The following is a 54,211-nucleotide window of genomic DNA, read 5'->3' on the forward strand; positions in this document are numbered from 1 at the left end:
GAATTTCTCGCGGATCTCGCGCAGCACCTCTTCGGTGCGGCCGGCGTCCGCCAGGTCACAGGCATAGAGGTAGCCCGGGAAATCCACGTCGGTGGTGTTGCGCGCGATGCCCACCACATGACATCCCATGTCGGACAGCCGCTGAGTAAGCGCCCAGCCTATGCCTTTGGTGGCGCCCGTGACGAGCACGCATTTGTCCTTCATGGGTTGAAACCTCGCTTCTGTTTTCTTGGTAAAAAACGGGCGCTTGGGCGCCCGGTCTTCCAAGTAGACACCATCCGGCGTCACCTGTCTTGTAAATTGCGTAGCAATTCTTGCCTGCCGGACAGCCTGCCCGGCAGCCAGGAGCCGGCGCGTTTCAGACGTCCCGGGTGACCGGAACGCGTGGCGCCAGGGCGCACAGCAGCTCGTAGCCGATGGTGCCGGCGGCCAGGGCCACCTCGTCCACGGACGGGCCTTCCTCGCCCCAGAGCGACACGGGCGAGCCGACGCCGGCGGCGGGGACAGGCCCCAGATCGACGATCAGCATGTCCATGGAAACACGGCCCACCAATTGGGTGCGGATGCCGGCCACCACCACCGGCGTGCCGGTGGTCGCGTGGCGCGGATAGCCGTCGGCATAACCGCAGGCCACGATGCCGATGCGCATGGAGCGTTCGGCGCGGAAGATGGCGCCATAGCCGACCGAATCGCCGGCCTTCAGATCCTGCACGGCAATGATTTCCGAGCGCAGCGACATGGCCGGTTTCAGACCGAAGGAAGAGGCTTCGGCGTCCGCGAACGGCGACGCGCCGTACAGGCAAATGCCCGGGCGCACCCAGTGCGCCTGGTTTTCCGAAGCGACCGCGATCTCGGCGAAGCGCAGCGTGGCAGCCGAATTGCAGACGCTGATGGCGCCCGGCATCTTATGCGTCACCGAATTGAACACCGCCAGTTGCTCGTTCACGCCCTGGGGGCCGTCGGCACAGGCGAAATGGGTCATCTTGCCCACCGAGCCCAGCACGCCCTGCTGCTGCAACAGCATGGCGCGCTCATGTGCCGCGGCGTAGGCTGCGGGGCTGAAGCCCAGGCGGTTCATGCCGCTGTTCAGCTTGAGCATGATGTCGACGCGGCGCGAGAAGCGCGCGCGGGCCAGCATGTCCAGCTGTTCCCGGCTGTGCACCGTGGTGCTCAGGTGGTAGCGGTCGACGATGTCCAGGTCGGAGGGTTCGAAAAAGCCTTCCAGCAGCAGGATGGGGCCGCCCCAGCCCGCCTCGCGGCAGCGCACGGCTTCGTCCAGGTCCAGCATCGCCAAACCTTGCGCCTTGGAAAAGCCGGCCACGGCCTGCTCGATGCCGTGCCCATAGGCATTGGCCTTGATCACTGCCCAGATGGAAGGCGGCAGGCCGGAAGCGGCGGCCGCCGTCTGGTCCAGGTGGCGGCGCACGGCCGCAAGATTGTGCGCAAGCGCGGAAACGGAGACGGTGGCGGATATGGGACGCGGCATGGTGTGGGATCCTGTGGCGCTTAAGTCTAACTGATCCGCGTCCCGCACGGCGTCGCGCCATGCCACCTGGATGCGACTACTCTAAAATGGATCGGTCCAGGCCCCCGGGCCAGATCCGCAAGTCCAAATATGCCCATCGATCACTACGAGAACTTTCCCGTCGCCTCGCTGCTGCTGCCGCGCAGGCTGCGCGGCGCCGTGACCGATATCTACCGTTTCGCCCGCGCAGCGGACGATATCGCCGACGAAGGCAGCGCCACCGACGCGCAACGGCTGAGCCAGCTGGCCGCGTTCCGCGCCGAGCTGCACCGCATCGGCGCCGAACCCGGCGCCACGCCCGCGCCCGGCTCGCCCGAACTGGCCGGCATCTTCGTGCCGCTCGCGGCCACCATCGCGCGCCACCAGTTGCCCATCACGCCGTTCTACGACCTGCTGTCCGCCTTCGAACAGGACATCAGCGTCAAGCGCTACGAAGACTACGCCACGCTGGCGGATTACTGCACCCGCTCCGCCAATCCCGTGGGCAGGCTGATGCTGCACCTGTTCGAAGCCACCAATCCGCACAACGTGACCGAGGCCGACGCCATCTGCACCGGCCTGCAGCTGGTGAATTTCTGGCAGGATGTGCGGGTGGACTGGCACAAGCAGCGCGTCTACCTGCCGCAGGAAGACCTGCGCCGCCACGGCGTGACGGACGAGGACCTGGCCGCCTGCCGGTTGACGCCCGCCTGGCGCGACCTGATGGCCTTCGAAGTCGAACGCGCCCGCGCACTGCTACACTTCGGCGCTCCGCTGGCGCGCCGCCTGCCGGGCCGCATGGGCCTGGAGCTGCGCCTGGTGGTGCAAGGCGGGCTGCGCGTGCTGGAGCGTATCGAGGCGGGCGGCTACGATGTATTCATGAATCGCCCCGAATTGGGCGCCAAAGATTGGGCCATCATGTTGTGGCGCGCAATTACCTGATATGACCCCTGACGAATATTGCCAGGAGAAAGCCGCCAAGAGCGGTTCCAGCTTCTACTACTCGTTCCTCTTCCTGCCGCCCGAGCGGCGGCGCGCCATCACGGCCCTGTACGCGTTCTGCCGCGAAGTGGACGACGTGGTGGACGAGTGCACCGACCCGTCGCTGGCCCGCGTCAAGCTGGCCTGGTGGCGCACGCAGGTCGACCAGATGTACAACGGCAATCCGGACCACCCGGTGACGCGCGCCCTGCAGCCGCACCTGCAAAGCTGTTCGATCACGCGCGAACGCCTGCTGGCCGTCATCGACGGCATGGAAATGGACCTGGACCAGACCCGCTACCTGGACTGGCCGGGCCTGCGCAAGTACTGCTGGCACGCCGCCGGCGTGGTGGGCGAACTGTCGGCCGGCGTCTTCGGCTATTCCGACCCCAAGACCCTGGTCTACGCGGAGAAGCTGGGCCTGGCGTTCCAGATGACCAACATCATCCGCGACGTGGGCGACGACGCCCGCCGCGGCCGCATCTACCTGCCCGTCAACGACATGCAGCAATTCGAGGTCAAGGCCTCGGACATCCTGAACGGCGAATACTCCGACCGCTTCAGCGCGCTGATGAAGTTCCAGGCCGAGCGCGCCCGCGGGCTGTACCGCGAGGCCATGAGCAACCTGCCCGAGGCCGACCGCCGCGCGCAGCGCCCGGGCCTGATGATGGCGGCCATCTACCACGCGCTGCTCGACGAGATCGAACGCGACAACTGGCAGGTGCTGCACCAGCGCATCTCGCTCACCCCTTTGCGCAAGCTGTGGCTCGCCTGGAAGACCTGGGTGGGCGGCGGACGCGGACTGGTCCGCCGGTTGGCGCGGTGAAGGCCGCGGTCATCGGCGCCGGCTGGGCTGGCCTGGCAGCCAGCGTCGCCCTGCGCGAAGCCGGCGCCAAAGTCACCGTCTTCGAAGCCGGCCATACGCCCGGCGGCCGCGCCCGGCGCGTCTTCCACACCGATTTCGACGCGCCGCTGGACAACGGCCAGCACCTGCTGTCGGGCGCCTACAAGCACACGCTGGCGCTGATGCGCCGCGTCGGCCGCAACCCCGACGCCTTGCTGATGCGCCGGCCGCTGCAGTTGGCCAGCCTGGACGGCCGCTTCCGCCTGGCCGCGCCGCGGCTGCCGGCGCCGTTGCACATGGCGGCGGCGATCCTGCGCGCGCGCGGCCTGGCCTGGAAGGACCGCCTGGCGACCCTGCGCCTGATGCGCGGCCTGAAAGCCATGGCCTGGACGCCGCCGCGCGAATGGACCGTCCTGCATCTGCTGCATTACCACGCGCAATCGGATGCGCTGATCCGTCAGGTCTGGGAACCGCTCTGCCTGGCCGCGCTGAACACGCCGACCGCCACGGCCAGCGCCGCGCTGTTTGCGCGCGTGCTGCGCGACAGCCTGACCGGCAGCCGCGAAAACAGCGACATGCTGCTGCCCTGCACCGACCTGTCCGCGCTCTGGCCCGACGCCGCCGCGCGCCAGGTGACCATGCGCTACGGCAGCACCGTGCGCCAGCTCCGCCCGTCGGCTGAAGGCATCGACATCAACCAGGAACGGTTCGATGCAGCCGTGCTGGCGGTGCCTCCCACCTTTGCCGCGCGGCTGCTCGACGCACCGTTGCGGGAAGCCGGCGCCACCGGGCTGCTGGATGCGCTCAAGGCGTTCGAATACATGCCCATCGCCACGCTGAACCTGCGGCTGCAGGATCCCTGGCGCCTGCCCGAACCCATGATGATGCTGCGCGAGGAATCCGCCCGCGACCACTACGGCCAATGGCTGTTCGACCGCGCGCAACTGGCCGGCGACACCAAGGCCGGCGAACTGGCGGTCGTGACCAGCGCGGCCACCGGCCTCGCGGAACGCAACCGCCGGCAGCTCATCGAGGCGCTGATCGACCAGGTGGCCGAACAGGCGGCGCGCCATCCCGCGCGCCTGCCGGCCATGCCGGAGGTGGCGGCCGCCGAACTGTTCATCGAAAAACGCGCGACCTTCGCGGCAGTGCCGGGCCTGACACGGCCGCTGAATACCACGCCCTGGCCCACCCTGGCGCTGGCCGGCGACTGGACCGACACGGGCTATCCGGGCGTGCTGGAAGGCGCGGTGCGCAGTGGCCTGCAGGCCGCTCGCGTGCTGAATCCGGCAGCGGCCTGAACGCCGCCCGCAGGCCTTAGCGCAACAGGCTGGCGGTGGCCAGGCCGGCCGCCGTCAGCAGCAGCGACCCGATCAGGCTGAACCCCGCATACCCCAGCGCGCTGGCGTAGGCGCCGCGCTCCAGCATGGCCACCGTCTCGGCCGAAAAGGTCGAAAACGTGGTCAAGCCCCCCATGAAACCCGTGATTGCGCCCAGCCGCACCCAGGCCGGCCATTCCGGATGCCCGGCCACCAGCGCCAACGCCAGCCCAACCAGATAGCCGCCGGCCAGGTTCACCACGAAGGTGCCCCAGGGCCAGGACTCCACGTTGAGCCACATGCTGACCAGCCAGCGGGTCCAGGCGCCGAACATGGCGCCCAGGCCCACGGCCAGGAAATTCAGGGGAATCAGGGTTTGGTATGCGGACATCGGATTTCAGGACGCCTTGTGCTGTTTGAGGCGGAAGGAAAAGACCAGCAGCAGTATGCCGAAAAACACGGCGTAGGCGCCGATGACCCAGACCAGCGCCAGCGCGCCCGCGCCGGGCTGCATGATCAGCATGCCGCCGAACAGGATGGACACCAGGCCCGAGAGCCCCAGCAGCCACTCATTGCGGATGTCCTTGCGGAAACGGATCGCCGCCACGACCTGGAATATGCCGGACACCAGCGCCCAGATCGCAATGATATAGAGCAGGACCAGCGCGGTCAGGCCGGGATAGAGGAAGGTGACGATGCCGGCCGCGATCCCCAGCAGGCCCACGATGATGAGCGCCCACAGGGGTTTGCCGTTGTCGCGGATGCGCACGCCGGCGACCAGGGCCAGCACGCCGTCCACCAGCGCGAAAGCGCCCCACACCAGCACCAGCGCGGACAAGGTGATGGCGGGCATGAGCAAGGCCATGAGCCCGAACAGGATGGCGACCACGCCGCGCAACGCCACCCAACCCCAATGACGACCGATCTGATCCACGACTTGCTGTTCAAGCATGACGACCTCCGGTGTTTGTAACGGGTGGCCTATCTTATCGCCGCTGGCAGACAGGCGCCACGACGCCCCCGCCCCGCCGCGACGCGCGGCCCGAAATCGATTGAAATTTCCTCGGGCGGGCAGACGCAACATTTATAAGAGTCATTCTCATTAAATGTTAGAATCCGCGGGCTTTCACCCTATACCCCATGGACAGTCAACCCACTCCCCGCCGCCGTGCCTATTGGCTCAAGACACTGCACCAATGGCATTGGATCAGCTCGGCGCTGTGCCTGCTGGGCATGCTGTTGTTCGCGGTGACGGGCCTGACCCTGAACAACGCCTCGCACATCGAGGCCCGGGCGGTCGTGACCAGCCGCGAGGCCCGCATGCCGGACGCCGTGCTGCAGCAATTGTCCCCTCCTCCCGCGCAAAAAAAGGCGCCATTGCCCGCGCCCGTGGCGCAATGGCTGGACCAGACGCTGGACGCCTCCGCCGCCGGCAAACCCGCCGAATGGTCGGCCGACGAGGTCTACCTGTCGCTGCCGCGCGCCGGCGGCGACGCCTGGCTGTCCATCGACCTGGCCAGCGGCGACGTGGAATACGAACGCACCGACCGCGGCTGGATCTCGTACCTGAACGACCTGCACAAGGGCCGCAACACCGGCCTGGCCTGGAGCTGGTTCCTGGACATCTTCGCCGTCGCCTGTCTGGTCTTTTCGCTGACCGGGCTGGTGCTGCTCAAGATGCACGCCGGCAACCGCAGCGCGACCTGGCCCATGGTCGGCCTGGGCGTGGTGATCCCGGTGGTGCTGGCCCTGCTTTTCATACATTGATTCCAACGATCCGCCCCTGGAGATTTCCATGCGCAAGCTGTTGTTGTCGGCCCTGCTGGCCGGCCTGATCGCCCGAACGGCCCAAGCGGCCGACATCGGCCTGTCCATCGAGATCCCGCGCCTGGACGTGGCGGAATACCACCGTCCCTACGTCGCGATCTGGATCGAAAACCCGGATCAGAGCGTCGCGACCGACCTGGCCGTCTGGTACGACGTGGCCAAGAAGAACAACGAAGGCACGGAATGGCTCAAGGACATGCGCCAATGGTGGCGCCGCAGCGGCCGCAATCAGCAGTTCCCGGTGGACGGCGTCAGCGGCGCGACCAAGCCCGTGGGCAAGCACGCGCTGAGCTTTGACGCGGCCAGCAAGCCGCTGTCGGGCCTGAAGCCTGGCCAGTACGCCGTGGTGGTCGAAGCCGCGCGAGAAGTCGGCGGCCGCGAGCTGCTGCGCATTCCCTTCCAATGGCCGCCGCAAAAGGCCGGGCAATTGACCGCGCGCGGCGAACACGAACTGGGCGCCATCGCGCTCGACCTGAAACCTTGAGATCTCCTAGGAGCGCAACGATGAAATCCGCCGCCAAACTGGCCGCCGCCCTGGCGCTGTGCCTGCCCTTCGCCTCCCAGGCGCATGACGTCTGGATGGTGCCGTCCTCGACGGTGCTGTCCGGCGTCGACAGCTGGGTCACCGTCGACGCCGCCGTCGGCAACGACAAGTTCTATTTCAACCACGCCCCGCTGCGCCTGGACGGCCTGGCCGTGACGGCTCCGGACGGCAGCGCCGCCGAAGCCGAAAACGTCAATAAGGGCAAGCTGCGCAGCACCTTCGACCTGCAACTGAAGCAGGCCGGCACGTACCGCGTGGCCGTGGTCAACGACGGCGTGTTCGCGCGCTGGAAGGAAGACGGCAAGAACAAGCGCTACTTCGGCAAGCCCGAAGGCCTGGCGCAGGCCGTGCCGGCCAAGGCCGATGAGCTGGAAGTCTCGCAAAGCCTGGGTCGCGTCGAAACCTTCGTGACCGCCGGCAAGCCCTCGGCCGTCAAGCCGGTCGGCCGCGGCCTGGAACTGGCCCCCGTGACCCACCCGAACGACCTGTTCACCGACGAGCCCGCCACCTTCCAGATGCTGCTGGACGGCAAGCCCGCCGCCGACCTGGAAGTCAACGTGGTGCCCGGCGGCAGCCGTTATCGCGACAAGGTCGGCGAAATCCAGCTGAAGACGGACAAGGACGGCAAGTTCTCCGTGAAGTGGCCGCAGCCCGGCCTGTACTGGATCGAGGCTGGCATGGAAGATGCCAAGGTCAGCGTGCCGCAAGCCAAGAAGCGCCGCCTGTCCTACGCAGGCACGGTCGAAGTGCTGCAGCCCTAAGCCGCCGCAGGCGCATGGCCAACTCTCCTTCCTACGCCCAGAGCGGCGCGCCGGCTACTGCCGTGCGCGTCGCCTATGGCGCCATGCCCGCAATGCCGGCAGCGCCCGCGGCGCTGGCCGGCGCCACCATGGGCACCACCTGGTCGGCGCGCATGGCGCTGCCGGCCGGGCGCACGGAAGCCGCGGCGCGCCATGCCATCCAGGCGGCACTGGACGAAGTGGTCGCCCAGATGAGCACCTGGGAAGCGGATTCCGACATCACGCGCTACAACCAGGCCGCCGCTGGCTGGCAGGAATTGCCGGCGGGATTCTTCCATGTGCTGAGCCACGCGCTGGCGCTGGCCGGGGACACTGGCGGCGCTTATGACCCCACGGTGGGACCGCTGGTGAACGCCTGGGGGTTCGGTCCGCACCAGCGCGCCTTCGAGCCGCCCGCGCCTGCCGCCATCGAGGCCGCGCGCGCCCGCTGCGGCTGGCGCCGCGTGCAACTGGACACCGAACGCCGCGCCGCGCTGCAGCCGGGCGGCGCCTATCTGGATCTTTCCTCCATCGCCAAGGGTTACGGCGTGGACCGCGCCGCGATGGCGCTCGATGCGCTGGGCATCACTCAATACCTGGTCGAAGTCGGCGGCGAATTGCGCGCGCGCGGCAAACGGCCCGACGGCCAGCCCTGGCGCGTGGCGATCGAAGTGCCGGACGCCAGCGACGACCATGCGCTGGCGCTGCCGCTGTCCGACCGCAGCATCGCCACCTCGGGCGATTACCGCCGCCACGCGGGCAGCGGCGACGAGCGCTACGCCCACACCATCGATCCGCGCACGGGTATGCCGGTGCGCAACAATCTGGCCTCGGTCACCGTGCTGCATCCCGGATGCATGCAGGCCGACGCGCTCGCCACCGCCCTGACCGTGCTGGGCGCAGACGAGGGTCTGGCCTATGCGCGCCGCCACGATCTGGCGGCCTTGTTCATCCTGCGCGAGCGCGACGCCTGGCGCGTCGTTGCCACGCCCGCATTCCAGGCGCTGGCCGCCATAGCCTGACGACATGCCAGCAACCCGGTTGATCGCGGCAGCATGCGTGGTGGGAGCCTGGTTGCTCCTGTGCCTCTGGGCCCGCCGCCGCGCCAAGCGCCATGAGGCGCAACAGGCGCTGGCACTGCAAGCCCTGCAAGCGCCCGTCCCCGAAGACACCTTGCTGGTCGCCTACGCCACGCAGACCGGCTACGCCGAATCGCTGGCGGCGCAGACCGCCGAATCCCTGCGCGCGGGCGGTCTCGCCGTGCGCGTGGCGGCGCTGGAACAGCTGGACGCCAAGCGTCTGGCGGCGTATCGCCGCATGCTGTTCGTGGTCAGCACCTATGGCGAAGGCGATCCGCCAGACGCCGCCGCGGCCTTCGCCGAACAGATGCAGCTGGCGGTCCCGGCGCTTGCCGGCGCGCACTACGCGGTGCTGGCGCTGGGCGACAGCGAATATGCCCAGTTCTGCGGCTTCGGCCATCGCCTGGACGACTGGCTGCACGCCCAGGGCGCAACGCCGTTGTTCGACCTGGTGGAAGTCGACAACGGCGACCCCGCCGCCCTGCGCCATTGGCAGCACCACCTGGGCCTGCTGGCAGGACGCAGCGACCTGCCCGATTGGCAGGCGCCCGTCTACGAATCGTGGCGCCTGGCCGCGCGCGAACAGCTCAATCCGCACAGCCAGGGCGGCCCCTGCTATCTGCTGACGCTGACGCCGCCAGCCGATGGCGTGCGCGGCTGGCAGGCCGGCGACATCGCCGAGATCGGCCCGCGGCGCGAAGCCGGCGGCCCCTTGCTCGCGCACCGCGAATACTCGATCGCATCGCTGCCGGAAGACGGTTCGATCCAATTGCTGGTGCGCCAGATGCGCGGCGCCGATGGCGCGCTGGGCCTGGGCAGCGGCTGGCTCACCCATATCGCGCAGCCCGGCGACGCGATCGACCTGCGCGTGCGCGTCAACCGCAATTTCCACGCGCCTGCCGACGACCGCCCGCTGCTGCTGGTGGGCAATGGCACCGGCCTGGCCGGCCTGCGCGCGCTGATCAAGGCGCGCCGCGCCGCGGGCCAGCACCGCAACTGGCTGGTGTTCGGCGAACGCAACGCGGCGCACGACTGGTTCTGCCGGGAAGAGATCGACGCCTGGCGCAATGACGGCACGCTGGAACGCGTGGACGCGGTGTTCTCGCGTGACCAGGCCGAGCGCCGCTACGTGCAGCACCATCTGCGCGAACAAGCTGAAGCCGTGCGCGCCTGGGCCGACGCGGGCGCCGCCATCTACGTCTGCGGCAGCCTGCAAGGCATGGCCGGCGGCGTGGACGCCGCCCTGCAGGACATACTGGGCGCCACGCGCCTGCAGGCCATGCAGCGCGACGGCCGCTACCGCCGCGACGTGTATTGAACGCGTCCGCTGCGTTTACTGCAGCTTGATGTCGGCCTTCTCGATCACGGTCTTCCAGCGGTCGCGTTCGGCGCGGATCTGCTGGCCGAACTCGGCCGGGGTATTGCCCAGCGGAAATGCGCCCGTCTCTTCCATCTTGGCCGCTGTCGCCGGATCGCGCACGGCGCGGGCGAAGGCGTCGGCCAGCTTGTCGCGCACGTCGTCAGGCATGCCGGCAGGTCCCACCACGCCGTACCAGGCCGTCACGTCGTAGTCCTTGTAGCCCTGCTCCGCGAACGTCGGCACGTCCGGCAGACGCGGGTTGCGCTGGGCGCCGGTGATGGCCAGGGCGCGCAGGTGATTGCTCTTCAGGTAGGGCAGCGACGACGGGAAGTTATCGAAGATCACCGGCACCACCCCGCCCACCGTATCGGTCAGCGCGGGCGCCGAACCGCGATAGGAAATGCTGTTCATCTTGCCGCCGATGATCTGCAGGAACCAGATCATGCCCAGGTCGTTCACGCCGCCGGCGCCAGCGTTGGCATAGCCGTCCTTGTTGGGATTGGCGCGCACGTGCTCGACGAACTCGCCCAGCGTCTTGGCCGGGAACTGCGGATTCACGCTGAGGATGTTGGGGCTGGTGACCAGATTGCTGACGGGCGTGAAATCCTTGACCGGATCGTAGGTCAGCTTCGGGAACAGGTGCGGCGCGGTGCCGTGCGTGCTGACGGTGGCCAGGCCCACGGTGTAGCCGTCCGGCTTGGCGCGCGCCGTGGCGGTCATGCCTATGGTGCCGGACGCGCCCGTGCGGTTCTCCACGACGATCTGCTGGCCCAGGATCTCGCCCGCCTTGGCGGCCGCGAGCCGGCCCACGATGTCGGTCGGGCCGCCCGCCGGGAACGGCACGATCAGCGTGATGGGATGGTCGGGAAAAGCCGCGTGGGCGGCGGGCAGCATGGCGGCCAGCGCCAGGGCTACGCAAGTCTTGCGCATCATGGGTATGTCTCCTGTAGGGATGGTTGGAATTCTTATGCGGCCGCGCCGGCGGCGGCTTGCGCCATTGCTTCACGGCGCAGGATCTTGCCAGGCCGCGCCATGCCGGCTTCAGCCGGGAAGACCTGCTGGCCGTTGACCAGCACGTGCTCCACGCCCGCGGAGGCCAGCGTCGGCGCCTCCCAGGTGGCGCGGTCCTCGACCGTGTCGGCGTCGAACACGACGATGTCGGCCCAGGCGCCCTCGCTCAACTGGCCGCGCCCGGCCAGGCCGAACACGCGGGCCGGCAGGGAAGTCATCTTGGCGACGGCAGTCTCCAGCGTCATCAGCTCGGCCTCGCGCACGTAGCGGCCCAGCACGCGCGTGAAGCTGCCCCACAGCCGGGGATGCGGATGGGCGTCGTTGGGCAGGCCGTCCGAACCCACCATGCAGCACTCGTGCTGGAAGATGCGCTGTACCTCGGCCTCGTCCATGGCGAAGTAGATCGCGCCCGCCGGACACAGGCGCTGCGCCGCGGTGGTCTTGTCGCAGCCCCAGCGCGCCGCAATGTCGCTGAGGAATTGGCCGCCGCATTCGGGATGCGGCGTGGACCAGGTGATACGTATGTCCTCGATGGTTTCGGCGCGCTCCGGAATCAGGATGGTGGAGCTGCCGGGGTACGGGTAAATGTCCAGCGCCACCTCCACGCCCTCGCCGCGCGCGCGGTCGATGTTCGCCAGCGTGGCGCGGCTCTTGCCCCAGTTCTGCGGCATCATGCATTTGTGGTGCGACAGCACGGTGGCGCAACCCGTGTTGCGCCCCACCGAGAGCACCTCGTCGACGGCTGTCTCGACCTCGTCGCCCTCGTTGCGGATATGGCTGGTGTGCATGGCGCCACGCGCCGCCGCCACCCGCGCCAGGCCTTCCAGTTCAGCGGGACGCGCCGCGCCGCCAGGCTGGTAGGCCAGGCCGGTGCTGAAGCCCACCGCGCCCGCGGCCAGGGCTTCGTCCAGCATGCGCTGCATGCTTTCCTGCTCCTCGGCCGTAGGCTGCGCCGCCGGGTCGCGCATGGCGGCCAGGCGCAGGTTGGCGTGCCCCACCAGGGCCGCCACGTTGATCATGGGCTGCTGCGCGCGCAGCTCGCCGAAATAGGCCTGCATGTCGGCGAACAAGGGCGTTTCCCCCAGCAAGGCCAGCGCCGCGGCGGTATTGCCCGGCAAGGGCGCCGGCGCGCCGCTCACGCCGCAATTGCCCACCACCACCGACGTGATGCCTTGCGTGGTCTTCCATTCCAGGCCAGGCCGCTCCACGAACATCAGGTCGTCATGGCCGTGCACGTCGATGAAGCCGGGAGCCACGATCTTGCCGCGCGCATCCACCCGGCGCGCGGCCGCCTTGCCCGACAGGTCGCCGATGGCGGCGATGCGCTCGCCCGCCACGCCCACGTCGGTGCGCCGCCTAGGGCCGCCCAGGCCGTCGATGACCCATCCGCCTTCAATGATCAGATCCAGAGGTTCCTGCCGCATGGTGCTCCTGCCTTGAGGGTCTTGTCGGCGGATACGCCAGGCCAGCGGACGCCGAAAGGGTCTAGTATCGTCCGCCCGATCAATCTGGGAAAATTGTTTTTATTGATCCATCTATCGTGATTTGAAATGAATCGTCTGCCCAAGCACGTCACCCTGAAGCACCTGACCGCCTTCGTCGCCGTGGCCCAGGAATCCAGCTTCACGCACGCCGCCAAGCGCCTGTTCCAGACGCAGTCGTCGGTGACCAGCCTGGTGCGGCAGCTGGAGGACGCGCTCGCCACGCAGCTCTTCGCGCGCACCAGCCGGCGCGTGCTGCTGACGGCGGCCGGCGAGGAATTCCTGCCGCGCGTCATGCGGCTGCTGGCGGATTTCGATGGCGTGATAGACGACGTGCAACGCTATGGCGCACTGGAACGCGGGCGCGTGGGAGTGGCGGCGGCACCGTCTGCCATCACGCAGATCATCGCGCCCGCCGCCGCGGCCTTTTCCGCCCGCTACCCGGCCGTGCGCCTGTATCTCAGCGACGACAACTCCGGCCGCATCCAGCGCAAGGTCGCCGCGCGCGAAGTGGACTTCGGCCTGACCAGCCGCTGGGCCGACGCGCCCGGCCTGCAGTTCGACGCCCTGCTGGAAGACCGTTTCGGCGTGTTGTACCGGGAAGACGACGCCAGCCTGCGCCCCGCGCGCGACGGCACGATGCGCTGGTCGGACCTGGCCGGCCGCAAACTGGTCGGGGTGGTGGACGAGACCGGCATCATGGCGCTGTTGCGCGCCCGCGCCGACTTGCCGATAGAAGCCGGCGCGCCGTTCTACGAAGCGTCCAGCACCACCTCGCAGGCGGCGCTGGTCCAGGCCGGCCTGGGCGTGGCGCTATTGCCGGCGCTGGCCGCGCAGCGGGTGATGGAGCCGGGCCTGGCCTACGCGCTGCTGGCCCGTCCCACGGTCATACGCACGGTCTGCATCATCCGGCACAAGGAATACCCCTTGAGCCCCGCCGCGCAGGCGCTGATCCGCGCGATCCACGACTACCTGCGCACCGCGCCGCTGCCGGCCGGCTGCAAGCGCATGCCGGCCAAGGGTTTGAAAGCCTGAAGGATACCCGGCGCGGTCAGGCCCCGCGCAGCTTCTCATCCAGCGCCGCCAGCCCCGCCGCGAACACATTGCGGCCCACGGCGTTGGCCACGTCGCTCAACTCCGCGCCCTCGACGCGGAAATCCGCCCACCACTCCACCAGCGTGTGGCCGCCTTCGGTGATGGCATGCAGCGCCACGCCGGCGACATAGTCGCGCATGGGCAGATCGGTTTCGATGATGGAATAGCGCAGCGCCGTGCCCGGATCGTCCAGCATCAGCAGTTGCTCGCGCACGAAGCCGGAAGGCTTGAGCGACAGATGCCGCACGCTGCCTACGGCGTCGTGGCGGCCGCCCTCTTCCAGGCGGCTTTCGGCGATGCCGGGATGCCAGGCGGCCAGGCCGTTGAAATCTCGGAAACTGGCCCAGACCTGCTGTAGCGGCGCGTGGATGATGGCGCTGACGTGTACGGTATGCGGCATGCGGACTCCTGCGGGCGCGCGGCCCAGGGATTGGGAAAACGTCGGAAACGACGGAATCAGAACGTCAGGCTCTTGAACTCGCGGGTCGCCGCGGTCAGCGCCTGTTCGGTGGGCAGCCGCTCCATCGAGCTTGCGCCATAGAAGCCATGGCAATGCTTGCACGCGCGCAGCACGTAGGCCGCGTCCTCGGGCGTGGCGATGGGGCCGCCGTGGCACAGCACGATGATATCCGGCCGCACCGCCAGCGCAGCCGCGGCGATGCGGTCGATAGCCGCCACGCAGCCGTCCAGCGTCTGCGCGGTCTCGGCGCCGATCGAACCGCCGGTCGTCAGGCCCATATGGGCCACGATGATGTCGGCGCCGGCCTTCGTCATGGCCACGGCGTCGTCCTCGTTGAACACGTAGGGCGTGGTCAGCATGCCCTTCTTGTGCGCCAGGCGGATCATGTCCACTTCCAGCGCGTAGCCCATGCCGGTCTCTTCCAGGTTGGCGCGGAAGGTGCCGTCGATGAGGCCCACGGTGGGGAAGTTCTGCACGCCGGCAAAGCCCTGGCGCTTGAGGTCATCCAGGAACACGTCGAAATCGCAGAACGGGTCGGTGCCGTTGACGCCGGCCAGCACCGGCGTCTTCTTCACCACCGGCAGGACTTCGCGTCCCATGTCCACCACGATCTCGTTGGCGTTGCCATACGCCAGCAGCCCCGCCAGCGATCCACGGCCCGCCATGCGATAACGGCCCGAGTTGTAGATCACGATCAGATCGATGCCGCCCGCTTCCTCGCACTTGGCCGACAGGCCGGTGCCCGCGCCACCGCCGACGATAGGCGTGCGCGCGCGCACCATGGCGCGATACTTGTCCAGGAGTTCGTTGCGGTCAAAGCGCGGCATGGCGGCGGTCCTCAGTGTGTAGCGATTTCAAGAAATTGGTCGACCGCGGTCTGGGCGAAGAGCGGGTCGTTGATGTGGCAAGGCACGCGCACCAGGCGGCGCTCGGCGGTCTGCACCAGGTTTTTCTCCAGCGCCGCGAACAGCGCCGCGTCGGCCTGCGGATCCCAGAACGCCTGCCCCGGCGCGTCCAGCGCGGAGACGCCGCCCTCCGGAATCAGGAAGCGCACCGGACCCTGGCATTGATTCAGCCTGGCGGCGATCCACTCGCCCTGGCGGGTGTTTTCTTCCACGGTGGTGCGCATCAGCGTCACCTGCGGATTGTGCGGATAGAACTTGCGGCCGCGGTAGCGTTCCGGAACTGTGTCCATGGCGCCGAAGTTCACCATGTCCAGCGCGCCGCAGGAGCCCACGTAGGGCAGGCCGGTGCGGGCCACGGCGCCGAAACGGTCCTCGGTGCAGGCCAGCACGCCGCCGAACAGGAAGTCGCAGACTTCGGTGGTGGTCAGGTCCAGCACGCCGCCCAGCAGATGGCTGTCCAGCAGCTTTTCCATCGATTGCCCGCCCGTGCCGGTGGCATGGAACACCAGGCAGTCGTAGCGCGACTCCAGCAGCGGCGTCACCTGCTGCACGCAGGCGGTAGTGACGCCGAACATGGTGATGCCCACGGCGGGCCGGCCGTCATCGGCCGCGGCGCTCGCCGCCTGCTTGAAGGCGCCGCCGATTGCGCCGGCGGCATTGGCCAGCACCCGGCGCGAAATGCGGTTCAGGCCCGCGACGTCGGTCACGGAATACATCATGGCGATGTCCGAGGGCCCGACATAGGGCGCGACATTGCCCGAGGCCATCGTCGACACCATCAGCTTGGGCGTGCCGATCGGCAGCGCGCGCATCGCGGGCGTGATCAAGGCGGTGCCGCCGGAGCCGCCCAGTCCCAGCAGCGCGCCGATCCCGGCGTTGCCGGTCGCATAGCGTTCGAACGCCAGCGCCATGGCCGCGATGGCCGTGCCCCGGTCGCCGGTGAAGACCGCGCCGGCGCCGTCCGGATGGCTGGCGGCCACTACGCTGGCCTGCACCTGCGCCGCGCTGGCGGCGCCGGAAGTGGACACATCCACCGACACCGGATCCAGTCCGTCCCGGCGCAGCAGGTCCATCACATATTCAGCCTCTTGGCCTTTGGTGTCGTAGGTGGCGGCCACGTAGACCCGCCGGTTCGAATGCGTCATGACTCCTCCGCGGGCGGCTACACTCGGTGCGCGCCTCGATATGTGAGGCCGCGAGGCCTGTAGAATCTAGAAATGAGACGAAAGAATCATACTGAGACACCTGTCTCACGTCAAACTCCCGCCCCCTCCACGGCCGGCACGGCGCGCCTGATCGCGCCCGCCAGCCCGCAAGCCGCCGCCAGCGGCGAACCGCCGCATGGGCCGCGCGCGCGCATGCGCAAGATCCTGCTGGATGCGGCGCAGCGGCTGATGGCCCAGGGCATCACGCCGTCGGTGGCCGAACTGGCCGAACACGCGCAGGTATCGCGCGCCACCGCCTACCGCTACTTCCCCAGCCAGAGCGCGCTGATCGCCGCCGTGGTGGACGAGAGCCTCGGGCCCATCCTAGCCTGGGACTCCGCCGCGCCCGACGCCGCCGAACGCGTCGACGAACTGCTGCGCTTCGCCTACCCCCGGCTGGCAGCGCACGAAGCGCCGCTGCGCGCCGCCATCATGGTGTCGCTGCAGCAGCACGCCGAAGCCAGCGCCGGACGCGCCGCGACCGAGCCCCGGCTGGTGCGCGGCCATCGCGTCGACATCCTCAGGCGCGCCATCGCGCCGCTGGCGCCCGAGCTGACGCCGGCCCAGCTGGACCGCGTGGCCCAGGCCCTGTCGCTGGTCTATGGAACGGAGGTGTTCCTGGTGTTGAAGGACATCTGGAAACTGGAGCTGCCCGAACTCACGGACGTGGCGCGCTGGACCGCCCAGGCCATCATCGCGCAGGCGCGGGCCGAGGCCCGATCCGAGAAAAAACAACCGGGAAAGCGCGTTCGGGAGTAAGCCCTGGGCTACTGGCCCGGCTTGCGGTGGCTGCGGAACAGCAGATGCGTGGCAGCCAGGTGGAAGCGCATGGCGATCTGCGCGCATTCCGCATCGCGCGCGCGCAGCGCCGCGATGATCTGGCGATGATGCTCCACGCTGCGCAGCATGTCGTCCTTGGTGTAGAAGTAGAACGAGCCGATGATGATGGGCATGTCCAGCAGGTTTTCCACCATGGAACGCACCCGCGCGGACTGCGCCGCGTCGAGCAGCGCGTGGTGGAACTGGTTGTTGTAGTGCTGCACCTGCGCCACGCTGTCGGGCGCGTCGGCGTTGATGGCATCGAGCATGCACTGATTGATGCGCTCGAGTTCGAGTATCTGCTCCGGGCTGGCCCGTTCGGCGGCCGCCTTGGCGGAATACGGTTCAAGCAGCATGCGCAGCTCGAAGGCTTCATCGATGTCCCGGTCTTGCCAGCCCAATACCACCGCTCCGCGCCGGCCTTCGTGCTTGACCAGGCCGTCCGTCACCAGGCGCTCGATCGCGCTGCGCACCGGCGTCCGGCTGACGGAAAGCTCGGCCGCGATGTGCTCTTCGCGCAGCCGTTCACCGGGCATGAAAGAGCCTGCCATCAAGCGGCGGCGCAGCTCTGCATAGACGTAATCGCGGGCGCTCGACATGATGGCGCATGACTCCTGATCCGGGTTCCCGAACTATACCGGAAGGCTGTCCCGGCATTCGCGCCTGGCCGCGTCAACGCTGGCGTTGCGCGAGGCGCTCCAGGAACCTGGGCCAGACCTCTGGATTCAGCAGCCGGGCGGGACGGCGACCGGCCAGCATGTCGATGATCTGGCTGGCGGACCCTTGCGCGACCTTGCGCCGGCCCTCGTGCGTGACGCCTCCGGTGTGATAGGTTGCCACCACATCGGAACGCAGCAGCAGACCATGCCCGGGCGAAGGAGGTTCCTGGCTCCAGACATCCAGTCCCGCTCCCGCCAGCCGTCCGTCCTGCAAGGCGGCAAGCAGCGCCTGCTCGTCGTGGATGCCGCCGCGCGCGGTCGAGATGAACAGCGCGCCGGGACGCATCCTGGCGTACGCTTCGGTCCCGATCATGCCCCGCGTGTCGTCATTCAGCGGACAATGCAGGCTCACCACGTCGGCCTGTTCGAGCAACTGCGCGAGGCTCACGGGTTCGGCGCCGCGCGCCCGGATTTCCTCGGGAGGCAGCAGCGGGTCGCAGGCAATCGCCCGCATGCCGAAGCCAGCGGCAATGCGCGCGACTCTGCGGCCGATTTCACCGATGCCCACGATGCCCAGCACGCGTCCGTCGATCTCGCGCCCCATCAGGGCCTCGCGCGTAGCGGCGGATCCCGCTTGCAGCGCGGCCTGGGATTCGCGCAGGCGCTTGACCAGCGACAGCAGCAAGGCGAACGTCATTTCCGCCACCGACGCGGCATTGGCGCCTGCCTGGTTCACCACCGCCACTCCGGCCCGCGTGCAGGCGGCAACGTCCACGGTGTCGTAGCCCGCGCCGCCCGAGGACACGCAAAGCAATTCCGGACACTGCGCCAGCAGGCTTTCCGTTACCTGCCAGCGCGCGGGGACTTCGTCCTTGGCCGCGCTGACATGATACGCATCCGCGCCGGCCAGCCCCGCCGCCGTGATCGCGTCGCCCTTCGCAGGCAACACTTCGATGCTCAGGGCCGGCTCGCGCCCGAGGCAGGCGTCGAACGCAGGATCGATCCAGAGGTCCAGCCGGACGACGCGCATCTTGTCCGCCAGCCGCGCCGTCAGGCTCACGGCCGCGCCTCCGCGCAGCCCAGTTGCTTGAGCCGGGCATCGACCCAGGACGTGTCCAGCGAACCCGCCGCGATATCCGCCAGCATCTTCGTTTCCAGTTCGTGCTTGGACTGAGCGGCCAGGTAAACCGCTTCCGTCTGCTCGAACGGAATCGACAGCAGGCCGTCCTCGTCGCCCAGGATCAGATCTCCCGGCGCAATCGTCATGCCATTCAAGGCAATGACGCAGTTGATCTCGCCAGGCCCGTCCTTGTAGGGCCCGCGGTGGGTCACGCCGGCCGCGTAGACGGGAAACGCGCCGCGGCGGATCGTGCCGCTATCGCGGATAGCGCCGTTGATCACGATGCCTGCGATGCCGCGCGTCTGCGCGTAGCTGGTCATGATTTCGCCGATGATGGCGTTGGTCAGGTCGCCGCCCGCGTCCACCACGATCACGTCGCCGGGCTGCGCCAGATCAAGCGCCTTGTGCACCAGCAGGTTGTCGCCAGGACGGGTGCGCACGGTCAGGGCCGGACCGGCCAGCGGGCTGCCGTCGTGCATGGGTTGCAAGGGCGCGCCGCCGGCCGTCATCCGCGACATGCAGTCGCTGATATTGGCGACCGGCACGCCTTTGAACTTGTCCACGGTTTGCTTGCTCACCGCGCGCTTGCGGGCATGGATCTCGAAACCGATCATTTTTGCTCCTGTCGGGAATTGCAATGCGTTGCCATTACTGCTTGGGAATGCCGGCGTCCTGCACCACCTTGCCGAAGATCTCGTGGTCCGCCCGATGCTGGCGGGCCAGATCCTCGGGCGTGCCCTTGAGCACGCTATAGCCGGCGTCCTCCAGTTTCTTCACCAGCTCGGGCTGGGACTGGACTTGTTGCAGAGCCTTGTTCAGCGCGGCAACCACGTCGTCCGGCGTCTTCGCGGGAGCCATCAGGCCCCACCAGATCGATTGGTCTATCGTCTTGAATCCGCTTTCCGCGAACGTGGGCACGTCGGGCAAGGCCGGCGCGCGCTCCTTGGCAACCACGGCCAGCGCGCGGACCTTGCCGCCGCGGATCTGCGGCAGCAGCGAAGCCACCGAGCCCACATACATGTCGATGCGGCCGCTGGCCAGGTCCGGGAACGCCTGGCCCCAGCCGCGGTACGGCACGTGCATCAATTCGATGTTCGCCGCCTTGCGCCAGAGATAGCCGGTCAGGTCGCCAGTGCCGCCGATGCCGGGAATCCCCAGCGACACCACGCCGGGGCGGGCCTGTGCCGCCTTGACCACATCGCCGACCGTCTTGAACGGCGATTCGGGCAGCACCACGAAAACGCTCGGCGACGTGGCCACCGGGCCGACCGGCTTGAAATCCTTGAACGTGTCGTAGCTGAGCTTGTTGTAGAGCCAGGGATTCAGCACGATGTTGTCGGTCTGGGCCATCACCAGCGTATGTCCATCCGGACGCGCGCGGGCGGTGGCGTCCAGCGCCAGGTTGCCGCCGGCGCCCGGCTTGTTCTCCACCACCATGTTCCAGCCCTGGTCCTGGCCGATCGCGCTGCCGATCATGCGCGTCAGCGTATCGGTGCCGCCTCCGGGCGGGAACGGGGAAATGAGCGTGATGGGCGCCGTGCCCATATCGGCCGCGTTCGCGGCGGCGCAGCCCAGCACGAGCGTGGCAGCCAGGAGTTTCTTCAGGACCTTCATTGTCTTCCTCACACAGTTGGTTTTTGTTGGATATGCCGTCCGCAGCATCGCGTTGCGGTACGACGTTCAGCGTTCGCGCGCCAGCGTCGTGAGCCAGGCCAGGCGGGCCTCGACGGTGTCCGGCAGCGTGAAATCGCCATCCGCCCGCGCATCCTGGATACCTCTGCTGGTGCGGCCAAAAAGCCGTTCGACGCCGTCGAGAACCAGCGGCTCCAGTCCCGCCTCCAGCAGTTGCTCGCGGGCCTCCTGGACTTCCGCCTGGCGGCGCTGCGCATGCAGCACGTGGGATCGGACGAACGAATCCATGAAGGCCGTAAGCGGCGTCTGGTCGATATCCGCCAGCACCTCGTACAGCGAGGCTCTCAATCCCATGGACTCGGCTGCCACCAGGCATTCCACGGCCAGGCTTTCCATGCCCTTGGTCATGATGCTGCGCAGCAGCTTCAGGCGCACGGCATCGCCCGCCGCTCCTTGTATGGCGCGCGCCGGCGCCCCGCCGCTCTCGGCCAGCCGCAGCACGGTGTCCGTGCCGGTCCCGGCGCAGAGCAAGGGCGTGCGTTCCGCCAGCAGGGCAATGGCGCCCATGATCGCGACGTCGGTGAAGTCGATGTTCTGTGCGGCGGCGGCGGCCGAAGCGGCCTGCATGTCCGGCGCGCTGGCTGTCGTGAAGTCGGCGTAGACCGCGTCCTGGCGCATGTGCGGGAAGCTCTGCCGCGCCATCTCCAGCGCCGCATGGCCATACACCGCCGACACCACGATGTCCGCCTCGCCCAGCCATGCCCCCGGCTCGGCGTGCAATCCGGCGCCATGACGCCGGGCGCGGCCCGCCATTTCCTGGTCCTGCCGCAGCTCGCAGATCCCGACCAGCGCATGCCCGGCGGCGCTCCAAGCCTGCGCATAGCAGGAACCAACCTCACCGCAGCCCATCAGAGCAATTTTCATCTCTATAAATACAATAAAAAAACAATGAAGCTTTATAGAATGAAAATATTGCCGATATTATTCGTATAAACCCTAGTATTTGTCTATTTTTGAGTACATCGAAAAAACAATCTATGAATCAAGCGATGAGAACCAGACAGACGCGCAAGGGCCGCGCCACGCAGGATGGGCGCCGGATTGGCACGTGTGCCTACGAAGGTTTGCGGTTGCTTGAAGAGGCGTGACGGGGCGCGATCCGCGCGGCCGCCCTGGAGCAAGGCGCGGCAGCGCCTACCCGGCGCTTCAGGCGCGCCGGTTCATGCCGGCGGAGATGGCGCGCGCCGTGCGGCACAGCGGCTCCAGGCACTGCTCCACCATCTGCTCGGTCGAGCGCACGCCCTGGATCCACACGATGTTGACGCAGCCGTAGAGCCGCCCCGGCCCGGCCATGATGGGCAGGGCGATGGCCTCGAGCCTGTCGTTCTGGTCCTTGCGGGTCTTGTCGTAGTCGCCGCCAAAGCGCTGTTCGCGCAGGCCATAGCCCTGGCGGCGCGTCTGTTCCAGCATTTTCTCCACGGCGGCGCAATCGTGGGCCAGCGCGTCGCCCTCGCGGCGGCTGCGGCGCAGCGCGGCCAGGATCGAATCGCGCTCTTTCTCGGCGCAGAACGCCAGATAGGCGCGCCCCACCGCGGAGCGCAGCATGTTGATCTGGAAGCCGATGTTGTCGCGGCGGATGGTGAAGTACGACTGGCTGCGGTTGGTTTCGCGCACGATCATGGCATTGCCGCGGCGCACCGTCAGGTCCGACGGCCACAGCACCTGCGCCTGCAGGCGGTCCAGTTCCGGCGCCGCGCACTGGCCCAGCAGATCCAGCACGCGCGCGCGCCGGCTGGGCTCGTTGAGCGAGCTGGCGGGGCAGAAATAGTCGTCCGCGATCCGGCGCCAGATCAGGCCGCGCAATTGCAGCGTCGCCAGAATGCGCAGCAGCGTTGCCTTGGCGTAGCCGGTGCGCAGGTGGAGTTCCTGCAGGCTGGCGCCCTGCGTGGCGCGCACCTCGTCCAGCACGATCAGGCCGCGCTCCAGCGCGTCTATGGTCTTCACCTTCGGCGTCCAACGGCTCATTGCGCCCTCTCTTTCCGCATCGCCATAAATTTCACTGAGTGAAACTCTAGCAAAACCTGCTTGAGCCGCCCAGTCCCGGCGAAATATCGTGGCGTCTAACGCAAGCCGTGGTGGCTGGCGGAATGGGAAGAGAGGCGGGAATGAGCGGACAGGCTGTACGCAATGTGCTCTGGATCATGTGCGACCAACTGCGCTGGGACTACCTGTCCTGCTATGGACACCCGCGCCTGCACACCCCCAATATCGACCGCCTGGCCGCCGAGGGCCTGCGTTTCGACAATGCCTTCGTGCAGGGCCCGGTATGCGGGCCGTCGCGCATGTCCTATTACACCGGCCGCTATGTCACCAGCCACGGCGCAGTGTGGAACTTCGTCCCCATGCCTGTCAGCGAAATGACGCTGGGCGACTACCTGCGCCCCTTGGGCGTGCGCGTGGCGGTGGCGGGCAAGACCCACGTGGAGGCCGACAGGTCCGGCATGCGGCGCCTGGGCATAGACCCGGCAAGCGCGAGCGGCCTGCTGGCCGCGCAAGGCGGATTCGAACCCTACGACCGCGACGACGGCATCTGGCCGCCGGGCTTCAGCGACGAATCGCACCACTACACGCAATACCTGCGCAAGCAAGGCTACGACGGCGACAATCCCTGGCACGACCACGCCAATTCGGCGCTGGGCGCCAACGGCGAGATCCTCTCCGGCTGGAACATGCGCTATGCCGGCCTGCCGGCGCGCGTCGCGGAAGCCGATTCCGAAACGCCCTACATGACACGGCGCGCGATCGAATTCATGGAGCAAAGCGGCGAGCAGCCCTGGGTGCTGCATCTGTCCTACATCAAGCCGCACTGGCCCTATGTCGCGCCGGCGCCCTATCACGCGATGTACTCGGTTGACGACGTGCCCGCCGCGAAGAGATCCGCTCGCGAACTGGACAACGCGCATCCCGTATTGCAGGGCTTTCGTCAGGCCGAGGTCAGCAGGAACTTCTCCTGCGACCAGGTGCGAGAGACCGTGATACCCACCTACATGGGCCTCATCAAGCAGGTCGACGACCAGTTGGGCGTGCTGTTCGACTACCTGCGGCGCAGCGGCCGCGACCAGGACACCATGGTCATCTTCTGCAGCGACCATGGCGACTACCTGGGCGATCACTACCTGGGCGAGAAAGAGCTGTTCCACGATTGCGTGGCCAAGGTGCCGCTGATCGTGCGCCTGCCCGGCGACGGCGCGCGCCGCGGCGCGGTGGAATCGCGGCTGGTGGAAGCCATAGACCTGGTGCCCACCATCCTGGACGCCCTGGGCGCCGAGATCCCCGACCACATTCTCGAAGGCCGCTCCCTGCTGCCGCTGCTGCGCGGCGAGCAGCCCGCCGACTGGCGCCGCGCCGTGTTCTCGGAGAACAACTACGCGTTCCGCGACTTCGTTCGCGAACCGCTGGGCCGTCCCGCCGACGGCTGCCACACCATCATGGTGCGCGACCACGATTGGAAGTACGTCCATTTCGAGGGCCTGCGTCCGCAGCTGTTCGATTTGCGCGCCGACCCGGACGAGTACGACGACCTGGGCTCGGATCCCGCGCACGCGTCCGTGCGGGAACGCTACCAGGCCATGCTGTTCGACTGGCTGCGCAACCGCAGGATCCACCCCACCGTCAGCCACGCCGCCATGACGGGATGGACACGCAAGGAGGACTCGGTCGGCATCCATATCGGCAGGTGGTAGCGCAGCGCGCCCGGACCAGGGCGCCTGAAAAATAAACTCAGGAGACAGCATGAAACCGCAATTACTTGCGCTGACAGCCTGTATGGCCGCCAGCACGGCGTCGCACGTCCAGGCGCAGGAGGAGTGGCCCGCGCGCGCCATCCGCATCGTGGTCGCCTTCCCCGCGGGATCGCCGGGCGACACCGCCGCGCGCATCGTGGCCGACGCCGTGGGGCAGTCGCTCAAGCAGCCCGTCATCATCGAGAACCGCCCCGGCGCGGGCGGCAACATCGGCGCCGAAGCGGTGGCCCGTGCTCCCGCCGACGGCTACACCTTCCTCGAAGCGCCCGACACCGTCGTCACCATCAATCCCGCCATCTACCGCAAGCTGAATTTCAAGGCCGACGACCTGACGCCGGTGGTCGCGCTGGCGAACTTCAACCAGATGCTGGTGTGCTCGGCCGCTTCGGGCCTGCGCACGCTGGCGCAGCTGGACGCGCAGGCCAAGAAAACGCCCGGCGCCCTCAGCTATGCCTCCGGCGGCCAGGGCGTGCCTGGCCATCTGGCAATGGAGCTCTATTTGTCGGGCGCCGGCCTGGACATCCTGCACGTCCCTTACAAGGGGCCGTCGCCCGCCACGCAGGACGTGCTGGCCGGCCAGGTGCCCTGCGGCTATCTGGCCTCGCCGGTGGTAGCGCCCTACGTCGCGGCCGGCAAGCTCCACGGGCTGGCAGTGTCGGGCAGCGCGCGCTCGGTCCAGGCGCCGGACGTGCCGACCATGCAGCAGGCCGGCGTGGCTGGCTACGACGCCACCTTCCGCGAAATGCTGTTCGCGCCCAAAGGCACGCCGGCCGCCATCGTGCAACGCATGAATACCGAGGTGGCGCGCGCCCTGGCGCTTCCGGAAGTGAAGCAGAAGCTGCAGGGCAACGACCTCGATCCGCAGCCAGAATCGCCCGACGCCACGGCGCAGCGCTTGCGCGACGACGCCGCCAAATGGACCGGCGTCATCCGCAAGATCAATCTCAAGGTGGACTGACACGCCCACCCCGCTCCCCACGTCCGCGCCACCCCGCCGCGCGGCTAGCAGTACCCGACACAGGAGGCTCCATGAACACCGCAACACCGACCACCGTCTTCGGCTCGCTGAAGGACTACCGCAAGGGTTCCATCGAGATCACGCAAGGCTCGCCGCGCCACTACGTCTTTTCCAACATCTTCGAGGTGGCCGCGAACTCGGCGCCCTACGAAAAGGTCGTCGTCGGCAAGAACCTGGAATACGTCATCGAAACGCTGCGCGCCGAAGGCGTGTCGCCCTGGTACGCCTGCAGCCACGACGAGTTCGCGATCCTGATGGACGGCCAGGTCGAGGTCGAGTTCCTGGCGCTGGACCAGCCCCCCGCAGCCGCGGACGGCACGGTGCTGGCGGGCGCGGCGCCCGCCGGCAAGGCCATGGGCCGCGTGCTGCTGGGCCGCGGACACCAATGCCTCTTGCCCGCCGGCTGCGCCTACCGCTTTACCGCGCCGTATCCAGGCGTGCTGCTGGTCCAGACCCGCGCCGGCGAATTGTCCGTCGAGAAGTGGGCGGACATCTGCCTGCAGTAAGCCGCGACCCCCTCTTCCCCTTTCAGGAGTACCGATATGGCCATGCTGGACACCCCCGCTCCCGCCGCTTCCTTTGCCGCCGGCAAAGTCGCGGCCAGCTCCGCCGACGCCGCCACCGGCTACAAGCGTTTCGATCTCGGCGCGTTCACCTTCACCCGCGACGAGTACTTCGTCAAGGTGCACTGGCCTTCCAAGGGCCAGACACGCACCCACGCGATCGCGGCCGATGCGTTCCTGCGCGCATTGATGCGCGACGTGGCCTGGGGCTTCTTCTACGGCTGGGTCAACTTCGACCACGTGTTCGGCACGCGCAACCACTACGGCAAGGTGGACGTCTACGCCGGCTCGTTCAACGGCGTCATGAAGGCCGCGGGCGTGGACTACACGGAGACTTTCGAAACGCCGCTCATCATGGCCACCTTCAAGGCCATGCTGCACGACTGGACCAACGAAGGCTTCGACCCCTTCGCCGCGCCCGAGGAAACCGGCTCCGCCTTCGGCCGCAAGCACGGCAACAACATCGCCGCCATCGAGCGGTCGCGCATCGCCACCCGCCGCATGCCAGGCCTGCCGGAAGACTCGCCGCTGCGCGACGACCTGCCCGTCAACCGGGCCTTCGCCGACGTAACCCAGGATGAGCCGCAGATCCGGGCCGAACCCGGCTACGAAGGCGCGCTGCATGCGTTCAGCCTGTTCAAGTACCTGTCGCGCTCCGACGTCACCTGGAATCCCTCCGTCACTTCCGTCTGCGGCGCCAGCCTGTTCTGCCCCACCACCGAGGAATTCATCCTGCCGGTGTTCCATGGCAACGACCGCGTCGAATGGTTTCTGCAACTGTCCGACGAGATCGTCTGGGACATCGGCGACAAGGACACCGGCGCGCCGCGCGCCCGCATCACCATGCGCGCCGGCGACATCTGCGCCATGCCCGCCGACATCCGCCATCAGGGCTATTCGACCAAGCGCTCGATGCTGCTGGTCTGGGAGAACGCCACCCCCGACCTGCCCCAGCGCTACGAAAGCGGCGAACTCGCGCCCTACCCGGTCGAGTTCTGACTCCCCCCTCCCACTCAACACGTATCCAGAGCCATGCAGAACAAACTCTTTATCGACGGCCGCTTCGTGGACGCGGCCGCAGGCGGCACCATCGACGTGATCAACCCGCACGACGCGACCCTCATCACCGCCATCGCCGCCGCCGAAGCCGAAGACGTGGACCGCGCCGTAGCGGCCGCGCAACGCGCCTTTCCCGCCTGGTCGCGCATGGCGGCGGCCGAACGCGGACGCCTGCTGCTCAAGCTGGCCGACCTGATCGAAGCCAACGCGGAAGAACTGGCGCAGCTGGAAACGCTGGACACCGGCCATCCGATACGCGACACGCGCGGCCTGGACGTGCCGCGCACCGCCGGCTGCTTCCGTTACTTCGGCGGCATGGCCGACAAGCTGCAGGGCAGCGTCATCCCGGTGGAAGCGGGCTTTCTCAACTACGTGCAGCGCGCCCCCATCGGCGTGGTCGGGCAGATCGTGCCGTGGAACTTCCCGCTGATGTTCACCAGCTGGAAGCTGGGCCCGGCGCTGGCCGCTGGCAATACGGTGGTGCTCAAGCCGTCCGAACTCACCCCGCTGTCGACCCTGCGCATCGCCGAACTGATGGCCCAGGCGGGCTTTCCGGAAGGCGTGGTCAATATGGTCCCCGGCTACGGCCACACCGCTGGCCAACGCCTGGCCGAGCATCCCGGCGTGGGCAAGATCGCCTTCACGGGGTCGACTGCCACCGGCCGCCGCATCGTGCAAGCGTCCCAGGGCAACCTCAAGCGCGTACAGCTGGAACTCGGCGGCAAGGGCGCCAACATCGTATTCGATGACGCCAACCTCGACGCCGCCGTCAATGGCGCGGCCTGGGCCATCTTTCACAACCAGGGCCAGGCCTGCATCGCGGGCTCGCGCCTGATGCTGCATGAGAAGATCGCCGATGCCTTTCTGGAGCGCTTCACGGCGCTGGCGAACTCCATCCGGCTGGGCGACCCGCGTTCGCCCGACACCGAAATGGGGCCGTTGACCTCGGCGCAGCATCGCGACAAGGTCCTGTCCTACGTGGGCATCGCCGCCGAACAGGGCGCGCGCCTGCTGGCTGGCGGGAAGGCGCCCGGCGGCGAGCTGGCCCGCGGCTACTACGTCGCGCCCACCATCGTCGAGGCCCGGCCGCAGGACCGCGTCGCGCAGGAAGAAGTCTTCGGCCCCTTCGTCACGGTGCTGCGCTTTGGCAGCGACGAGGAGGCGCTCTCCATCGCCAACGCCACCGACTACGGCCTGGGCAGCGGCTTGTGGACGCGCGACCTGGCGCGCGCCCACAAGCTGGCGGGCGCCATCCATGCCGGCATGTGCTGGATCAATTGCTACAAGCGGGTCAATCCCGGCAGTCCGTTCGGCGGCGTGGGCCAGTCCGGCTATGGACGCGAAATGGGCTTCGAAGCCATGCATGACTACACTGAGGCCAGGTCCGTGTGGGTCAATGTGGACGCCGCCGTGCCGCCGCACTACAAGCGCTGAGGAGCCGCCATGAACCCTGCCATGCCGAACGCCGAAACCGCCTTGACCGACACGGTCGCCGCCGCCTTTGCCCAAACCCCGGATCCCAGGCTGCGCCAGCTGATGCAATCCCTGGTGCGGCATCTGCACGCCTTCGTTGCCGACGTCGAGCCCACCGAGGCCGAATGGATGGCGGCGATCCGGTTCCTGACCGAGACCGGCCAGATCTGTGACGGCGCGGTGCGGCAGGAGTTCATCCTGCTGTCCGACACGCTGGGCGTGTCGATGCTGGTGGACGCGATCAACCACCGCAAGCCGGGCCAGGCCACCGAGAGCACGGTGTTCGGCCCCTTCTACATGGCCGGCATGCCCGAGCGCGCGGCGGGCGAGGACATGGCGCAAACGCCGGGCGAACCCGCGCTGGTGCACGGGACCGTGCGCGACACCGAGGGCCGGCCGCTGGCCGGCGCGGTTCTCGACGTGTGGCAGACGGCCGCCAACGGCATGTACTCGGGCCAGGACCTGAACCAGCCGCACGGCAATCTGCGCGGCCGCTACCGCAGCGGCGAGGACGGCAGTTTCGCGATCCGCAGCATCCTGCCAGTGTCCTATCCGATCCCGGGCGACGGTCCGGTCGGCCGCATGATGGCGGCGACCGGCCGGCACATCTTCCGGCCCGCGCACCTGCATTTCATGATCGACGCGCCGGGGCACCAGCGGCTGGTCACCCACCTGTTCAATGCCGGCGATCCCTATCTCGCGTCGGACGCGGTGTTCGGCGTGAAGCCGTCGCTGGTGCTGCAATACAGTCGGCAGGCCGCCGATTCGGCGATGGGCAAGCACTATGGCTTCGAGTCGGACTTCCACGAGGGACGCTATGACTTCGTGCTGCCCCGCGCCTGAAGCAGCCGCCGGAGCGGCGCTGTGCCGGATCGAGGACATACCGGATGGGGGATCCCTGACGGCGGCAATCGGCGCGCGGCCGGTGATCCTGCTGCGCCGCGGCCAGGCGGTATGGGCTTACTTGAACCGCTGTCCGCACTTCTCGGTCACGTTGGACGCGGCACATGGCGCCGTCCTCACCTATGACGCTCAGGTGCTGATGTGCGCGCATCACTCGGCCCTGTTCCGCTTCGAGGACGGGCTCTGCATCGAAGGCCCTTGCCAGGGCGCGGCGCTGGATCCGCAGCCGCTGCGCGTGGACGCGGGCCGCGTCTACGCGGCCGATTCGAGCCAGTAACCAGCCCGACCCCAAGCCCACGCGGCAATGGGATATTGATTGAAAGGTTGACGCCGCCGACAACAGTTGTTACACACACAGACGCACTGCACTTGCCCTCAGGATCTCTCCACAAGAGGTGGTTTATGAACAAGCGTATTGTTGTCGTAGGCGGCGGCGTAGGCGGCACCATGCTCGCCAATCAGCTCGCCGGAAAGCTCTACCCCGAAATCAGCCGCGGTGAAGTCTCCATCACGCTGCTCTCGGACACGCCGGATCACTACTACAAACCGGCATTCATGTACGTGGCCTTCAACCTCTTCTTCCAAGAGGAATTGAAACGGCCGGAACGTTCCCTGCTGCGCCCCGAAATCGAGTTCCGCGTCGACAAGGTCACGCGGTTCCACTTCGACCGCCAGGAAGTCGCCACGCAGAGCGGCAAGCGTTACGGCTATGACTACCTGGTCATCGCCACCGGCTGCGTGCCCTCGCCCGAGCGCATCGAAGGCCTGAAGGAAGCCGGAGACCACTTCTACCAGTACGCGCCCGCCAGGCAGCTGGCCGACCGCCTGTCGCGCATCGAGCGCGGGCGGGTGTTCATCAGCGTCACCTTCCCCAAGACGCCCAACGTCCCGCACCAGTGCGGCATCGCGCCGATCGAAACCACGCTGATGCTGGACGACTACCTGCGGCGGCGCGGCGTGCGCGACAAGGTGGAGATCATCTACACCTACCCGACTACCTCGCAGCTGCTGCGCAACTGCCTGTTCCTGCAACGGCCGACCTGCGAAGTGCTGCCCGCCATCTTCGAGCAGAAGGGCATCCAGTTTCAACGCGGCTTCACCTTGTCGCGGGTCGATCCCGACCGGCGCATCGCCTACTCGGAGGAAGGCGGCGAGCAACCCTTCGACATCCTCATGGCCACGCCGCCGATCCGCGCGGTGGACGTGGTGCTGGAGTCCGGCGTGTCGCAAGCCGAGAACAACGAAGGCTGGCTGCCGACCGACCACGAGACGCTGCAGGTCTACGGGCTGCAGAACGTCTACGTCATCGGCGACACCGTCGACCTGCCGGTCAGCAAGGCGGGCGGCTCCTGCCATAACCAGGCGCCAGTCATCGCCAACAACATCGCCGGCGAGATACGGCTGGGCCGTCCGTGCAGCGCCTATGACGGCCGGGTGCAGGCGGTGGCCCAGATGGGGCTGAACGCCGGCATGCCGCTCTGGTACGACTACACCCATGACGTGCTGCCCACGCCGCCCACCAAGCTCGGCGGCCTGCTGCGCCACGGGTTCAACCGCGGCCTGTACTGGGCCGTCGCAAGGGGAATGCTATGAACGCGCCGCACGAAGCAAGCGCCACGCAGGCCGCCGACGCGGCCGCTCCGTTCCTGGGCGGCGGCCCGGGCGCGCGCGCCCTGGCCGACAGGCTGGGCCTGCTGGCCGAAGCGGGACGGCTGGACAACATCGCCGACCTGCTGTCGCTGGCGTCCGACCTGGTGGACCTGCTGGACCAGTCCATGGTGGAAAAGCTGGCGCTGCTGTCGGAACAGGCCAGCAGCGCGGCCTGGACCGCCGCCAACACGCTGCGCGATGCCCACGCGCGCACATTGCAGGAGGCGCGCCCTCCGAGCCTGACAGGCCTCATCGGCCTGCTGCGTGATGAGGACACCCGCCGCGGCATGGCCGTGGTGCTGCGGGCGCTGCAAACGCTGGGCCGGCAGATGGCGGCGCAGCGCAAGGACTACGCCGACGCGACCTGAAGGCCCACGTAAAAACCCCCGGAAACTGGATGTCAGTCCAGCTTCCGGGGGTTGTTTTCATGCGCGGCTTGGATCTCGCCGCGCCGGGTCCGTTTACTGCAGGGTCCGCGTAAAGACGAACTGCCCGTCCTGCCAGTCCACCGGCACCACGTCGCGCGGGCCGAAGCGGCCTTCCAGGATCAGGCGCGCCACCGGGTTCTCGATCTGCTGCTGGATCGCGCGCTTCAAGGGGCGCGCGCCGAACACCGGATCGAAGCCGGAGCGGGCGAGTTCCGCCAACGCGGGTTCGCTCACTTCGAGACGCATCTCCTGCTTTTCCAGGCGCTCGCCCAGGCGGCGCAGCTGGATGCGGGCGATGGACTCGATGTGCTGCGCTTCCAGGCCATGGAACACGACGACTTCGTCGATGCGGTTCAGGAACTCGGGGCGCAGGGTCTGCTTGAGCTCGTCCCACACCACTTCCTTGACCACTTCGTACGGCTTGCCGGCCAGGCTCTGGATATGGTGCGAACCCAGGTTGGACGTCATCACGATCACCGTGTTGCGGAAGTCCACCGTACGGCCCTGGCCATCGGTCAGGCGGCCGTCGTCCAGCACCTGCAGCAGCACGTTGAAGACGTCCGGATGGGCCTTTTCGACTTCATCCAGCAACACCACGCTGTACGGCTTGCGGCGCACGGCCTCGGTCAGGTAGCCGCCTTCTTCGTAGCCCACGTATCCCGGCGGCGCGCCGATCAGGCGGGCCACCGAATGCTTCTCCATGAATTCGCTCATGTCGATGCGGATCATGTGCTCTTCGGAATCGAACAGGAACTCGGCCAGCGCGCGCGTCAGCTCGGTCTTGCCCACGCCCGTGGGGCCCAGGAACAGGAAGGAGCCATAGGGGCGCGACGGGTCCGCCAGCCCGGCGCGCGAACGCCGGATGGCATCGGACACCAGGCGCACGGCCTCGTCCTGGCCCACCACGCGCTTGTGCAGGTATTCCTCCATGTGCAGCAGCTTCTCGCGTTCGCCCTGCATCATCTTGGACACCGGAATGCCGGTGGCGCGCGACACGACCTCGGCGATTTCCTCGGCGCCGACGCGGGTGCGCAACAGGCGCGGACGCCCTTCGCCGCCCTCGGCTTCCTCGGCCGCTTCCGCGGCGCCCACTTCGGCCGCCTTCAGGCGCGCTTCCAGGTCAGGCAGCTTGCCGTACTGCAGCTCGGCCAGTTTGTCGAACTGGCCCTTGCGCTGCAGTTCCGCCATTTCGGCGCGCACGCTGTCGATTTCTTCCTTGATGGCCTGCGTGCCTTGCACCGCGGCTTTCTCGGCCTTCCAGATTTCCTCGAAGTCGTTGTACTCGCGTTGCAGCTTTTCGAGTTCGTCCTCGATCACGCCCAGGCGGCGCTTGGAAGCGTCGTCGGATTCCTTCTTGACGGCTTCGCGTTCGATCTTGAGCTGGATGATGCGGCGGTCGAGCTTGTCCATCACTTCCGGCTTGGAATCGATTTCCATGCGGATGCGCGCGCCGGCCTCGTCGATCAGGTCGATGGCCTTGTCGGGCAGGAAGCGGTCGGTGATGTAGCGGTGCGAGAGTTCGGCCGCGGCCACGATGGCCGGGTCGGTGATCTCGACGCCGTGGTGGATTTCATAGCGTTCCTGCAGACCGCGCAGGATGGCGATGGTGGATTCCACGTCGGGCTCGTCGACCAGCACCTTCTGGAAGCGCCGCTCCAGCGCCGCGTCCTTCTCGATGTACTTGCGATATTCGTCCAGCGTGGTGGCGCCGATGCAGTGCAGCTCGCCGCGCGCCAGCGCGGGCTTGAGCATGTTGCCCGCGTCCATCGCGCCTTCGGCCTTGCCCGCGCCCACCATGGTGTGGAGTTCGTCGATGAAGACGATGTTGCTGCCGTCGTCCAGCGACAGCTCCTTCAGCACGGCCTTCAGGCGTTCTTCGAATTCGCCGCGGAACTTGGCGCCGGCCAGCAGCGCGGCCAGGTCCAGCGACAGCACGCGCTTGCCGCGCAGGGTTTCGGGCACTTCGTCGTTGACGATGCGCTGCGCCAGGCCTTCGACGATGGCGGTCTTGCCGACGCCGGGTTCGCCGATCAGCACGGGGTTGTTCTTGGTGCGGCGCTGCAGGATCTGGATGGTGCGGCGGATTTCGTCGTCGCGGCCGATCACCGGGTCGAGCTTGCCCTGGCGGGCGCGCTCGGTCAGGTCCATGGTGTACTTGGACAGGGCTTCGCGGTTGGATTCGCCTTCCGCGCCGGAGACGTTCTCGCCGCCGCGCACGGCGTCGATCGCGGCCTCCAGGGCCTTTTTCTGCAGGCCCGCGTCGCGCAGGATGCGGCCGGCGTCGCCCTTGTCGTCCGCCAGCGCCAGCAGGAACAATTCACTGGCAATATAGGTGTCGCCACGGCGCGCGGCTTCCTTGTCGGTGCGGGTCAGCACCGCCTGCAGATCGCGGCCGACCTGGACGTTGTCGTCGCCCTGCACCTGCGGCAGGGACTTCAGGGCGCTGTCGATGGCCGACTGCACCCGGTTGACGGCCACGCCGGCGCGCGCCAGCAGGCTGCCCGCGCCGCTGTCGGAATCCGACAGCAAGGCGGAGAGCACGTGGATGGGCTCGATGTAGGGATGGTCGTTGCGGGCGGCCAGACTTTGAGCGTCGGCCAGGGCTTGCTGGAACTTGGTAGTCAGTTTGTCGAATCGCATAATGGTCGTTTGGCTTGTTGGGGAGCCTGACCGATACGTGCCGGCTGGCTCGATATCCTGAATATGCGGCCGGATGCGAGAATTTCAACACCCTGCCCGCGCCATGGTTTTTTCGACGTGCAGCAACAACCTGACTTATGAGCATATACGTTTTTGTCTACGGCACCCTACGCGCGGGCGAAATCAATGATCTGGCTCAAGCCGCCGCCCGACGCGGCCTGCCCGCGGCCCGCCATGTCGGTCCGGCCAGCGTGCCGGGCCGGCTGGTGGATTTCGGCGACTGGCCCGGCCTGATCCCGGCGGACGACGGCCGGCGCGTGCGCGGCGATGTTTTCCAGGTGGAACCGGCCCTGGTGGCGCTGATGGACGAAATCGAAGAGTACGAGCCCGGCAAGCCCTGCTGCTTCGTGCGGCGCGAGGTCGTGGCGCGCCTGGAACCGCCCGCGCAAGCGTCGGAACTGCGCTGCCAGTACTACCCGATAGACCCCGCCCTGCGCGGCGCGGCGGTCGATATTGCCTCCGACGACTGGGTCGCGTACCGCCTTGCCCGCCCTCTCTCGGACGACCCGTAAGACGCCCGTAGTAACAACGGACTACAATACAGCTTGTCTTAAGCTTTATACCCATTCCGGCAACCGTCCGCGCAATGGGCACTATAGAGGTCATCGTATGCAAAAACGGGTCCCCGTTGCCCCTGATGCCGCCCATTGCTCCACATGCATGCTGGGGCATGTGTGCGTGCCCGTGGGCATGGCAGCCGCCGAAGTGGAAAAGCTGGACGAACTGGTCAGGGAACGCGTGCGCCTTGAAAAAGGCAAGCCGCTCTATTCGTTGAACCACCCGCTCGACGCGGTCTACAGCGTGCGCTTCGGCAGCCTCAAGACGCAGTTGGAAGACGCGACCGGCCAGATCCAGGTCACCGGCTTTCATCTGCCCGGCGAAATCGTCGGCATGGACGGCATGCTGGACGGCAAGCACGTCTCGACCGCCGTGGCGCTGGAAGATTCCGAGGTCTGCGTCATCCGCCTGGCCGATATCGACCGGGTCGCGGCCCACCTGCCCTCGCTGCAGCAGCAATTCCGCCGCCTGATGAGCCGCGAAATCAACCGCTCGCACCAGATGCTGGCATCGCTGGGCTCCATGCGCTCCGAGCAGCGCCTGGCCGCGTTCCTGCTGAACCTGTCGCAGCGCTACGCATCGCTGGGCTATTCCTCCACCGAATTCGTGCTGCGCATGAGCCGCGAGGAAATCGGCAACTATCTCGGCCTGACCCTGGAAACGGTCAGCCGGCTGTTCTCGCGCTTTGCTCGCGACGGCCTCATCAAGATCAACCAGCGCGAGGTCCGCATCCTGGACCTGCCCGCGCTCAAGCAGTTGCTGGGCCAAGAGAGCTGCTGAATCTCCGCCGCGCCATGCGCCGCGCCCTCATCCTCCCCTTGCTTCAAGCGCGGCCGGACCGCATGTGCGGCCTGGCTGCGTTATTCGCCCTGGCGGCGCTCGCGCCGCTGGCCGCGCGCGCCCAGACGCCCCTGCCCGACCCTTACGACTACAGCGAGACCGCACCCGCGCCCAAGCGCGCGGCGCCCTTGCGCTGGCAGTCCGTGGAACTGGGCAAGCCCGGCCACCGCTACAAGATGCCGGTCTACGCCAACCGCGACCTGGCCAAGGACGACCTGCGCAACATCAAGCAGGTCGTGGTCGTGATCCACGGCGTCAAGCGCGATGCCGACCGCTATTACGAATCGGTCGCCGCGCTGCTGGCGCACAACCCGGAACGGGCGCGCGACACCCTGATCCTGGCGCCACGCTTCTCGGGTTCGATCGATTCGGGTTTCGGCGGCATGGCGGCCTGGCGCAAGGCCAGCTGGGAAGAAGGGGAAGACAGCGTGCAGGCCGCGCAGCTCGTTCCAGGTGCTCGACGACCTGCTGCGCAGCCTGGATGACCGCAAGCGCCTGGCCTCGCTGGCCGGCATCGTGCTGGCTGGCCACTCGGCCGGCGGGCAATTGGTGCAGCGCTACGCGGTGCTGAACAATATCGACGGCACGCTGCGGCGCGACGGGCTGGCGCTGCGCTACGTGGTCGCCAATCCCTCGTCCTACCTGTACCTGAGCAACGAGCGCCCGCGCGCCGACGGCAAGGGCTACGCGCCCTACGAGCGCGGCATCTGCCCCACCTACAACCAGTACAAGTACGGCCCGGACAAGCTGCCCGCGTACTCGCGCGAGACCGACGAATCCAAGCTCTTCGTGCGCTACGCGGCGCGCGACGTCACCTATCTGCTGGGCGGCGCCGACAACAATCCCGAAGACCGCCTGCTGGACAAGACCTGCGGCGCGGAAGCCCAGGGCGCGACCCGGCTGGCCCGCGGCACGGGCTACGCGCAATACGAAAACGTGCTGGCCGCCCGCGGCGCCAAACCCGTGGCGCTGCACCGGCGCGCCTTCGAAGTGGCCGGCATCGGCCACAACAGCAAGGGCATGTTCGGTTCGGTCTGCGGCGCGCAGGCGCTGCTGGGCGACGAGGCCAAGGCGGCCGACGGCGCCGCGCCTTGCGAAGTCATCAAGCCGCGCGGCAAGTGAGCCGGCGCGGCCCGGCCTGACAAAAAGCTGAACAAGAAGCGCTATTGATACGCGTGCATTTCCGCGCGCACAGGCGCAACATAACGCAATGCATGTTCCATTCGCGGCCCGCCCGCGATCGCGTGTCCGGCGTCCCCCGACAAACGCACCCGAAGGATGGATATGACACAAGCGCATCTCGACATCCCCGACGCCAAGCGCCGCATCAAGGCGATTTTCATCGGCTCCATGGGCAATCTGGTGGAGTGGTATGACTTCTACGCCTATACCGCTTTCGCGCTGTACTTCGCCCCCGCCTTCTTCCCGTCGCACGACCCGGTGGTCCAGCAACTGAACGCGGCCACGCTGTTCGCGGCCGGCTTCATCGTGCGCCCGCTGGGCGGCTGGCTGTTCGGCCATCTGGCCGACCGCCATGGACGGCGCCTGTCGCTGATGGTGTCGGTGGGGATGATGTGCGTGGGCTCGCTGATCATCGCGGTCACGCCCACCTACGCCACCATCGGCCTGGCCGCGCCCGCGCTGCTGGCCCTGGCGCGCGTGGTCGAAGGCCTGAGCCTGGGCGGCGAGTATGGCGCCAGCGCCACCTACCTGACCGAGATCGCGGACCCCGAGCATCGCGGCTTCTATTCCAGCTTCCAGTACGTCACGCTGATCGGCGGCCAGCTCTGCGCCATCCTGGTGCTGCTGCTGTTGCAGAACGTGTTCCTGACCCACGAGCAGCTGGTGGCATGGGGCTGGCGCATCCCCTTCGTGATCGGCGCCATGCTGGCCATCATCACTGCCCTGATGCGGCGCGACATGCCCGAGACGGACTCCTACAAGGAAGCCCAGAAGGCGCCCAAGCCGCAGACCAGTTCGCTGCGCGGCCTGCTGAAGTATCCGCGCGAAGTCGCGATCGTGGTGGGCCTGACCGCGGGCGGCACGGCGGCGTTCTATACCTTCACCACCTACATGCAGACCTTCGTGCGGCAGACCTCGGGCTTCTCCGACATCGTCACGACCTACATCATCGCCGGGTCGCTGATCTTCGCGCTGATCCTGCAGCCGGTCTATGGCGCGCTGTCCGACAAGATCGGGCGCAAGCCGTTGCTGGTGTTCTTCGGCGTGGCAGGCGCGGCGCTCACGGTGCCCATCCTGATGACGCTGTCGCATACGCGTTCGCCCTTCATGGCCTTCCTGCTGATCTGCGGCGCCTGGGTGTTCACGGCCGGCTATACCTCCATCAACGCGGTAGTGAAGGCGGAGCTCTTCCCCACCAACATCCGCGCCACCGGCGTGGCCGTGCCCTACGCCGTAACGGTGTCGATCTTCGGCGGCACGGCGCCGGCCATCGCCCTGTTCTTCAAACAGCAGGGGCATGAGGAGTGGTTCTACTACTACCTCGCCGGCATCATCTTCCTGTCGCTGCTGGTGTACGCCACCATGCGCGACACCAAGCACCAGTCGGCCATGCACCAGCACGCCTGATTCCTTTCGCGCCAACTTTGTTGCTTGACAGTCCGGCGGCTTCGGCTTAATACTTAACCCTATGGTTAAGTTTAAAGACGATACGCTGGACAGCATCTTTTCGGCGCTGGCCGACGGCACGCGGCGCCGGGTGCTGGCCGACCTGGAACAAGGCGCGGCCTCGGTCAGCGAGCTGGCCCGGCCGCACGCCATGTCCCTGCCCGCTTTCATGAAGCATCTGCGTGTGCTGGAAGACGCCGGCCTGATCGCCCGCGCCAAGGACGGCCGGGTCGTGAACTGCACGCTATCGCCCGAACCCATGCGGGTGGCATCCGACTGGCTGGCCCGCTACGAGAAGTTTTGGAACGGGCAGTTGGATTCGCTGGCGCGGTACCTGTACCACGAGGAAGAGGTCCACCCATGGAAAAACGAAGCACCCGACACGAAGCAGCTCCCATCGAACTCCGGCTCAAACGCCGCTTCGACGCCCCCATCGAACGCGTCTGGCGCGCCTGGACGGACCCGCAAGCGCTGATGCGCTGGTTCGGTCCCGCCGAAACCCGCAAGGTGCTGCGGGCGGAAACCGACGTGCGCGTGGGCGGGGCCTACCAGGTGGGCTTCGCCACCGAGGACGGGCTGGAGCACCACGCCAGCGGCCACTACCGCGAAGTCGAGCCGCAGCGCCGGCTGGTGTTCACCTGGGCCTGGCGCGACACGCCCGCGGAAATCTCGCTGATCACGCTTGAGTTCAGCCCCGCGGACGGCGGCACGGAGCTCGCCTTCCTGCAAACCCCGTTCGTCGACCAGGCCACCCGCGACAGCCACCAGCATGGCTGGCTGGGCGCGCTGGAGCGGCTGGCGGCCCATCTGGCGAAGCCGGCCTGAATCCCTGCCGTTCGCCCTATCCGGGCCTGCCGGCCCGATCCAAGGAGACACACGATGCAGACCGATCACCCCGTCGTATCCCGTGCGCAATGGGACATCGCGCGCGAGGCGCTGTTGCGGCGCGAAAAAGAACTGACGCGGGCCCAGGACGCCCTGGCCCGCGAGCGCATGGCCCTGCCCTGGGTCAAGGTGGACAAGCCCTACCGCTTCCAGGGCGCCGCCGGCTCCGTGGATCTGGCCGGACTGTTCCAGGGCAGGAGCCAGCTTATCGTCTACCACTTCATGTTCGGCCCGGACTGGGAGGAAGGCTGCGTGGGCTGCTCGTTCCTGGCCGACCACATGGACAGCGCGATCATGCACCTGCGCCAGCATGACGTGACGGTGGTCGCCGTGTCGCGAGCCCCCTACGCCAAGCTGGAGGCATTCAAGCGACGCATGGGCTGGCAGTTTCCCTGGTACTCGTCCGAAGGCAGCGACTTCAATTTCGACCTGCGGGCTTCCGTACCCAAGGCCGACGGCAGCATGGAGGAAAACTCCGGCGCCAGCGCGTTCTTCCGCGACCCGGACGGCGAGATCTTCCACACCTATTCAAGCTTCTCGCGCGGCGTGGAAAGGCTGGCCGGAGCCTACAACTACCTGGAATTGGCGCCCCTGGGCCGCAACGAGAATGGCCCGCACTTCAACCTGGGCGACTGGGTACGCCACCATGACCGCTACGACGACGCCCGGGCGCACGCCTGCCACGCCTGCGGCTAGGCGCAAGCCGGGCCGCGCCGTCAGCATGGCCTCCGACGCGGCCTTCCTGTGGCTGGCCTGCACCGCGGCCATGGCCGCGGGGTTGTGGGCGGACACGCTGCGCACGCCGGCGGCGCTGCTGGCCAGCCTGTGCGGAGCGTCCGGCGGGCTGCTGGAACAAGCGTGGCGCCATGCGGCCCTGATGCCCGCCAGCAGCGCAGCCATGCTGATTGCCGCGCTATTGCCGCTGCCGGGCGCGCCCCGCATGGCCGCGCGGCTGGCCTGCGCGCTGGCGATGGGACTGGGCATGCTGGCGGGGGCTCAATGGGGCATGGCGGCGGCGCTGGCCGCGGGCGCCGCGCCGTTCGGCGGCATGGCTGCCGGCATGGCGCTGGGAATGGGCCTCGCCACGGCCGCCGCGGCGCTGATTGCAGGCGCTAGCGCCGCGCCCCGGTGAGCGGGCGCGGCTGTGCCTGAGGCGCGGCCTCGATCGGCGCGGCCAGCGGCGCCTGGATTTCCAGGGCCGATTCCGCCCGCGCCACGCAGGGCAGGATCCAGCCCTCTTCCTTTTCGTCGCGCGACAGCCCCGGCCACTCGATGCGGTACGAGATTTCGCCTTCCAGCAACAGGCACATGCAGGCGCGGCAAGTGCCATTGCGGCACGAGCTGGGCAGCTTGATGCCGGCCGCCTGCGCCGCCAGCAACACGGAGGTATCGGCCGGCGCGTCGAAGCGCAGGCCGGCTGGCAGCACCAGAACGGGAAAAGCGGACATGGCTGGACAGATCCCGCGCGGGCCTCAGCCCGCGTTGTCCTGCCAGTCCAGCTGCCAGGCGCCGGACAGCACGTTCTGCATCCACAGCACGCAGGTCAGCGTCTTGGCGTCGGTGACCTCGCCCTTGGCGCAGGCGGCGATCAGTTCGGCGGGGTCCGCGCTGATCACATCCAGGAATTCGTCCTGGTCCAGTTGGCGCGGCCCGGCGCGCAGGCCGCGGGCGAAGTAGATGTGGATGATCTCGGTGGAATAGGCGATGGCCAGGTGCAGCGCCCCCGCATGCGCCCACTGATCCGCGGCATAGCCGGTTTCCTCCAGCAGCTCGCGCTTGCCGCAGGCCAGCGGATCCTCGCCCGGATCCAGCTTTCCGGCCGGGAACTCGGTCATCACGCGTCCGATGGGATAGCGGAACTGCCGCTCCAGCAGGACCCGGCCATCGTCCAGCAGGGGGATCACCACCACCGCGCCCGGATGCACCACGTACTCGCGCGTGGCCGTGTTGCCGTTGGGCAGGCTGACCGTGTCGCGGCGGATCTTCAGGAAGGCGCCGTTGTATGGCGCCTCGCTGGCGACGAGTTTTTCTTCGAGATGGGAGTCGGGCTTGCGGGTCATGGCGGGTCGGATACCTCAAGGGACGCACGGATGATGGCCAGTCCGCGCGGGCAGCCCGAGCTTACCATCGCCGCCCGCCTCCCCCGATGACGCCTACTCCGCGACCCGGATGACGAGCTTCCCGAAGTGCCGGCCCGACGCCAGGTGCTCGAACGCCTCGCGTGCTTCGGCAAAGGGGTAGACGCGGTCGATGACGGGCGCGATGCGCGACACGTCGACGAAACGCGCCACGTCCTCGAGCATCTTGCGGCTGCCGACGAAGATGCCTTCCAGCCGCTTGACGCCCGCGATCAGGGCCAGGGGCGCAACCGGCACGGCTGCGAAGCCGCTGACGCCGCCGATGACCGCAATGGTGCCGCCCATGCGCGCAGCCGCCACGGAACGTTCGAGCGTGCCTTCGCCGCCCACTTCCACCACCACGTGCGCGCCCTCGCCGCCGGTCAGGCGCAGCACTTCGTCCTGCCATTGCGGCGTTTCGCGGTAGTTGATCGTCAGGTCCGCACCCAGTTCGCGCGCGCGGGCCAGCTTGTCGGCGCTGGACGAGGTGATGATGGCGCGCATGCCGGCCGCCTTGGCCAGTTGCAGGCCCCAGATGGAAACGCCCCCGGTGCCCAGGAACAGCGCCGTCTGGCCCGCCTTGGCGCGTCCGGCGACGAACAGCGCGTTCCATGCCGTGACGGCGGCGCAAGGCAGGGTCGAGGCCTGCTCGTCGCTCAAGGAGGCCGGGGTGGCGACCAGGGCATGCTCGGCAAAAATGCTCTCGGTGGACAGCAGGCCGTCGGTGGCGGCGCCGGGCGCCAGCGCCACCGTGGCGGGAGTGGGCTCGCCGTCGATCCAATCCGGCATGAACGCGCCCATGACGCGGTCGCCGACCTTGAAGCGGGTCACGCCCGTCCCTACCTCGATCACCTCGCCGGCAGCATCCGAGGCGGGAATGACCGGCTCGCCCGCAGCCTTCAGATAATTGCCGCGCGCCACCATCAGGTCGCGATAGTTCAGCGACACGGCCTTGATGCGCACGCGCAGCTCCAAGGGACCCAGGCTGCGCGGCTGGCGCGTAACGCGCTCCAGCGAAGCGATGTCCTTGCCGCTGGTGACGGTGTATGCCTGCATGTTGTTTCTCCTGTATCGATTCAAGAATGGCCGCCCCGCTGCGCCTTCGGCTTGCAGCCCCTCGGGGCTTTCTTGCCTTGAGACGGCTACCCGTGGCGGCCAAGTACCGATAAGATATATGGGAATCAATTTCCCTAGTGGCGAATATTTTTCATTTCATCGGATCGCCATAGGAACCAATAACAAACAGGGAGTCCATGATGGCGACCGCGATCACGTATGACCGCCTGAGCGGCATCGAAGTCTTCGTGCAGGCCGTGGAAGCCGGCAGCTTCGCGCTGGCGGCGGAACGCCTGAACCTCACGCGCTCCGCGGTGGGCAAGTCCATCGCGCGGCTGGAGGCGCGGCTGGGCGCCAGGCTGTTCCACCGCACCACCCGCCAGCAAAGCCTGACCGATGATGGCCAGGCCTACTACGACCGTTGCGTGCGCGCGCTGGCCGAACTGCAAACCGCCGAGGCCGAGCTGGACAGCGGCCGCCGCGAGCCCCAGGGGCGTCTGCGGGTCAGCGCGCCGCTGGTGTTCGGCCGGCATTGCGTCGCACCCGTGCTGCGCGAACTGGCGCTTGCGCATCCGCAGCTGCAGGTCGAGATTTCATTCAACGACAGAGTCGTCGATCTGATCGAGGAAGGCTACGATCTGGGCATCCGCGTGGGCGAACTGCCCGATAGCGCCAGCCTGGCCGCGCGCAGGCTGGGCATGCAGACCATGGGCATAGGGGCCGCGCCCGCCTACATCCAGGCGCATGGCCGTCCAACCACCGTGGACGAGCTGCGGCAGCATGCCGCCATCGTCTACACGCGCAACGGCGTGGACAAGGCCTGGGCGCTGAATGGGCCGGACGGCCAGGAGCTGGAGCTGCGCCCGCGCCCCAGCCTGCGCGTGGACGACCTGCAAGCCATTGCGGATGCCGCCATCGCTGGCGCAGGACTCGCCTGGCTGCCCTGCTGGATGCTGACGCACTATGTGCGCACCGGCGAACTGGACGTGCTGATGCACGGCGATCGCCTGGCCGCGCAAGAGGTGCACGCCGTCTGGCCGCAAGCGCGCTATCTGCCGTCCAAGACGCGCGCCGCCATCGACGCGCTGGCGGCTCGCGTACCCTCGATGCTGGCCGCCTGAGCGGCTCAGCCGAACTTGCGGCGGGCGTCCAGCGCCAGGCCGGCGCCGATGCTGCCGAACAGATCGCCTTCGACGCTGCGCGCGCCCGGCACCAGGGCCGAGACGGATTCGCGCAGACGCGGCACGCGGCTGGAACCGCCGGTGAAGAACACCGTGTCCACATCCGCGGTCGATACGCCGGCGTCGCGCAACAGCGCGCCCACCGTGGTCTCGACCTTTTCGATCAGGCGGCCCACGCAGGCATCGAACGAGGGGCGCGTCACGTCCACGCCCAGCTCCGGCGCAATGCGCGACAGGTCGATGCGCGCGGCGGGCGTCTCCGACAGCGCGATCTTGGCCTCTTCGACCTGCACCGCCACCCAGTGGCCGGCGCGCTGTTTGACCAGGTTCAGCAGCAGATCGATCTTCTCGCGGTCGCCGGCCTCGGCGCGGATGTAGGCGAAGTGTTCGGCGGCCTTGCGGGTATAGGCCTGGTTGATGGTGTGCCAGCAGGCCAGGTTGCCGTATTGCGTGGACGGCACGTCCTTGCCGCTGCGCAGCTGGCTGCCCAGCCCCAGCATGGGCATCACGTGCGCCAGGCTGAGCTGCTTGTCGAAGTCCACCCCGCCGATGTGCACGCCGCCGTAGGCCAGGATGTCCTCGCGGCGGTCGGCCTTGTTGGCGCGGCCGGGCCCCAGGCGGATCAGCGAAAAGTCGGAGGTACCGCCGCCGATGTCGATGACCAGCACCAGCTCTTCGCGGTCGATCTGCGATTCGTAGTCGAATGCGGCGGCCAGCGGCTCGAACTGGAATTCGATATCGGTGAAGCCGACGCTGCGCGCGATCTCGCCCAGCGTGTCCTGGGCGGTCTGGTCGGCGGCCGGATTGTCGTCCACGAAGAACACCGGCCGGCCCAGCACCGCGCGCGTGAAGCCGCGCCCCGCCGCCGTTTCGGCGCGGCGCTTGAGTTCGGCGATGAAGCGCGTGAGCAGGACGCGGAACGGAATCGAACGGCCCTGCACTTCCGTCGAACCGTCAATCAGCGAGCTGCCCAGCAGGCTCTTCATCGAGCGCATCAGGCGCCCGTCGTAGCCCGCGAGATAGTCGGAGATGGCGGCGCGGCCATAGCTGACTTCGGCGTCTTCGTCATGGAAGAAAATGGCAGAGGGCAAGGTGGTCTTGCCGTCTTCCAGGGCGAGGAGCGCGCGCTGATCGGGGCGGCTCCAGCCGACGGTGGAATTGGACGTGCCGAAGTCGACGCCGCATGCGGTGGAAATCATGGGGAATTCTGGTGCTGAAAGCAAAACGGCGCACAAGTGTAGCCGCAACCGCCAGAATCGCCATATCAGCCCGTGCGCGCCAGCGCCCTGGCCGTGAACGCCAGCGTCGCGGCCGCCACCAGCAGGCCGCTGGCAAAGCCCCAGACGTAGCCGACCTGGGCCGCCAGCCCGGTCATCAGGGACGAGGTCAGGATCTCGCCCAGGTCGCGCGCGCTTTGCACCGCGGTCATGTCGGTGCCGGCCTGCTCGCCGCGGCTGGCAAAGCGCATGGCCAGCGTCATCAGGGCCACGGACGCGGCGCCCGCGCCGAACGCCCCCAGCGCCTGCGCGCCCAGGGCCGTGCCCGCCTGCGCCAGCATCCAGCCCTGGGCCTGCGCCATCCAGGCCAGCGCAGCCGCGCCCGAGGCGGCCAGACCCAGCGCCAGCACCGCGCGCGCGCCCAGCCGGCCGATCAGCCAGGCGCCGCCGCCGCAGCCCAGCAGCACGGTCACCACGCCGCCCGCCATGCCGACGCGCCCCACCGCCTCGACCGCCCAGCCCGCATCCACCAGGAATAGTTTGGACAGGCCATAGCCCGCCACCGCGGTCATGGCCGACAGGAAGGCGGCTGCGGCCAGAGCCCAGGCGCCGGGGCGGCGCACGAAGGCGCCCAGCGTGGCGCGCCGCCTGGCCGCGGACATGGCCAGTTCGGTTTCACGCCAGGCGGCCGCCAGCAGCAGGCTGAACGCCACCACGGCCGCCAAGGTCAGCAGCGCGCCGGTCTGTCCGATATGGCCCGCCAGCATCAGGCAACCCGGTCCGCCGAAGAAGAAGCCCAGCATGGTGCCGCCCACCTGCACGGCATTGGCGCGCGCCAGATCCTGCCCCTGGAAGCGCTCGGCCGTCAGGCCGTCGGTGGCGATGTCCTGCGTCGCGCTGGCCAACGACGCCAGCGCCATCAGGGCGACCACCCAGGCCGCTGCCGCGGCATCGATACCCAGCAAAGACAACGCCAGCAGGCAGGCCAGCACCACGGCCTGCATCGGCAGGATCCAGCTGCGCCGCCGGCCCATGGCGCGGGTCCAGCGGTTGTCGACCACGGGCGCCCACAGAAACTTCAGCACCCACGGCAGGCCGACCAGCGGCAGCCAGGCCAGCGCGTGCAGGTCCGCGCCGTCGCGGCGCAGCAGCGTGGGCAAAGCCTCCATGGCCACGCCCAGCGGTATGCCTTGGGAAAAATACAAGGCGCCTATCATCACGAACATGCGTGCGTTTGCAATACGGTTCACTTCAGATTTCCTTCGACGAGGGGCTGCGGGATTGCGGCGGCATCCGCGCGGCGGTGTTCGCTGCCCTGCCCCGGCGTCACGAACAGGATCTTGCCGGGACAGGCGACGTGCAGGCGGTGCCACACGCCGCGCGGCACAATGGCGCTGCGCCGGGTATCCAGCAGCATGTCGGTCTGGGCGCCGTCTTCCGCCATCAATGTGACCACCACGCGCCCTTCCAACACGCAGAGCATTTCATCGCCCGCCGGGTGGCGCTCCCACACATCGCCATGCACGTCGGCGTCGCTGGCCACGGCCTTGATGCCGACCAGCCATTCGTCCTGCGGCGCGAGCCGGCGCAAACGGCCCACATCGCGCATGGCGCCCTCGCGCCCCAGCGCCACGAAGTGGTCCAGCCAGTCGAACACCGGTCCGGTATCGGGTGCACTCATCGATCTCTCCTTCTGGTTGCCGGCGGGCGCGCGCGGACGGCGCCCGCCGCGGGTCATCAGTATTCGGCGCGCAGGGTCAGCATGACGTTGCGGGGCTCGCCGTAGCGGTTGTTCCAGGCCGTGCCCGACAGGCTCTGGTAATAGCCGCGGTCGAACAGGTTGTTGACGTTGAGCGCCGCGGTCACGTGCTTGTCCACCCGGTACGCCATGCGCAGGTCCACCAGCGCATAGCCGCCCTGGCGCAGCGTGACGGGACCGGACACCGTGGAGTAGCCCGACTGCACTTGCAGCCCGCCGCCCACGCTCAGCCGCCGCTCCAGGCCGGGCAAGGCATAGTTGGTCCATACGCGGAAGATGTGCTTGGGCGTGAAGCGCGCGAACGGCTGTCCGCCGGATTCCGAATCCGTCAGGTACTTGCTGGTGTTGAAGGTGTAGCCCGCGGCCACTGTCCAATAGGGCGTAATGCTGCCGGAGGCTTCGGCCTCGACGCCGCGGCTGCGCACTTCCCCGCCCGAGATGTAGTAGCAGTTGCGGCCCACGCACGGCCAGGCGGGGTCCTCCTGCGCGCGGTTCTTCTGCTGGATCTGAAACACGGCCAGCGACACGTTCAAGGCGCCCTCCGCCAGCTCGCCTTTGACGCCGGCCTCGTAGTTGGTGCCGGTAATGGGATCCAGCGGCTTGCCGTCGCGCGTCAGCTCGCCCTGCGGCTGGAAGACCTGCGCATAGCTGCCATATAGCGACCACTGACGGTCGAGGTCCACGATCAATCCGCCATACGGCGTGAACTCCGGATCAATGCGCTGGCGCGCGCGAGGCGCGCTCTGGTTCCACCAGCTCATGCGTCCGCCCAGCACCAACGTCACCGGATCGGCCAGCGAAAAGCGGCCCATGCCGTAAACGCCCTGCTGCTTGAGCCGCGTTTCGCCGGGCGAGGTGTATGGCCCCACGCCAGGCTCGGGCACGCTGTGCGGATCCCAGTCGAAGACGTTGACCGGCACGTTCGGATAGGGCGTCAGGTCCGCGCTGTATTGCTCGGACGTAGTGCGCTGGGCATTGCCGCCCAGCAATAGTTCATGGCGCCGGCCGAACAGTTGCACCGGGCCGCCGACATAGGCGTCCACGCTGGCCTGCGTGTTGTCGAACTTGTAGGCCGCGCCCATCAAGGAGGCACCCAGCCCGGTCTGGCGGTCTATCGCGCCATATGCGCCTGCGTACTTCAGGTTGCTGTCCGCAGTCAGGTAATTGGCGCTGATCTTGGCGCTCCAGCCTTGGCCGAAGCGATGCTCCAGGTCCGCGAACACGCGCGTCGTATCCCAGTTGAAGCGGTCCCAGGCCACGTCCAGGTAGGTCGAACGCTTCAGGCCGATATCGCCGCCGTCCTTGTAGCGCGGCACGCCGGCCATGTTGGTGGTAGAGCGGATGCGTTGGGTCTGCAGGCCGGCGGACAGCACCGTGTCCGACCCCAGGTCCACCTCGCCTATGGCGTAGAGCAGGGCCGACTGCTGATCCGCGACGTCATAGAAATAGCCGCGGTCCTCCATGGCGCCGACGATGCGGCCGCGCACGCTGCCGCTATCGTTCAACGGACCGCCCAGGTCGGCCTCCGCGCGGTAGCGGTCCCAGCTTCCCGCGCTGAGGGAACCGCTGAACGAGAACTCGCGTTGCGGCCGCTTGCGCACCAGGTTCACCGTGGCGGCGGGATTGCCTGCGCCATGCATCAGGCCGTTGGCGCCGCGCAGGATCTCCACGCGTTCGTACACCGCCATGTCCTGAGGCGATGCCGCCATGTTGCCCATCAGCACCGGCACGCCGTCCTGCTCGAACGAATCCACCTTGAAGCCGCGCGCGTAGTACGCGGTGGTCAGCAGCTGATAGGGCTGCACCGTGATGCCGGTGGCGTGCTGCATCACCTCGTCCAGGCTTTGCAGGTTCTGCTCGCGCATCCGCTCCTGCCCGATCACCGTCACCGACTGCGGAATCTCGCGCAGCGTCAGCGGCAGCTTGCCGAGGGTCGCCGTGTCCTGCGCCACGCCCTCGCCGCTGACCGTCACCGCCGGCAGCGACGCGGCCTCCTGCGCCTGCGCTGGCGCCACCGTCACCGCCACCGCCAGCCACAGCGGCCAATGCTGCGCCCGCGCCGCGTTCCTGCGCGGCGCCCCCGTTTTCACCTGTTTTTGCACTGCCTGTCCTCTTAGAACTTTATTGAGAATAATTCTCAAGTAATTCTAGGAATGACGGCAGCCGTGCGCTGGCGATTGCGGAAGTCTTGCTGGCGATTGCGGAAGTTTTGACGCCTCAGCGGCCCGGCCCGACGCTGCTGGGCAGCACGCCGTAGCGGCGCAGGAACGCCTTGGTGAAGTGCGAATCGGTATAGCCGCAGGCGTAGGCCGCCTCGGATACGGTATAGGCGCCTTCGGCCAGCAGAACCTGGGCCTGCTCCATGCGTCGTTCACGCACGTAGGCGTAGACGCTCTGGCCAAACAGCTTGCGAAAGCCGGTGGTGAGCTTGTTGACGTTCACGCCCGCGCGCCGCGCCAGTTCGGGCAGGGACGGCGGATCCTGCAGGTTCGCCGCCACCAGGTCGCGCGCGTATTGCAGGCGTTCCACGTCGGCGCGCGTCAGGCCGCGAATGGGCGCGACCTGCTCCGCCGGCTGCAGCGCGCCCAACGCCAGCGCGGCCAGTTCCAGCGCCTTGGCCGAGAGGTACATGCGTTTGAGCGCGCCCTGCACCGGGCAGGCCAGCATCTGGTGACCCAGGGCCTCCAGCTTGCGGTCCGCCCGCATATTGGCCTCGGCGTACGCGCCTACGGCCCGCGGCGCGCGCAGCAGGCCCGCCAATTGGGCCGGATCCACGGAAAAGGCCTCGCGCAGATGGTCCAGGCCCGTGCGCAAGGACACGAAGCGCAAGGACTGATGCGCGCCGAACTCATGCTCCATGCCCATGGCGTCCTGGCACACGCTCAGGTGCAGCGCGGGCCCGCTTACGCGGGTGGGCGCGGCGCCGCGCACGCTGTAGCGCAGGTCCCCGTCCAGCACGAGCACCAGCTTCAGGCCCGGCTCCAGGCGCTCCTGCACGCGCTCGTCGCGACCGAAGCGCAGCGTGCCGCCCGCCAGCGACATGGCGGGCGTGGCGGCCGATACGGTCCAATCAGGTTCGGGATGGGCGGCGGTCAAGATGGCGGCTCCGTCGCGGCGGGCAGCGCTGTTGATGAGATTGAATATTATTACCGTTTGACCAGAACGGAAAGCCGCCCGTTGGGCGGCCCGTGCACTTCTTACTGCTGGCGGCGCTGCTCCAGCTCTTTCAGGCACTGGGCCACGCCGGCCTGCATCTGCGCGTTCGACACGGCGGCGCGGTCCGACACTTCACGGCAACGCACGTACTGGGCCTGGCTTTCCGGCGTGTCGCGGATGACCGCGGGCGCGGAGCCGGATTCGGGCGTGACCGTCATGCGCAGCGTGGAAGGCGGCGACAGGCTGCCATCCTTCGAGCGTACGCTGGGGTACTGGTATTCCTGCGTGACGGGCGCCGCATTCTGCGCCTGCACGGCGCCGGCCGCGCACAGGGCGGCAAGCAGGAAGGCGGAAATGTGGAGTTTCTTCATGACGACCTCTTTTCAATGAACTGACATCCAGGACGCGGACCGCAGCCCTGGACACGCCGCCCTATCGTATCCCCGGCCGCCAGCGTGCGGCGTGCCAAGACGCTACACAATCCGCCACAGTTGTTTCCCGCGGTTTCCCCGCCAGGCCGCCCTACGCGGGCCGCCCTACGCGGGCCGCCCTACTTCTTCGGCGCGGATTGGCGCAGCGGCGCCAGCAATGACGAAAGCCCGTTGTGGTCCAGCTCGTGCATCAAGGCCAGCAGGCGCCCCAGCTCGCCCGGCGGAAAGCCCTTGCGCGCGAACCAGGCCAGATATGGTCCGGGCAGGTCGGCGATCAGGCGCCCCTGGTACTTGCCGAAAGGCATGGTGCGCGTGACCAGCAGCGACAGCAGCTCGGGATCCATGGAGCTCACCGCGCCGTCGCGGCGCCGAAGACGATGTCCGCCGCGGGCACGGCGGCGATCTTCACGCCGAAACTGGAGATGGACGACAAGGTCGCGTTGTGATGCGCGCGGATCTGCGCGCCCGGCGCATGCGGCTTGTCCTGAGTGGTGTGGGCGTCGGCGGCCAGCGTGACGGGGTAGCCCAGCGCCGCCGCGCGGCGCACGGTCGTGTCCACGCAGAACTCGCTGGCGTAGCCGCACACAACCAGTTGCGTGGCGCCGGCCTGAGTCAGCGCATCGCCAAGACCGGTGCGCAGGAAAGAGTCCGGCGTAGTCTTGCGCACGCGGACGTCGCCATCCGCTGGCTGCAGCCGCAAGTCCAGCTGCCAGCCCGGCAGGCCGTGGTCCATGGCGCTGCCAGGGCTTTCGTGCTGCACGTAGATGACGGGCGCGCCTGCTCCGCGGGCGCGTTCGGCCAGCGCATTGATGCGCGCCAACACGGCCTCGGCATCGGCGGGCGCGGGAATCGTCTCGAACAGCGCGCGCTGCACGTCTATCACGATCAAAGCGGTTGTCATGGGTTCCTCAAAATGATTGGGCTTCAGCCCTGCGCGGCGTTGACGCGCGCGTACATCCAGAAATCGCGAGGTTCGCCGCGCACCAGGCGGTAGCGCCGCAGCAGCCCTTCGCGTTGAAAACCGCAGCGCTCCAGCACGCCGGCCGACGCCACGTTCGTATCCAGCACGGTGGCCTGGATGCGCGCAAAGCCCAGCTCGCGCAAGGCCCACTCGGTCAATGTCACGCAGGCGCGCGTGGCGATGCCGCGCCGCCAATAAGACGGCGCGACGTCATAGGCGATTTCCGCGCGCCGCGCGGACGCAGCGATCTCGTTCAAGCCTATGGTGCCTGCCAAAGCGCCGCCCCCCGTGACGATGGCCAGGCGCAGGCTGTGCGATGCCGCCGGCTGACCATAACCGCGGATCAGGCGGACCAGCGTATCCGGCCCGTCCAACTGCCAGCTGGTATGGCGCGTGACCGCCTCGTCGCGCAGATACGCATGCCAATCGTCGGCGTCCGCTTCCCGCAATGGGCGCAGCAGCAAGCCATCCAATCCCAGTTCGGGCAGGTCCTGCGGGTAGTCAGTGAGGTGCGGAATCATCCTGGGGCGCGGCCGGCTGCGGCGACAGCGCCGCGACATGGCGCAGCTTATCAGGGTTGCGCACGATATAGATGGCGGCGATCCTGCCGTCGCGCACCTCCAGCGTGGTGGACCGCGGCAGGCCGTCCAGCTCGGTCGCCAGCACGCCCGGCATGCCGTTCAATTGGGTCACCACGGCGTCCAGGAACTGGCCGCTGGGTTTTTTCGCCAGGCCGGCGAAAAAGCGCGCGATCTTGTCGCTGCCCAGGATGGGTCTGAATACGGCCAGCTTCTTGCCGCCGCCGTCGGCATGCAGCACGGCATCCTGCGCCAGCAGGCTGCGCAGAGCATCCACGTCACCCGCGCGCGACGCCTTCCAGAATGCATCGGCGATGCGCGCGCCTTCCCGTTCCGTCACCGCGAACCGCGGGCGCGCATCGCGCACGCGGCTGCGCGCCCGCGCGGCCAACTGGCGGCAGGCGGCCTCGTTGCGGCCCAGCGTCGCCGCAATCTCCGCGAACGGTATGTCGAACACATCGTGCAGCAGGAAAGCGGCCCGTTCCAGTGCGGACAGGCGCTCCAGCGCCAGCATCAGCGCCACCGACAGATCGTGCGCAATCTCCCCCGCCCCCGGCGCCTCATAACTGCCCGCATCAGGCAAGGGTTCCGGCAGCCATGGCCCCACGTACTCCTCGCGCCGCACGCGCGCCGACTTCAGCTGGTCCAGGCACAACCGCGTGACGGTGCGCGAGAGGAAGACGCGCGGCGTCTCGACTTGAGCGCGGTCCGCGTCGCGCCAGCGCAGCCAGGCGTCCTGCACGATGTCCTCGGCCTCTGCCCATGACCCCAGCATGCGGTAAGCCAGGCCCTGCAGGTGCTTGCGATGGGGTTCGAAATCGGCCACGGCACCAGGAATGGCGGGCGCGCTCATACAGCCGGGCCTCACTGCTTGGGATGCTGCGAGCGGAACCCGACGGCGATGCGGTTCCAGCTGTTGATCATGTTGATGGCGACCGTCAGGTTGACCTGCTCTTCCTCGCTGAAATGCCTGGCCATTTCGGCATAGTCGGCGTCCGGCGCGCGGGTGTCGGCAAGCCGGGTCAACGCCTCCGTCCACGCCAGCGCGGCGCGCTCGCGTTCGCTGTACAGCGAGGATTCGCGCCAGGCATCCAGCAGGTACAGGCGCATTTCGCTCTCGCCCTGCTTGCGGGCATCGGTGGAATGCATGTGCAGGCAGTAGGCGCAGCCGTTGATCTGCGAAGCGCGCATCTTCACCAGTTCAAGCAGGCTCTGTTCCAGGCCGCAGCCCTCGACAAAGTCGTTCAGGGCGATCATGGCCTTCATGGCCTTGGGCGAGGCGGTGTAGGCGTTCAGGCGGGCGGTGCTCATGGCGTGTCTCCGGCAAGGCAGGCATGCGCCGCGGGATGCGGCGCCATTACCCCTAGGACGAGACAGCCTGCCACGATGTGACATCGCCCGCCGGAAAATTTGTAAATCCAGCCTAGAAAGCCAGCCGCCCGCGCAATTCCCCGAACGGCACCATCACATGTTCGCGATAGGCGGGACGGGCCTGCAGGCGCTCGTACCAGGCCTGCAGATGGGGCATGGACGGATGCGGAATGTCCACTTCGAAGTAGCGGTAGAGCGTGGTGCCGGCGGGAATGTCGGCCAGGCCCAGGGTTTCGCCGCCCAGATACGGGCGGTCCGCCAGCGCGCGGTCCAGTTGCCGCAGGCAGGCATGCGTGGCGGCGATGGCGCGCTCGATGGCCGCCGTGTCGCGCTGCGCCTCGGGGGTGCGGTAATAGCCCCAGAACACGCCGGTCAGAAAGGCAGGCTGCAAGGCGGTCTGGGCCCAGTCCATCCAGCCGTCGGCGCCGGCCCGCTGCGCGGGGTCGTCCGCCCAGAAGCGGCCGGCGCCGTCGCGCGCGGCCAGATAGCGCAGGATGGCATGGGACTCCCAGACCGTGGTCGCGCCATCGCGCAGCAGCGGCACCTTGCCGTGCGGATTCATGGCGCGGAACTCGGCCGTGTCCAGCAGCCCGTGCTGGCCGCCGGCCAGCACATGCTCGTACTCCAGGCCCAGCTCTCCCGCCAGCCACAACACCTTCTGCACATTGAACGAACTGCGGCGTCCCCAAATGGTCAGCATGACGATAGTCCTCAGGCAGCGTGCACGATGCGCGGTTCGCAACGCACCGGGAAGTTGACCGAATTGGCGATGAAGCAGAAATGATGCGCGCGCTCGTGCAGTTCGGCCGCCAGCGCCGCGTCGTCGCCAGCGCGGATGGTCACTTCGGGACGCAGGGTGACGGCGCTGAAGGCGCCGCCGCGCTCGCGATCCTCGACCATGACGCCTTCGGCCTCGTCGCGGTAGGCCTCCACCGTCACCCCTTCGACCGCGCAGAAGTGCAGATACCAGAGCTTGTGGCACGCGGACAGCGACGCCACCAGCATGTCCTCGGGATTCCAGCGCGCGGGATCGCCGCGAAAGGCCGGGTCGGACGATCCCGGCACATCGGGCTTGCCCGCCGCTCGGATCAGGTGGTCGCGGGAATAGGCCGCGTAGCTGGACGTGCCCGAGCCGGTGTTGCCGGTCCAGTCGACGGTGACGTTGTAACGGTGTTCGCCTTTCATCGGAATCGTCCTGTTCAAGAGGGAGGCCCGGGCGGATGCGCCCGGAAAGTAAGGTAGCGTAGCGCAT

At 67.9% G+C, this 54,211-nt stretch carries 59 protein-coding genes and 1 pseudogene (1 of these 60 running past the window's edge); 28 read left to right on the forward strand and 32 right to left on the reverse strand.

The window, feature by feature from the left end; translation table 11 throughout:
• Both N5C88_RS07440 and alr read right to left on the reverse strand, forming a co-directional pair.
• On the reverse strand, positions 1–204 hold the start of the coding sequence (locus N5C88_RS07440; RefSeq protein ID WP_042794220.1) for an SDR family oxidoreductase. Its footprint begins 516 nt before the window's first position; the window shows 204 of its 720 coding nt (coding positions 1–204); it begins with the start codon at positions 202–204; its stop codon lies off the left edge, out of view.
• A 154-nt stretch (positions 205–358) separates the two neighbouring features.
• Positions 359–1,486, reverse strand: a complete 1,128-nt coding sequence (alr, locus tag N5C88_RS07445) for an alanine racemase (RefSeq protein WP_118934915.1) — start codon at positions 1,484–1,486, stop codon at positions 359–361.
• A gap of 129 nt (positions 1,487–1,615) precedes the next feature.
• Between alr and hpnC the strand changes: the two genes are divergently transcribed.
• Genes hpnC through hpnE form a run of 3 tightly spaced genes read left to right on the forward strand, consistent with a single transcriptional unit; the run spans position 1,616 to position 4,630 of the window.
• Positions 1,616–2,446, forward strand: a complete 831-nt coding sequence (hpnC, locus tag N5C88_RS07450; protein ID WP_059379918.1) for a squalene synthase HpnC — start codon at positions 1,616–1,618, stop codon at positions 2,444–2,446.
• Between the two features lies 1 nt (position 2,447).
• Positions 2,448–3,311, forward strand: a complete 864-nt coding sequence (gene hpnD, locus N5C88_RS07455) for a presqualene diphosphate synthase HpnD (protein WP_059379919.1) — start codon at positions 2,448–2,450, stop codon at positions 3,309–3,311.
• On the forward strand, positions 3,308–4,630 hold the full coding sequence (gene hpnE, locus N5C88_RS07460; RefSeq protein ID WP_251881713.1) for a hydroxysqualene dehydroxylase HpnE: 1,323 nt from the start codon (positions 3,308–3,310) through the stop codon (positions 4,628–4,630). The genes hpnD and hpnE overlap by 4 nt, the downstream gene beginning before the upstream one ends.
• 16 nt (positions 4,631–4,646) lie before the next feature.
• Here the strand turns inward: hpnE and crcB are convergent, their stop codons facing one another.
• Both crcB and N5C88_RS07470 read right to left on the reverse strand, forming a co-directional pair.
• A complete protein-coding gene (gene crcB, locus N5C88_RS07465) occupies positions 4,647–5,039 on the reverse strand; it encodes a fluoride efflux transporter CrcB (RefSeq protein ID WP_059379921.1) in 393 nt (130 codons plus the stop codon).
• A gap of 6 nt (positions 5,040–5,045) precedes the next feature.
• Entirely contained in the window at positions 5,046–5,600 is a 555-nt protein-coding gene (locus tag N5C88_RS07470; RefSeq protein WP_054452451.1) for an HdeD family acid-resistance protein, read from the reverse strand.
• Between the two features lie 188 nt (positions 5,601–5,788).
• Here N5C88_RS07470 and N5C88_RS07475 point away from each other — a divergent pair, with 188 nt between their 5' ends.
• The 5 genes from N5C88_RS07475 to N5C88_RS07495 all read left to right on the forward strand — a co-directional run bounded on the left by N5C88_RS07475 (position 5,789) and on the right by N5C88_RS07495 (position 10,195).
• A complete protein-coding gene (locus N5C88_RS07475; RefSeq protein ID WP_059379922.1) occupies positions 5,789–6,415 on the forward strand; it encodes a PepSY-associated TM helix domain-containing protein in 627 nt (208 codons plus the stop codon).
• Positions 6,416–6,443: 28 nt separating this feature from the next.
• A complete protein-coding gene (locus tag N5C88_RS07480; RefSeq protein WP_059379923.1) occupies positions 6,444–6,959 on the forward strand; it encodes a DUF2271 domain-containing protein in 516 nt (171 codons plus the stop codon).
• Between the two features lie 20 nt (positions 6,960–6,979).
• Positions 6,980–7,780: a DUF4198 domain-containing protein gene (locus tag N5C88_RS07485; RefSeq protein WP_059379924.1), complete on the forward strand. Its 801-nt coding sequence runs from the start codon at positions 6,980–6,982 to the stop codon at positions 7,778–7,780.
• 83 nt (positions 7,781–7,863) lie between these two features.
• Positions 7,864–8,820, forward strand: coding sequence for an FAD:protein FMN transferase (locus N5C88_RS07490; protein WP_251881931.1), 957 nt, complete (start codon positions 7,864–7,866; stop codon positions 8,818–8,820).
• A 4-nt stretch (positions 8,821–8,824) separates the two neighbouring features.
• Positions 8,825–10,195 carry a sulfite reductase subunit alpha gene (locus tag N5C88_RS07495; protein ID WP_280015059.1) on the forward strand — a complete coding sequence of 457 codons (1,371 nt, stop codon included), beginning with the start codon at positions 8,825–8,827 and terminating at the stop codon, positions 10,193–10,195.
• A 15-nt stretch (positions 10,196–10,210) separates the two neighbouring features.
• Here the strand turns inward: N5C88_RS07495 and N5C88_RS07500 are convergent, their stop codons facing one another.
• Positions 10,211–11,170: a tripartite tricarboxylate transporter substrate binding protein BugE gene (locus tag N5C88_RS07500; RefSeq protein WP_165867952.1), complete on the reverse strand. Its 960-nt coding sequence runs from the start codon at positions 11,168–11,170 to the stop codon at positions 10,211–10,213.
• A gap of 32 nt (positions 11,171–11,202) precedes the next feature.
• Positions 11,203–12,672, reverse strand: a complete 1,470-nt coding sequence (locus N5C88_RS07505) for a D-aminoacylase (RefSeq protein ID WP_280015060.1) — start codon at positions 12,670–12,672, stop codon at positions 11,203–11,205.
• A 126-nt stretch (positions 12,673–12,798) separates the two neighbouring features.
• Between N5C88_RS07505 and N5C88_RS07510 the strand changes: the two genes are divergently transcribed.
• A complete protein-coding gene (locus N5C88_RS07510; protein WP_059379928.1) occupies positions 12,799–13,764 on the forward strand; it encodes a LysR family transcriptional regulator in 966 nt (321 codons plus the stop codon).
• A 16-nt stretch (positions 13,765–13,780) separates the two neighbouring features.
• On the opposite strand, the gene N5C88_RS07515 is transcribed toward N5C88_RS07510, so the two are convergent.
• From N5C88_RS07515 to N5C88_RS07525, 3 genes are read right to left on the reverse strand one after another with little or no spacing between them, the layout of a single operon-like run.
• Positions 13,781–14,224 (reverse strand): SRPBCC family protein, encoded by a 444-nt coding sequence (locus N5C88_RS07515; protein WP_059379929.1) that lies wholly within the window; start codon positions 14,222–14,224, stop codon positions 13,781–13,783.
• Between the two features lie 56 nt (positions 14,225–14,280).
• Positions 14,281–15,111, reverse strand: coding sequence for a phosphoenolpyruvate hydrolase family protein (locus N5C88_RS07520; RefSeq protein ID WP_118934313.1), 831 nt, complete (start codon positions 15,109–15,111; stop codon positions 14,281–14,283).
• Between the two features lie 11 nt (positions 15,112–15,122).
• Positions 15,123–16,334 (reverse strand): Tm-1-like ATP-binding domain-containing protein, encoded by a 1,212-nt coding sequence (locus N5C88_RS07525; protein ID WP_280015061.1) that lies wholly within the window; start codon positions 16,332–16,334, stop codon positions 15,123–15,125.
• Positions 16,335–16,481: 147 nt separating this feature from the next.
• Between N5C88_RS07525 and N5C88_RS07530 the strand changes: the two genes are divergently transcribed.
• Positions 16,482–17,153, forward strand: coding sequence for a TetR/AcrR family transcriptional regulator (locus N5C88_RS07530; RefSeq protein ID WP_280015119.1), 672 nt, complete (start codon positions 16,482–16,484; stop codon positions 17,151–17,153).
• A gap of 8 nt (positions 17,154–17,161) precedes the next feature.
• Here N5C88_RS07530 and N5C88_RS07535 read toward each other — a convergent pair whose 3' ends face one another.
• The 6 genes from N5C88_RS07535 to N5C88_RS07560 all read right to left on the reverse strand — a co-directional run bounded on the left by N5C88_RS07535 (position 17,162) and on the right by N5C88_RS07560 (position 22,649).
• Complete coding sequence (locus N5C88_RS07535; RefSeq protein WP_059379932.1) at positions 17,162–17,812, reverse strand: GntR family transcriptional regulator; 651 nt, start codon at positions 17,810–17,812, stop codon at positions 17,162–17,164.
• Positions 17,813–17,885: 73 nt separating this feature from the next.
• Entirely contained in the window at positions 17,886–18,932 is a 1,047-nt protein-coding gene (locus N5C88_RS07540; protein ID WP_251881723.1) for a hydroxyacid dehydrogenase, read from the reverse strand.
• The gene (locus N5C88_RS07545) at positions 18,929–19,606 is read right to left on the reverse strand and encodes an RraA family protein (RefSeq protein WP_059379933.1); all 678 of its coding nucleotides are present in this window, start codon (positions 19,604–19,606) and stop codon (positions 18,929–18,931) included. Before N5C88_RS07545 ends, N5C88_RS07540 begins: the two co-directional genes overlap by 4 nt.
• A gap of 34 nt (positions 19,607–19,640) precedes the next feature.
• Positions 19,641–20,606 carry a tripartite tricarboxylate transporter substrate binding protein gene (locus tag N5C88_RS07550; RefSeq protein ID WP_059379934.1) on the reverse strand — a complete coding sequence of 322 codons (966 nt, stop codon included), beginning with the start codon at positions 20,604–20,606 and terminating at the stop codon, positions 19,641–19,643.
• Positions 20,607–20,672: 66 nt separating this feature from the next.
• Positions 20,673–21,548, reverse strand: a complete 876-nt coding sequence (locus tag N5C88_RS07555) for an NAD(P)-dependent oxidoreductase (RefSeq protein ID WP_280015062.1) — start codon at positions 21,546–21,548, stop codon at positions 20,673–20,675.
• Positions 21,549–21,830: 282 nt separating this feature from the next.
• On the reverse strand, positions 21,831–22,649 hold the full coding sequence (locus N5C88_RS07560) for an IclR family transcriptional regulator C-terminal domain-containing protein (RefSeq protein WP_118934303.1): 819 nt from the start codon (positions 22,647–22,649) through the stop codon (positions 21,831–21,833).
• Positions 22,650–22,789: 140 nt separating this feature from the next.
• On the opposite strand from N5C88_RS07560, the gene N5C88_RS07565 reads away from it, so the two are divergent.
• The 9 genes from N5C88_RS07565 to N5C88_RS07605 all read left to right on the forward strand — a co-directional run bounded on the left by N5C88_RS07565 (position 22,790) and on the right by N5C88_RS07605 (position 31,461).
• Positions 22,790–24,367, forward strand: a complete 1,578-nt coding sequence (locus N5C88_RS07565; RefSeq protein WP_280015063.1) for an alkaline phosphatase family protein — start codon at positions 22,790–22,792, stop codon at positions 24,365–24,367.
• Positions 24,368–24,416: 49 nt separating this feature from the next.
• Complete coding sequence (locus N5C88_RS07570; RefSeq protein WP_280015064.1) at positions 24,417–25,385, forward strand: tripartite tricarboxylate transporter substrate binding protein; 969 nt, start codon at positions 24,417–24,419, stop codon at positions 25,383–25,385.
• A 71-nt stretch (positions 25,386–25,456) separates the two neighbouring features.
• On the forward strand, positions 25,457–25,951 hold the full coding sequence (locus N5C88_RS07575) for a hypothetical protein (protein ID WP_059379938.1): 495 nt from the start codon (positions 25,457–25,459) through the stop codon (positions 25,949–25,951).
• A 36-nt stretch (positions 25,952–25,987) separates the two neighbouring features.
• The gene (locus tag N5C88_RS07580) at positions 25,988–27,007 is read left to right on the forward strand and encodes a hydroxyquinol 1,2-dioxygenase (protein ID WP_280015065.1); all 1,020 of its coding nucleotides are present in this window, start codon (positions 25,988–25,990) and stop codon (positions 27,005–27,007) included.
• Positions 27,008–27,040: 33 nt separating this feature from the next.
• Complete coding sequence (locus tag N5C88_RS07585) at positions 27,041–28,501, forward strand: aldehyde dehydrogenase family protein (RefSeq protein WP_280015066.1); 1,461 nt, start codon at positions 27,041–27,043, stop codon at positions 28,499–28,501.
• Between the two features lie 9 nt (positions 28,502–28,510).
• Positions 28,511–29,383 carry an intradiol ring-cleavage dioxygenase gene (locus N5C88_RS07590; protein WP_280015067.1) on the forward strand — a complete coding sequence of 291 codons (873 nt, stop codon included), beginning with the start codon at positions 28,511–28,513 and terminating at the stop codon, positions 29,381–29,383.
• A complete protein-coding gene (locus N5C88_RS07595; RefSeq protein ID WP_118934296.1) occupies positions 29,358–29,720 on the forward strand; it encodes a Rieske 2Fe-2S domain-containing protein in 363 nt (120 codons plus the stop codon). Before N5C88_RS07590 ends, N5C88_RS07595 begins: the two co-directional genes overlap by 26 nt.
• 125 nt (positions 29,721–29,845) lie before the next feature.
• Positions 29,846–31,036, forward strand: a complete 1,191-nt coding sequence (locus N5C88_RS07600; RefSeq protein ID WP_118934294.1) for an FAD/NAD(P)-binding oxidoreductase — start codon at positions 29,846–29,848, stop codon at positions 31,034–31,036.
• A complete protein-coding gene (locus tag N5C88_RS07605) occupies positions 31,033–31,461 on the forward strand; it encodes a DUF1641 domain-containing protein (protein WP_280015068.1) in 429 nt (142 codons plus the stop codon). Before N5C88_RS07600 ends, N5C88_RS07605 begins: the two co-directional genes overlap by 4 nt.
• A gap of 93 nt (positions 31,462–31,554) precedes the next feature.
• Here N5C88_RS07605 and clpB read toward each other — a convergent pair whose 3' ends face one another.
• On the reverse strand, positions 31,555–34,161 hold the full coding sequence (gene clpB, locus N5C88_RS07610) for an ATP-dependent chaperone ClpB (RefSeq protein ID WP_054452508.1): 2,607 nt from the start codon (positions 34,159–34,161) through the stop codon (positions 31,555–31,557).
• Positions 34,162–34,298: 137 nt separating this feature from the next.
• Here clpB and N5C88_RS07615 point away from each other — a divergent pair, with 137 nt between their 5' ends.
• From N5C88_RS07615 to N5C88_RS07650, 8 genes and pseudogenes are all read left to right on the forward strand, one after another.
• On the forward strand, positions 34,299–34,733 hold the full coding sequence (locus tag N5C88_RS07615; protein ID WP_059379945.1) for a gamma-glutamylcyclotransferase family protein: 435 nt from the start codon (positions 34,299–34,301) through the stop codon (positions 34,731–34,733).
• A 97-nt stretch (positions 34,734–34,830) separates the two neighbouring features.
• Positions 34,831–35,559 carry a helix-turn-helix domain-containing protein gene (locus N5C88_RS07620; RefSeq protein ID WP_013394848.1) on the forward strand — a complete coding sequence of 243 codons (729 nt, stop codon included), beginning with the start codon at positions 34,831–34,833 and terminating at the stop codon, positions 35,557–35,559.
• 62 nt (positions 35,560–35,621) lie between these two features.
• A pseudogene (locus N5C88_RS07625) lies at positions 35,622–36,741 on the forward strand (hypothetical protein).
• 162 nt (positions 36,742–36,903) lie between these two features.
• Positions 36,904–38,208 carry an MFS transporter gene (locus tag N5C88_RS07630; RefSeq protein ID WP_059379946.1) on the forward strand — a complete coding sequence of 435 codons (1,305 nt, stop codon included), beginning with the start codon at positions 36,904–36,906 and terminating at the stop codon, positions 38,206–38,208.
• A gap of 61 nt (positions 38,209–38,269) precedes the next feature.
• Positions 38,270–38,722 (forward strand): metalloregulator ArsR/SmtB family transcription factor, encoded by a 453-nt coding sequence (locus tag N5C88_RS07635; RefSeq protein ID WP_280015069.1) that lies wholly within the window; start codon positions 38,270–38,272, stop codon positions 38,720–38,722.
• Positions 38,608–39,072: an SRPBCC domain-containing protein gene (locus N5C88_RS07640; RefSeq protein WP_118934291.1), complete on the forward strand. Its 465-nt coding sequence runs from the start codon at positions 38,608–38,610 to the stop codon at positions 39,070–39,072. Before N5C88_RS07635 ends, N5C88_RS07640 begins: the two co-directional genes overlap by 115 nt.
• A 54-nt stretch (positions 39,073–39,126) precedes the next feature.
• A complete protein-coding gene (locus N5C88_RS07645; RefSeq protein WP_280015070.1) occupies positions 39,127–39,828 on the forward strand; it encodes a DUF899 domain-containing protein in 702 nt (233 codons plus the stop codon).
• Positions 39,779–40,264: a hypothetical protein gene (locus tag N5C88_RS07650; RefSeq protein WP_251881739.1), complete on the forward strand. Its 486-nt coding sequence runs from the start codon at positions 39,779–39,781 to the stop codon at positions 40,262–40,264. The genes N5C88_RS07645 and N5C88_RS07650 overlap by 50 nt, the downstream gene beginning before the upstream one ends.
• Here the strand turns inward: N5C88_RS07650 and N5C88_RS07655 are convergent.
• The 3 genes from N5C88_RS07655 to N5C88_RS07665 form a co-directional block, all read right to left on the reverse strand.
• Entirely contained in the window at positions 40,245–40,580 is a 336-nt protein-coding gene (locus N5C88_RS07655; protein WP_059379950.1) for a 2Fe-2S iron-sulfur cluster-binding protein, read from the reverse strand. The genes N5C88_RS07650 and N5C88_RS07655 overlap by 20 nt on opposite strands.
• A gap of 24 nt (positions 40,581–40,604) precedes the next feature.
• Positions 40,605–41,192, reverse strand: coding sequence for an NUDIX hydrolase (locus tag N5C88_RS07660; RefSeq protein ID WP_059379951.1), 588 nt, complete (start codon positions 41,190–41,192; stop codon positions 40,605–40,607).
• Between the two features lie 93 nt (positions 41,193–41,285).
• Positions 41,286–42,305, reverse strand: coding sequence for an NAD(P)-dependent alcohol dehydrogenase (locus N5C88_RS07665; RefSeq protein WP_280015071.1), 1,020 nt, complete (start codon positions 42,303–42,305; stop codon positions 41,286–41,288).
• 200 nt (positions 42,306–42,505) lie between these two features.
• Here N5C88_RS07665 and N5C88_RS07670 point away from each other — a divergent pair, with 200 nt between their 5' ends.
• A complete protein-coding gene (locus tag N5C88_RS07670; RefSeq protein WP_118935240.1) occupies positions 42,506–43,426 on the forward strand; it encodes a LysR family transcriptional regulator in 921 nt (306 codons plus the stop codon).
• Between the two features lie 5 nt (positions 43,427–43,431).
• Here the strand turns inward: N5C88_RS07670 and N5C88_RS07675 are convergent, their stop codons facing one another.
• From N5C88_RS07675 to N5C88_RS07735, 13 genes are all read right to left on the reverse strand, one after another.
• Positions 43,432–44,685 carry an Hsp70 family protein gene (locus N5C88_RS07675; protein ID WP_059379952.1) on the reverse strand — a complete coding sequence of 418 codons (1,254 nt, stop codon included), beginning with the start codon at positions 44,683–44,685 and terminating at the stop codon, positions 43,432–43,434.
• A 65-nt stretch (positions 44,686–44,750) separates the two neighbouring features.
• Positions 44,751–45,953, reverse strand: coding sequence for a RhtX/FptX family siderophore transporter (locus N5C88_RS07680; RefSeq protein ID WP_280015072.1), 1,203 nt, complete (start codon positions 45,951–45,953; stop codon positions 44,751–44,753).
• Positions 45,950–46,384 carry a cupin domain-containing protein gene (locus N5C88_RS07685; protein WP_118934325.1) on the reverse strand — a complete coding sequence of 145 codons (435 nt, stop codon included), beginning with the start codon at positions 46,382–46,384 and terminating at the stop codon, positions 45,950–45,952. The genes N5C88_RS07680 and N5C88_RS07685 overlap by 4 nt, the downstream gene beginning before the upstream one ends.
• A gap of 56 nt (positions 46,385–46,440) precedes the next feature.
• Positions 46,441–48,489, reverse strand: coding sequence for a TonB-dependent siderophore receptor (locus tag N5C88_RS07690; protein ID WP_280015120.1), 2,049 nt, complete (start codon positions 48,487–48,489; stop codon positions 46,441–46,443).
• 190 nt (positions 48,490–48,679) lie between these two features.
• On the reverse strand, positions 48,680–49,558 hold the full coding sequence (locus tag N5C88_RS07695) for an AraC family transcriptional regulator (protein WP_251881748.1): 879 nt from the start codon (positions 49,556–49,558) through the stop codon (positions 48,680–48,682).
• 101 nt (positions 49,559–49,659) lie between these two features.
• Complete coding sequence (locus N5C88_RS07700; RefSeq protein WP_059379954.1) at positions 49,660–49,989, reverse strand: hypothetical protein; 330 nt, start codon at positions 49,987–49,989, stop codon at positions 49,660–49,662.
• A 179-nt stretch (positions 49,990–50,168) separates the two neighbouring features.
• Positions 50,169–50,393: a DUF3820 family protein gene (locus N5C88_RS07705; protein ID WP_041655832.1), complete on the reverse strand. Its 225-nt coding sequence runs from the start codon at positions 50,391–50,393 to the stop codon at positions 50,169–50,171.
• A 5-nt stretch (positions 50,394–50,398) separates the two neighbouring features.
• Positions 50,399–50,950 carry a cysteine hydrolase family protein gene (locus tag N5C88_RS07710; protein WP_280015073.1) on the reverse strand — a complete coding sequence of 184 codons (552 nt, stop codon included), beginning with the start codon at positions 50,948–50,950 and terminating at the stop codon, positions 50,399–50,401.
• A gap of 23 nt (positions 50,951–50,973) precedes the next feature.
• On the reverse strand, positions 50,974–51,531 hold the full coding sequence (locus N5C88_RS07715; protein WP_280015074.1) for a GNAT family protein: 558 nt from the start codon (positions 51,529–51,531) through the stop codon (positions 50,974–50,976).
• Complete coding sequence (locus N5C88_RS07720) at positions 51,512–52,441, reverse strand: sigma-70 family RNA polymerase sigma factor (protein WP_280015075.1); 930 nt, start codon at positions 52,439–52,441, stop codon at positions 51,512–51,514. The genes N5C88_RS07715 and N5C88_RS07720 overlap by 20 nt, the downstream gene beginning before the upstream one ends.
• A gap of 11 nt (positions 52,442–52,452) precedes the next feature.
• A complete protein-coding gene (locus N5C88_RS07725; RefSeq protein ID WP_280015076.1) occupies positions 52,453–52,899 on the reverse strand; it encodes a carboxymuconolactone decarboxylase family protein in 447 nt (148 codons plus the stop codon).
• Positions 52,900–53,011: 112 nt separating this feature from the next.
• Entirely contained in the window at positions 53,012–53,659 is a 648-nt protein-coding gene (locus tag N5C88_RS07730) for a glutathione S-transferase (protein WP_059379959.1), read from the reverse strand.
• A gap of 11 nt (positions 53,660–53,670) precedes the next feature.
• Entirely contained in the window at positions 53,671–54,144 is a 474-nt protein-coding gene (locus N5C88_RS07735) for an OsmC family protein (RefSeq protein ID WP_059379960.1), read from the reverse strand.
• Positions 54,145–54,211: the final 67 nt, after the last annotated feature.

This window comes from Achromobacter sp. GD03932, assembly GCF_029839485.1.
GTDB classification, from domain to species: Bacteria; Pseudomonadota; Gammaproteobacteria; order Burkholderiales; family Burkholderiaceae_B; genus Achromobacter; species Achromobacter bronchisepticus_A.

What these genes read in the sequence shown, in the direction of transcription:
- alr (WP_118934915.1), bottom strand. Translation starts at nt 1,486, where the DNA reads ATGCCGCGTCCCATATCCGCCACCGTCTCCGTTTCCGCGCTTGCGCAC.
- hpnC (WP_059379918.1), top strand. Translation starts at nt 1,616, where the DNA reads ATGCCCATCGATCACTACGAGAACTTTCCCGTCGCCTCGCTGCTGCTG.
- hpnD (WP_059379919.1), top strand. Translation starts at nt 2,448, where the DNA reads ATGACCCCTGACGAATATTGCCAGGAGAAAGCCGCCAAGAGCGGTTCC.
- crcB (WP_059379921.1), bottom strand. Translation starts at nt 5,039, where the DNA reads ATGTCCGCATACCAAACCCTGATTCCCCTGAATTTCCTGGCCGTGGGC.
- N5C88_RS07470 (WP_054452451.1), bottom strand. Translation starts at nt 5,600, where the DNA reads ATGCTTGAACAGCAAGTCGTGGATCAGATCGGTCGTCATTGGGGTTGG.
- N5C88_RS07475 (WP_059379922.1), top strand. Translation starts at nt 5,789, where the DNA reads ATGGACAGTCAACCCACTCCCCGCCGCCGTGCCTATTGGCTCAAGACA.
- N5C88_RS07480 (WP_059379923.1), top strand. Translation starts at nt 6,444, where the DNA reads ATGCGCAAGCTGTTGTTGTCGGCCCTGCTGGCCGGCCTGATCGCCCGA.
- N5C88_RS07485 (WP_059379924.1), top strand. Translation starts at nt 6,980, where the DNA reads ATGAAATCCGCCGCCAAACTGGCCGCCGCCCTGGCGCTGTGCCTGCCC.
- N5C88_RS07490 (WP_251881931.1), top strand. Translation starts at nt 7,864, where the DNA reads ATGCCCGCAATGCCGGCAGCGCCCGCGGCGCTGGCCGGCGCCACCATG.
- N5C88_RS07495 (WP_280015059.1), top strand. Translation starts at nt 8,825, where the DNA reads ATGCCAGCAACCCGGTTGATCGCGGCAGCATGCGTGGTGGGAGCCTGG.
- N5C88_RS07500 (WP_165867952.1), bottom strand. Translation starts at nt 11,170, where the DNA reads ATGATGCGCAAGACTTGCGTAGCCCTGGCGCTGGCCGCCATGCTGCCC.
- N5C88_RS07505 (WP_280015060.1), bottom strand. Translation starts at nt 12,672, where the DNA reads ATGCGGCAGGAACCTCTGGATCTGATCATTGAAGGCGGATGGGTCATC.
- N5C88_RS07510 (WP_059379928.1), top strand. Translation starts at nt 12,799, where the DNA reads ATGAATCGTCTGCCCAAGCACGTCACCCTGAAGCACCTGACCGCCTTC.
- N5C88_RS07515 (WP_059379929.1), bottom strand. Translation starts at nt 14,224, where the DNA reads ATGCCGCATACCGTACACGTCAGCGCCATCATCCACGCGCCGCTACAG.
- N5C88_RS07520 (WP_118934313.1), bottom strand. Translation starts at nt 15,111, where the DNA reads ATGCCGCGCTTTGACCGCAACGAACTCCTGGACAAGTATCGCGCCATG.
- N5C88_RS07525 (WP_280015061.1), bottom strand. Translation starts at nt 16,334, where the DNA reads ATGACGCATTCGAACCGGCGGGTCTACGTGGCCGCCACCTACGACACC.
- N5C88_RS07535 (WP_059379932.1), bottom strand. Translation starts at nt 17,812, where the DNA reads ATGTCGAGCGCCCGCGATTACGTCTATGCAGAGCTGCGCCGCCGCTTG.
- N5C88_RS07545 (WP_059379933.1), bottom strand. Translation starts at nt 19,606, where the DNA reads ATGATCGGTTTCGAGATCCATGCCCGCAAGCGCGCGGTGAGCAAGCAA.
- N5C88_RS07550 (WP_059379934.1), bottom strand. Translation starts at nt 20,606, where the DNA reads ATGAAGGTCCTGAAGAAACTCCTGGCTGCCACGCTCGTGCTGGGCTGC.
- N5C88_RS07555 (WP_280015062.1), bottom strand. Translation starts at nt 21,548, where the DNA reads ATGAAAATTGCTCTGATGGGCTGCGGTGAGGTTGGTTCCTGCTATGCG.
- N5C88_RS07560 (WP_118934303.1), bottom strand. Translation starts at nt 22,649, where the DNA reads ATGAGCCGTTGGACGCCGAAGGTGAAGACCATAGACGCGCTGGAGCGC.
- N5C88_RS07565 (WP_280015063.1), top strand. Translation starts at nt 22,790, where the DNA reads ATGAGCGGACAGGCTGTACGCAATGTGCTCTGGATCATGTGCGACCAA.
- N5C88_RS07570 (WP_280015064.1), top strand. Translation starts at nt 24,417, where the DNA reads ATGAAACCGCAATTACTTGCGCTGACAGCCTGTATGGCCGCCAGCACG.
- N5C88_RS07575 (WP_059379938.1), top strand. Translation starts at nt 25,457, where the DNA reads ATGAACACCGCAACACCGACCACCGTCTTCGGCTCGCTGAAGGACTAC.
- N5C88_RS07580 (WP_280015065.1), top strand. Translation starts at nt 25,988, where the DNA reads ATGGCCATGCTGGACACCCCCGCTCCCGCCGCTTCCTTTGCCGCCGGC.
- N5C88_RS07585 (WP_280015066.1), top strand. Translation starts at nt 27,041, where the DNA reads ATGCAGAACAAACTCTTTATCGACGGCCGCTTCGTGGACGCGGCCGCA.
- N5C88_RS07590 (WP_280015067.1), top strand. Translation starts at nt 28,511, where the DNA reads ATGAACCCTGCCATGCCGAACGCCGAAACCGCCTTGACCGACACGGTC.
- N5C88_RS07595 (WP_118934296.1), top strand. Translation starts at nt 29,358, where the DNA reads ATGACTTCGTGCTGCCCCGCGCCTGAAGCAGCCGCCGGAGCGGCGCTG.
- N5C88_RS07600 (WP_118934294.1), top strand. Translation starts at nt 29,846, where the DNA reads ATGAACAAGCGTATTGTTGTCGTAGGCGGCGGCGTAGGCGGCACCATG.
- N5C88_RS07605 (WP_280015068.1), top strand. Translation starts at nt 31,033, where the DNA reads ATGAACGCGCCGCACGAAGCAAGCGCCACGCAGGCCGCCGACGCGGCC.
- clpB (WP_054452508.1), bottom strand. Translation starts at nt 34,161, where the DNA reads ATGCGATTCGACAAACTGACTACCAAGTTCCAGCAAGCCCTGGCCGAC.
- N5C88_RS07615 (WP_059379945.1), top strand. Translation starts at nt 34,299, where the DNA reads ATGAGCATATACGTTTTTGTCTACGGCACCCTACGCGCGGGCGAAATC.
- N5C88_RS07620 (WP_013394848.1), top strand. Translation starts at nt 34,831, where the DNA reads ATGCAAAAACGGGTCCCCGTTGCCCCTGATGCCGCCCATTGCTCCACA.
- N5C88_RS07630 (WP_059379946.1), top strand. Translation starts at nt 36,904, where the DNA reads ATGACACAAGCGCATCTCGACATCCCCGACGCCAAGCGCCGCATCAAG.
- N5C88_RS07635 (WP_280015069.1), top strand. Translation starts at nt 38,270, where the DNA reads ATGGTTAAGTTTAAAGACGATACGCTGGACAGCATCTTTTCGGCGCTG.
- N5C88_RS07640 (WP_118934291.1), top strand. Translation starts at nt 38,608, where the DNA reads ATGGAAAAACGAAGCACCCGACACGAAGCAGCTCCCATCGAACTCCGG.
- N5C88_RS07645 (WP_280015070.1), top strand. Translation starts at nt 39,127, where the DNA reads ATGCAGACCGATCACCCCGTCGTATCCCGTGCGCAATGGGACATCGCG.
- N5C88_RS07650 (WP_251881739.1), top strand. Translation starts at nt 39,779, where the DNA reads ATGACCGCTACGACGACGCCCGGGCGCACGCCTGCCACGCCTGCGGCT.
- N5C88_RS07655 (WP_059379950.1), bottom strand. Translation starts at nt 40,580, where the DNA reads ATGTCCGCTTTTCCCGTTCTGGTGCTGCCAGCCGGCCTGCGCTTCGAC.
- N5C88_RS07660 (WP_059379951.1), bottom strand. Translation starts at nt 41,192, where the DNA reads ATGACCCGCAAGCCCGACTCCCATCTCGAAGAAAAACTCGTCGCCAGC.
- N5C88_RS07665 (WP_280015071.1), bottom strand. Translation starts at nt 42,305, where the DNA reads ATGCAGGCATACACCGTCACCAGCGGCAAGGACATCGCTTCGCTGGAG.
- N5C88_RS07670 (WP_118935240.1), top strand. Translation starts at nt 42,506, where the DNA reads ATGGCGACCGCGATCACGTATGACCGCCTGAGCGGCATCGAAGTCTTC.
- N5C88_RS07675 (WP_059379952.1), bottom strand. Translation starts at nt 44,685, where the DNA reads ATGATTTCCACCGCATGCGGCGTCGACTTCGGCACGTCCAATTCCACC.
- N5C88_RS07685 (WP_118934325.1), bottom strand. Translation starts at nt 46,384, where the DNA reads ATGAGTGCACCCGATACCGGACCGGTGTTCGACTGGCTGGACCACTTC.
- N5C88_RS07700 (WP_059379954.1), bottom strand. Translation starts at nt 49,989, where the DNA reads ATGAAGAAACTCCACATTTCCGCCTTCCTGCTTGCCGCCCTGTGCGCG.
- N5C88_RS07705 (WP_041655832.1), bottom strand. Translation starts at nt 50,393, where the DNA reads ATGGATCCCGAGCTGCTGTCGCTGCTGGTCACGCGCACCATGCCTTTC.
- N5C88_RS07710 (WP_280015073.1), bottom strand. Translation starts at nt 50,950, where the DNA reads ATGACAACCGCTTTGATCGTGATAGACGTGCAGCGCGCGCTGTTCGAG.
- N5C88_RS07715 (WP_280015074.1), bottom strand. Translation starts at nt 51,531, where the DNA reads ATGATTCCGCACCTCACTGACTACCCGCAGGACCTGCCCGAACTGGGA.
- N5C88_RS07720 (WP_280015075.1), bottom strand. Translation starts at nt 52,441, where the DNA reads ATGAGCGCGCCCGCCATTCCTGGTGCCGTGGCCGATTTCGAACCCCAT.
- N5C88_RS07725 (WP_280015076.1), bottom strand. Translation starts at nt 52,899, where the DNA reads ATGAGCACCGCCCGCCTGAACGCCTACACCGCCTCGCCCAAGGCCATG.
- N5C88_RS07730 (WP_059379959.1), bottom strand. Translation starts at nt 53,659, where the DNA reads ATGCTGACCATTTGGGGACGCCGCAGTTCGTTCAATGTGCAGAAGGTG.
- N5C88_RS07735 (WP_059379960.1), bottom strand. Translation starts at nt 54,144, where the DNA reads ATGAAAGGCGAACACCGTTACAACGTCACCGTCGACTGGACCGGCAAC.